General features: G+C 69.1%; 50 protein-coding genes and 1 pseudogene (2 of these 51 only partly in view). 22 read left to right on the top strand and 29 right to left on the bottom strand.

Annotation, left to right across the window (positions count from 1 at the left end; all coding sequences use genetic code 11):
- The 4 genes in view from ACIBK9_RS50120 to ACIBK9_RS50105 are tightly spaced (at most 37 nt apart) and all read right to left on the bottom strand, a layout consistent with a single transcriptional unit that may run on beyond the window.
- Positions 1 to 1,552, bottom strand: the 5' portion of a protein-coding gene (locus tag ACIBK9_RS50120; protein ID WP_397166368.1) for a hypothetical protein. Its footprint begins 158 nt before the window's first position; 1,552 of the gene's 1,710 nt are visible here — the first part of the coding sequence; its start codon is at positions 1,550 to 1,552; its stop codon lies beyond the left edge, outside the window.
- Positions 1,545 to 2,240, bottom strand: coding sequence for a hypothetical protein (locus tag ACIBK9_RS50115; RefSeq protein ID WP_397166366.1), 696 nt, complete (start codon positions 2,238 to 2,240; stop codon positions 1,545 to 1,547). The genes ACIBK9_RS50120 and ACIBK9_RS50115 overlap by 8 nt, the downstream gene beginning before the upstream one ends.
- Positions 2,241 to 2,277: 37 nt before the next feature.
- Positions 2,278 to 2,787 (bottom strand): hypothetical protein, encoded by a 510-nt coding sequence (locus tag ACIBK9_RS50110; RefSeq protein WP_397166365.1) that lies wholly within the window; start codon positions 2,785 to 2,787, stop codon positions 2,278 to 2,280.
- 9 nt (positions 2,788 to 2,796) lie between these two features.
- On the bottom strand, positions 2,797 to 6,249 hold the full coding sequence (locus ACIBK9_RS50105) for a GDSL-type esterase/lipase family protein (protein WP_397166363.1): 3,453 nt from the start codon (positions 6,247 to 6,249) through the stop codon (positions 2,797 to 2,799).
- Between the two features lie 124 nt (positions 6,250 to 6,373).
- Between ACIBK9_RS50105 and ACIBK9_RS50100 the strand changes: the two genes are divergently transcribed.
- Complete coding sequence (locus ACIBK9_RS50100) at positions 6,374 to 7,189, top strand: DUF2690 domain-containing protein (protein WP_397166362.1); 816 nt, start codon at positions 6,374 to 6,376, stop codon at positions 7,187 to 7,189.
- 448 nt (positions 7,190 to 7,637) lie between these two features.
- Here ACIBK9_RS50100 and ACIBK9_RS50095 read toward each other — a convergent pair.
- Positions 7,638 to 8,342 (bottom strand): annotated as a pseudogene (locus tag ACIBK9_RS50095) (transposase); the annotation flags it as partial.
- A 363-nt stretch (positions 8,343 to 8,705) separates the two neighbouring features.
- Here ACIBK9_RS50095 and ACIBK9_RS50090 point away from each other — a divergent pair.
- The 7 genes from ACIBK9_RS50090 to ACIBK9_RS50060 all read left to right on the top strand — a co-directional run bounded on the left by ACIBK9_RS50090 (position 8,706) and on the right by ACIBK9_RS50060 (position 13,947).
- Positions 8,706 to 9,338 carry a LuxR C-terminal-related transcriptional regulator gene (locus tag ACIBK9_RS50090; protein ID WP_397166360.1) on the top strand — a complete coding sequence of 211 codons (633 nt, stop codon included), beginning with the start codon at positions 8,706 to 8,708 and terminating at the stop codon, positions 9,336 to 9,338.
- Complete coding sequence (locus ACIBK9_RS50085; RefSeq protein WP_397166359.1) at positions 9,328 to 10,455, top strand: sensor histidine kinase; 1,128 nt, start codon at positions 9,328 to 9,330, stop codon at positions 10,453 to 10,455. The genes ACIBK9_RS50090 and ACIBK9_RS50085 overlap by 11 nt, the downstream gene beginning before the upstream one ends.
- Positions 10,456 to 10,712: 257 nt before the next feature.
- Complete coding sequence (locus tag ACIBK9_RS50080) at positions 10,713 to 11,177, top strand: SRPBCC domain-containing protein (RefSeq protein ID WP_397166357.1); 465 nt, start codon at positions 10,713 to 10,715, stop codon at positions 11,175 to 11,177.
- Positions 11,178 to 11,225: 48 nt separating this feature from the next.
- Entirely contained in the window at positions 11,226 to 11,684 is a 459-nt protein-coding gene (locus ACIBK9_RS50075) for an SRPBCC domain-containing protein (protein ID WP_397166355.1), read from the top strand.
- 134 nt (positions 11,685 to 11,818) lie between these two features.
- The gene (locus ACIBK9_RS50070) at positions 11,819 to 12,316 is read left to right on the top strand and encodes a hypothetical protein (RefSeq protein ID WP_397166354.1); all 498 of its coding nucleotides are present in this window, start codon (positions 11,819 to 11,821) and stop codon (positions 12,314 to 12,316) included.
- Between the two features lie 32 nt (positions 12,317 to 12,348).
- On the top strand, positions 12,349 to 13,191 hold the full coding sequence (locus ACIBK9_RS50065) for a hypothetical protein (protein ID WP_397166352.1): 843 nt from the start codon (positions 12,349 to 12,351) through the stop codon (positions 13,189 to 13,191).
- Positions 13,192 to 13,659: 468 nt separating this feature from the next.
- On the top strand, positions 13,660 to 13,947 hold the full coding sequence (locus ACIBK9_RS50060) for a hypothetical protein (RefSeq protein ID WP_397166350.1): 288 nt from the start codon (positions 13,660 to 13,662) through the stop codon (positions 13,945 to 13,947).
- Between the two features lie 147 nt (positions 13,948 to 14,094).
- Here the strand turns inward: ACIBK9_RS50060 and ACIBK9_RS50055 are convergent, their stop codons facing one another.
- The gene (locus tag ACIBK9_RS50055; RefSeq protein WP_397166349.1) at positions 14,095 to 14,505 is read right to left on the bottom strand and encodes a hypothetical protein; all 411 of its coding nucleotides are present in this window, start codon (positions 14,503 to 14,505) and stop codon (positions 14,095 to 14,097) included.
- 438 nt (positions 14,506 to 14,943) lie between these two features.
- Positions 14,944 to 16,266, bottom strand: a complete 1,323-nt coding sequence (locus ACIBK9_RS50050) for an MATE family efflux transporter (protein ID WP_397166347.1) — start codon at positions 16,264 to 16,266, stop codon at positions 14,944 to 14,946.
- Positions 16,267 to 16,330: 64 nt separating this feature from the next.
- On the opposite strand from ACIBK9_RS50050, the gene ACIBK9_RS50045 reads away from it, so the two are divergent.
- From ACIBK9_RS50045 to ACIBK9_RS50030, 4 genes are read left to right on the top strand one after another with little or no spacing between them, the layout of a single operon-like run.
- On the top strand, positions 16,331 to 17,881 hold the full coding sequence (locus tag ACIBK9_RS50045; protein WP_357706097.1) for an ABC transporter substrate-binding protein: 1,551 nt from the start codon (positions 16,331 to 16,333) through the stop codon (positions 17,879 to 17,881).
- Entirely contained in the window at positions 17,866 to 18,813 is a 948-nt protein-coding gene (locus ACIBK9_RS50040; protein ID WP_357706098.1) for an ABC transporter permease, read from the top strand. The genes ACIBK9_RS50045 and ACIBK9_RS50040 overlap by 16 nt, the downstream gene beginning before the upstream one ends.
- Positions 18,810 to 19,604, top strand: a complete 795-nt coding sequence (locus tag ACIBK9_RS50035) for an ABC transporter permease (RefSeq protein ID WP_397166345.1) — start codon at positions 18,810 to 18,812, stop codon at positions 19,602 to 19,604. The genes ACIBK9_RS50040 and ACIBK9_RS50035 overlap by 4 nt, the downstream gene beginning before the upstream one ends.
- On the top strand, positions 19,601 to 20,974 hold the full coding sequence (locus ACIBK9_RS50030) for an ATP-binding cassette domain-containing protein (protein WP_357706100.1): 1,374 nt from the start codon (positions 19,601 to 19,603) through the stop codon (positions 20,972 to 20,974). Before ACIBK9_RS50035 ends, ACIBK9_RS50030 begins: the two co-directional genes overlap by 4 nt.
- A 252-nt stretch (positions 20,975 to 21,226) precedes the next feature.
- Here the strand turns inward: ACIBK9_RS50030 and ACIBK9_RS50025 are convergent, their stop codons facing one another.
- Positions 21,227 to 22,153, bottom strand: a complete 927-nt coding sequence (locus ACIBK9_RS50025) for a helix-turn-helix transcriptional regulator (protein ID WP_357706101.1) — start codon at positions 22,151 to 22,153, stop codon at positions 21,227 to 21,229.
- A 253-nt stretch (positions 22,154 to 22,406) separates the two neighbouring features.
- Between ACIBK9_RS50025 and ACIBK9_RS50020 the strand changes: the two genes are divergently transcribed.
- Positions 22,407 to 22,865: a DUF2690 domain-containing protein gene (locus ACIBK9_RS50020; protein WP_357706102.1), complete on the top strand. Its 459-nt coding sequence runs from the start codon at positions 22,407 to 22,409 to the stop codon at positions 22,863 to 22,865.
- A 372-nt stretch (positions 22,866 to 23,237) separates the two neighbouring features.
- Here the strand turns inward: ACIBK9_RS50020 and ACIBK9_RS50015 are convergent, their stop codons facing one another.
- From ACIBK9_RS50015 to ACIBK9_RS50000, 4 genes are all read right to left on the bottom strand, one after another.
- The gene (locus ACIBK9_RS50015) at positions 23,238 to 23,576 is read right to left on the bottom strand and encodes a hypothetical protein (protein WP_357706103.1); all 339 of its coding nucleotides are present in this window, start codon (positions 23,574 to 23,576) and stop codon (positions 23,238 to 23,240) included.
- 31 nt (positions 23,577 to 23,607) lie between these two features.
- Entirely contained in the window at positions 23,608 to 24,594 is a 987-nt protein-coding gene (locus ACIBK9_RS50010; protein ID WP_357706104.1) for a hypothetical protein, read from the bottom strand.
- 1,033 nt (positions 24,595 to 25,627) lie between these two features.
- The gene (locus ACIBK9_RS50005; RefSeq protein ID WP_397166342.1) at positions 25,628 to 26,695 is read right to left on the bottom strand and encodes a bile acid:sodium symporter family protein; all 1,068 of its coding nucleotides are present in this window, start codon (positions 26,693 to 26,695) and stop codon (positions 25,628 to 25,630) included.
- 245 nt (positions 26,696 to 26,940) lie between these two features.
- On the bottom strand, positions 26,941 to 27,381 hold the full coding sequence (locus ACIBK9_RS50000; RefSeq protein WP_397166340.1) for a hypothetical protein: 441 nt from the start codon (positions 27,379 to 27,381) through the stop codon (positions 26,941 to 26,943).
- Between the two features lie 203 nt (positions 27,382 to 27,584).
- Here ACIBK9_RS50000 and ACIBK9_RS49995 point away from each other — a divergent pair, with 203 nt between their 5' ends.
- Positions 27,585 to 29,402, top strand: coding sequence for a glycosyltransferase (locus ACIBK9_RS49995; protein ID WP_397166339.1), 1,818 nt, complete (start codon positions 27,585 to 27,587; stop codon positions 29,400 to 29,402).
- Positions 29,403 to 29,708: 306 nt separating this feature from the next.
- Here ACIBK9_RS49995 and ACIBK9_RS49990 read toward each other — a convergent pair whose 3' ends face one another.
- The 5 genes from ACIBK9_RS49990 to ACIBK9_RS49970 form a co-directional block, all read right to left on the bottom strand.
- Positions 29,709 to 30,629: a hypothetical protein gene (locus ACIBK9_RS49990; RefSeq protein WP_397166337.1), complete on the bottom strand. Its 921-nt coding sequence runs from the start codon at positions 30,627 to 30,629 to the stop codon at positions 29,709 to 29,711.
- 282 nt (positions 30,630 to 30,911) lie between these two features.
- Positions 30,912 to 33,437: an FtsX-like permease family protein gene (locus ACIBK9_RS49985; RefSeq protein WP_397166336.1), complete on the bottom strand. Its 2,526-nt coding sequence runs from the start codon at positions 33,435 to 33,437 to the stop codon at positions 30,912 to 30,914.
- Complete coding sequence (locus tag ACIBK9_RS49980; protein ID WP_397166335.1) at positions 33,431 to 34,108, bottom strand: ABC transporter ATP-binding protein; 678 nt, start codon at positions 34,106 to 34,108, stop codon at positions 33,431 to 33,433. Before ACIBK9_RS49980 ends, ACIBK9_RS49985 begins: the two co-directional genes overlap by 7 nt.
- Positions 34,105 to 34,797 carry an ABC transporter ATP-binding protein gene (locus ACIBK9_RS49975; RefSeq protein ID WP_357706111.1) on the bottom strand — a complete coding sequence of 231 codons (693 nt, stop codon included), beginning with the start codon at positions 34,795 to 34,797 and terminating at the stop codon, positions 34,105 to 34,107. Before ACIBK9_RS49975 ends, ACIBK9_RS49980 begins: the two co-directional genes overlap by 4 nt.
- Positions 34,755 to 35,363 carry a hypothetical protein gene (locus ACIBK9_RS49970; RefSeq protein ID WP_397166333.1) on the bottom strand — a complete coding sequence of 203 codons (609 nt, stop codon included), beginning with the start codon at positions 35,361 to 35,363 and terminating at the stop codon, positions 34,755 to 34,757. The genes ACIBK9_RS49975 and ACIBK9_RS49970 overlap by 43 nt, the downstream gene beginning before the upstream one ends.
- Before the next feature lie 85 nt (positions 35,364 to 35,448).
- Between ACIBK9_RS49970 and ACIBK9_RS49965 the strand changes: the two genes are divergently transcribed.
- Positions 35,449 to 36,738, top strand: a complete 1,290-nt coding sequence (locus ACIBK9_RS49965) for an ATP-binding protein (RefSeq protein ID WP_397166332.1) — start codon at positions 35,449 to 35,451, stop codon at positions 36,736 to 36,738.
- Positions 36,739 to 36,756: 18 nt separating this feature from the next.
- Here the strand turns inward: ACIBK9_RS49965 and ACIBK9_RS49960 are convergent, their stop codons facing one another.
- Together ACIBK9_RS49960 and ACIBK9_RS49955 are read right to left on the bottom strand one after the other, a co-directional pair.
- Positions 36,757 to 37,434 (bottom strand): response regulator transcription factor, encoded by a 678-nt coding sequence (locus tag ACIBK9_RS49960; protein ID WP_397166331.1) that lies wholly within the window; start codon positions 37,432 to 37,434, stop codon positions 36,757 to 36,759.
- 239 nt (positions 37,435 to 37,673) lie between these two features.
- Positions 37,674 to 38,039 (bottom strand): hypothetical protein, encoded by a 366-nt coding sequence (locus ACIBK9_RS49955; RefSeq protein WP_397166329.1) that lies wholly within the window; start codon positions 38,037 to 38,039, stop codon positions 37,674 to 37,676.
- A 235-nt stretch (positions 38,040 to 38,274) separates the two neighbouring features.
- Here ACIBK9_RS49955 and ACIBK9_RS49950 point away from each other — a divergent pair, with 235 nt between their 5' ends.
- Positions 38,275 to 38,478: a hypothetical protein gene (locus tag ACIBK9_RS49950; RefSeq protein WP_397166328.1), complete on the top strand. Its 204-nt coding sequence runs from the start codon at positions 38,275 to 38,277 to the stop codon at positions 38,476 to 38,478.
- A 104-nt stretch (positions 38,479 to 38,582) separates the two neighbouring features.
- On the opposite strand, the gene ACIBK9_RS49945 is transcribed toward ACIBK9_RS49950, so the two are convergent.
- The 3 genes from ACIBK9_RS49945 to ACIBK9_RS49935 form a co-directional block, all read right to left on the bottom strand.
- Positions 38,583 to 39,149 (bottom strand): hypothetical protein, encoded by a 567-nt coding sequence (locus tag ACIBK9_RS49945; RefSeq protein WP_397166326.1) that lies wholly within the window; start codon positions 39,147 to 39,149, stop codon positions 38,583 to 38,585.
- Between the two features lie 304 nt (positions 39,150 to 39,453).
- On the bottom strand, positions 39,454 to 40,701 hold the full coding sequence (locus ACIBK9_RS49940) for an esterase/lipase family protein (RefSeq protein ID WP_397166324.1): 1,248 nt from the start codon (positions 40,699 to 40,701) through the stop codon (positions 39,454 to 39,456).
- Positions 40,702 to 40,928: 227 nt separating this feature from the next.
- Positions 40,929 to 41,582, bottom strand: coding sequence for a hypothetical protein (locus ACIBK9_RS49935; protein ID WP_397166323.1), 654 nt, complete (start codon positions 41,580 to 41,582; stop codon positions 40,929 to 40,931).
- An 87-nt stretch (positions 41,583 to 41,669) separates the two neighbouring features.
- Between ACIBK9_RS49935 and ACIBK9_RS49930 the strand changes: the two genes are divergently transcribed.
- A complete protein-coding gene (locus ACIBK9_RS49930) occupies positions 41,670 to 42,437 on the top strand; it encodes an ABC transporter permease (RefSeq protein ID WP_397166321.1) in 768 nt (255 codons plus the stop codon).
- A gap of 242 nt (positions 42,438 to 42,679) precedes the next feature.
- Here ACIBK9_RS49930 and ACIBK9_RS49925 read toward each other — a convergent pair whose 3' ends face one another.
- Positions 42,680 to 42,847, bottom strand: a complete 168-nt coding sequence (locus ACIBK9_RS49925) for a hypothetical protein (protein WP_397166319.1) — start codon at positions 42,845 to 42,847, stop codon at positions 42,680 to 42,682.
- Positions 42,848 to 43,231: 384 nt separating this feature from the next.
- Here ACIBK9_RS49925 and ACIBK9_RS49920 point away from each other — a divergent pair, with 384 nt between their 5' ends.
- A complete protein-coding gene (locus ACIBK9_RS49920; protein WP_397166317.1) occupies positions 43,232 to 43,540 on the top strand; it encodes a hypothetical protein in 309 nt (102 codons plus the stop codon).
- 439 nt (positions 43,541 to 43,979) lie between these two features.
- A complete protein-coding gene (locus tag ACIBK9_RS49915) occupies positions 43,980 to 44,948 on the top strand; it encodes a helix-turn-helix domain-containing protein (protein WP_397166316.1) in 969 nt (322 codons plus the stop codon).
- Between the two features lie 478 nt (positions 44,949 to 45,426).
- On the opposite strand, the gene ACIBK9_RS49910 is transcribed toward ACIBK9_RS49915, so the two are convergent.
- From ACIBK9_RS49910 to ACIBK9_RS49885, 6 genes are all read right to left on the bottom strand, one after another.
- Positions 45,427 to 47,385, bottom strand: coding sequence for a hypothetical protein (locus ACIBK9_RS49910; RefSeq protein WP_397166315.1), 1,959 nt, complete (start codon positions 47,383 to 47,385; stop codon positions 45,427 to 45,429).
- Positions 47,386 to 47,916: 531 nt separating this feature from the next.
- Positions 47,917 to 48,177, bottom strand: a complete 261-nt coding sequence (locus ACIBK9_RS49905; RefSeq protein WP_397166313.1) for a hypothetical protein — start codon at positions 48,175 to 48,177, stop codon at positions 47,917 to 47,919.
- A 19-nt stretch (positions 48,178 to 48,196) separates the two neighbouring features.
- Positions 48,197 to 49,228: a WD40 repeat domain-containing protein gene (locus ACIBK9_RS49900; protein ID WP_397166311.1), complete on the bottom strand. Its 1,032-nt coding sequence runs from the start codon at positions 49,226 to 49,228 to the stop codon at positions 48,197 to 48,199.
- Positions 49,229 to 49,622: 394 nt separating this feature from the next.
- The gene (locus ACIBK9_RS49895; RefSeq protein WP_397166309.1) at positions 49,623 to 50,408 is read right to left on the bottom strand and encodes a hypothetical protein; all 786 of its coding nucleotides are present in this window, start codon (positions 50,406 to 50,408) and stop codon (positions 49,623 to 49,625) included.
- A gap of 984 nt (positions 50,409 to 51,392) precedes the next feature.
- Positions 51,393 to 51,938 (bottom strand): DUF2637 domain-containing protein, encoded by a 546-nt coding sequence (locus ACIBK9_RS49890; protein ID WP_397166308.1) that lies wholly within the window; start codon positions 51,936 to 51,938, stop codon positions 51,393 to 51,395.
- Between the two features lie 610 nt (positions 51,939 to 52,548).
- Positions 52,549 to 53,571 carry a DNA-methyltransferase gene (locus tag ACIBK9_RS49885; protein WP_397166306.1) on the bottom strand — a complete coding sequence of 341 codons (1,023 nt, stop codon included), beginning with the start codon at positions 53,569 to 53,571 and terminating at the stop codon, positions 52,549 to 52,551.
- 404 nt (positions 53,572 to 53,975) lie between these two features.
- Between ACIBK9_RS49885 and ACIBK9_RS49880 the strand changes: the two genes are divergently transcribed.
- The 3 genes in view from ACIBK9_RS49880 to ACIBK9_RS49870 are tightly spaced (at most 5 nt apart) and all read left to right on the top strand, a layout consistent with a single transcriptional unit that may run on beyond the window.
- Positions 53,976 to 55,088, top strand: coding sequence for a pilin (locus tag ACIBK9_RS49880; protein ID WP_397166304.1), 1,113 nt, complete (start codon positions 53,976 to 53,978; stop codon positions 55,086 to 55,088).
- 5 nt (positions 55,089 to 55,093) lie between these two features.
- Positions 55,094 to 56,692 carry a conjugal transfer protein TrbL family protein gene (locus ACIBK9_RS49875; protein ID WP_397166394.1) on the top strand — a complete coding sequence of 533 codons (1,599 nt, stop codon included), beginning with the start codon at positions 55,094 to 55,096 and terminating at the stop codon, positions 56,690 to 56,692.
- Positions 56,689 to 57,254: the 5' portion of a PrgI family protein gene (locus ACIBK9_RS49870; protein ID WP_397166302.1), read on the top strand. It continues 376 nt past the right edge of the window; only the first 566 of its 942 coding nucleotides appear in the window; the start codon lies at positions 56,689 to 56,691; its stop codon lies beyond the right edge, outside the window. Before ACIBK9_RS49875 ends, ACIBK9_RS49870 begins: the two co-directional genes overlap by 4 nt.

Here is a 57,254-nt window from a genome sequence, read left to right as displayed (position 1 = left end):
CCCGGTAGCCCGCGCGAACTGCTCCCTCCCGCTCTGCCGCGATCATCTCGTCGAAGGCCGCCGTCTCCAGGTCGAGCAGGTCGCGCATGCCGGAGGCACCCAGAGTGAAGGCCAGTGGCCACAAAAGCGCGGCGGCGTCGGCTGGGTGGAGGGAGAGGGGCAGGAGGGCGTACGAGGCCATGAAGATGGCCGCGAAGCCTGCGGCTGTGGTGGCCCGCTGGAGGCGGGTCAGGTCCCTGACGTACATGACCGCCAGCGGGCCGACGAACAGCGGGAAGTGCAGGAACGGCAACCTAGTCAGGCCACCGGCCACCAGGTTGGCCATGAGCGCGGTCGCGACCAGGGCGTCCACCGCGCCGAAAGCCAGCGCGGCCGCCAGCACCCGTCCGTGCGCCGCATCGCCGTCGATGACGATCTGTCGGTGGCACCACCACGCCACGGCCAGCCCGGTGAGCATGAGGAACAGGCCGGCCGGCAGGGGCACCCCGTCCATCGTGGGCCAGGAGTGGGTCAAGCTGCCGACCGCGCCCAGAGCGATCATGCTCGGTCCCGGGTCGAGGGAAGGGATGCGGGCCTGGGCGTCCTCGGGAAGGATCACCAAGGTGCTGCCGATCTGCAACTCCTGCCGCTGCGCCAGCGGCCTTGGGTCCGGCACGGTCACCACGACGAGATCACGGACCGCCAGCCGTACCAGAGCGGTCTCCAGCATGGCCACCTGCCGGTGCGACAGCAGAAGGGAGGCGCAGCCTCCCTCGGTGCGGAACCGCACGTCTCTGGACAGGTCCGGGCTGGCCAGGTTGTGGCGCTGCTCCCAGCGCAGCAGCGCGGCGGACAGGTAGTCAGCGTGGCCGGTGGTCTGCTCGGCCAGTTGCTGGCGCCAGGCGGTCAGCGGCGAGCCGACCGGTTTGCCCGGAACGGCCAGCAGCGGCCAGGTGCGGGTCAGCAGGTCGATCACGGTGTCGGCACCCACCGCGACGCTGTGGCGGCCGGCCAGCTCCGCCTGGCCGTGTGCCGCCTCACGGTCGGCGAGAGCCTGATGCAGATGCCGGTGGATGCGCAGCTCCAGGTAGCGGGCGAGCCCGAGGCCGACCGCCACGGTGAAGGCCGGCCAGAGAAGTGGGGAGATGCTGTACGGCTGACCCGTGGCCAGCAGAATCGCGTTCGTCGCGACCCCGACCACCATCGGCACGACGAGGGCGCGCACACCTCGGAACAGCGCCCGCTCGAAGGCCAGCGGCGAGGCGATGAGCGCCGGGGCGTCCACCGCGTCGCACATCGCAGCCGACCAGAGCGCGACATCGACCGCGTCCAGAGCCAGCCGGAGCCATGGAGGGAGTGGCGAACCACGGCGCATGCACCCGTAGAGAGTCAGGTCGTAGACCATGCACACGAGGCAGGCGCTCAATGCGGCCGGCAGGCTGATCCGTGTGCTGGTCACGGCCATGACACACACCGCGATGCGCACGGCCAGCCGCATGTTGAGGAAGAACCTGGTGGTCGTGAAGCTGGTGGTGGCCGCGGCGACCTGGACGAACGACGGCAGGTCAGCCATCGCCGGCCGGCAGCCACCGGGTCTTGACCCGCGTGGCCCATTGCAGGAACCGGGAGATCTGCGGCAGCGACGGCAGTTCCTGGTGACGATCAGGGATACGGCCGTCGGAGGTCATCGCGATCAGTTCGGCCTCCTGGTTGAAGTCGCGGCGTAATCGTTCCCACCCGCGCGAGCGAGGGTTCTGCCGCTCGGCGATCGCGGCTCGCAGGTCCCGCTCCAGAGCATGTCGTACGGCCCGGTTGACGTGACTGTGGCGGGAGACCCCGTGTCGTATCGCCTCTTCGGGGTCGGTCAGGTCGGGGACGGCCCTCCTCGGGTTCCGTACGGTATCCAGCAGCACAGCGGCGTCCGACAGTTCGCTGCGGTGATAGAAGTAGTCGGCTCTGGCCTCTTTCATCCTGCGGCGGATGGCTCCGTCGAAGAAGTGGCCGGTGAGAACGATTACAGTCGCGCGCGAGCCGCCGGCACGAATGGCTTCCACGACCCCGACGCCGGGGAAGTGATCGTCCTCGCGGCGCTCGTCGGCGGCGTCCACGAGCGCCACGTCGATCTGTCGCCAGTCGGGCCATGCGAGGGCCTGCCGGTGGTCCAGGGCTGCCGTCACGCTCACGTCGGGCGCCGAGGAGAGAATGACGGCGAGGCCGTGCCGACTGATGTCGTCGTCGTCCACGATCATGATCCGGCGCACGCGGTCATCACTCCACGAGACGGTTGAACCGCGAATTTCAGCATCCCCCTCTGGTGTAGTTCTGGTACCAGGACTCGCAGTAGGCGTAGCTGTGCCCGCCGTCGGTCGAGAGCCAGTACGTGCCGTTGACCTGTTCGTTCGGGGCAAAGGTGACATCGGTCCACATCCTGTCACCGCCGCAGTACGCACCAGTGCCCGGCGCCGGCCACTGGTGCCAATCGTGTGAAGAGCGGACCTGTGCCCAGAAGCAGGCGCCGTTGCTGATGCCGACGATCCTGGTCCAGTTCACCCCGCACGCGGGTGACCAGCGGATCTCCAAGGTTCCATAATGGGTGCCGAGGTAGTCGATGCTCCTAGCGAACACCGTGGTGCTGTTCCCGGAGCAGTTGATATCGATGGGGTCGAGCCCTTCACACGGGCTGGGGTTCCAGTCGTACTCAGGCGAGCACCAGTACGGGCCTGGCTTGTCGGGCTGGGCAGCGGCCGGACCGGCGCCGCCCACCAGGGTGAGCAGCAGGGCGCTGATGATGATAAGGCATGTGCGCATGCGATCTCCTCACACGAGATTGCCGAGGGCGGCGGCCATCCGCCGGTAGCCCTCCTTGCTGGGATGGAAGTAGTTGTCCACCAGGTGGTAGTCGGTGGTGGGCCAGATACCGAGCTCGACGGCGCTGAAGTGGCCCTCCTTGTCACAGAGGTCACCGCCGGCGAACGCCGTCGAGACGTCGGCGATGCGCACCCCGGCCTCTGCCGCCGCCTCGCGGATGACCCGGTTGAGCTCGGCTGTCTTCTCCCTGAGCCAGCCGCGGTCGGCTGACTCGATGAAGGCGCACGCCTCATGCGCCTCGCTCGGGTCGCGGAAGATGTTCGGATAGTTCACGACGACCACCCGCAGCGGGTCGCCAACGGCCTGGGCGATCGCCTTGTACGCGGTGACGAGCCGGGGTTTGATGCCGTTGATCCTGTTGCTGATCACGTCCGGATGGTCGCCGTTGCTGAAGTGACTTCTGCATCCCTTCTTGGTGGACAGGAAGAGCTCCGCGAAGTAGGTCTCGACGCAGTCCATGACGACCTGGGCGAAGCCGACGTCGTTGCCGCCGACCGTCACCGTGATGAGCTTCGGTTTGGCGTTGGCCAGGCGCAGCTGGCCCACTTGGGTCGCCGGCTCCAGGTAGAGCTTGCTACCCGCGTAGTCGGGATTGCTCTTACTGTCCGAGGTCTCCCGCACAATCGGATCGGGCGCCTGCTCGCCAAGGTCGTAGACATGACCGGAGCGGGAGATCTTGTACTCGATCCCGGCGACGTCGTTCAGGTTGGACCCCGAGCACGCCAGGTGAATGGTCGGGCCTGTGTGCAGCGTGGTGGACTGGCCGGCAAGCAGGATCGGATAGGCGTACGCCGAGCGGTGGCAGAGGTTGCCGTCCGGCAGGTCCAGATGCTCACCGGCCATCACGTCGGTGAAGTTGTCCCGCGGGTAGTAGAGGACCGTGCCCTCGCCGGAGGAGTACGAGTCGCCGAGCGCCACATAACCACTGCGTTCCACGGTCGCCGGGTCGGTCGGCAGAAAGGCCATGGCGTCGAAGGCGACGGCCTCCCCGACGCTCGGATCGCCCCGGTAGGTGATGGAGCCGAGCGTCACGACCGGAGCCTCGCTCAGCAGGAAGTGCCCGAGGCTGACCCACTGGTTGGCGTAGGCGTTCTGGTCGATGGTGACCCGGTATCCGCGCGTCCGCTCCGACTTTCGGGGCGCGACGAGGTAGGTGGCCTGCTTGGTGGTCGCCCCCAGGTCGGGGACGAAGACCCGCACCTCGTATATCCCCGAGTCGGGGAGGACGGGCTGCCACGCGCCTCTGACCTCGTAGGCGCGCTCGGGCGTGTTCGCGGGCACCTGGGCCACCGAGGAGAACCCGCCTGAGGTGTGAGTCGCCCACATGTGGCCGCTGAAACCGCCGCCGACCTGGTGCAGATCGACGTCTGCCCCGCTGCTCGCGGTGAGGGGGTTGCCCCAGCTGTCGGTGATGGAGAACGTGCCCTGTCGGCTCCACGGCCGGCTCTCCGTGGGGCAGCCGACGAGGTTGGGGTTGGTCCTGTCCGGGTTCTGGTCCAACATCACATCGTCGACGACGATCGCGTTGTCCGGTAAGCCTGTCCGGTCGCAGACCTTACTCACGGTCCTGCCGGGCGGCTCCGTCTGGGGCGAACCGTCGTCGGGATCGGTGACGCATAGCGTGGCGCAGTCGACCCATGCAGCCGGCTTCGGCCACCAGCACGAGGCATCCACAGCAGGGCATGGGTCGGCCTGGTGGTAGCTACAGGCATTCACGTCGGGCGCGCAGAACGTGGAGAACGGCGGAAGAGTGAGAGTTCTTGGCTGCTCGCGCTGCAGGAGTCCCGGATACCTCCGGTGTCCGTCGGGCTCCCACAGCGCCACCTCCATCCAGCCGAAGACACGTTCCTGGTAGGGCCAGAAGGCGGGGTGGCTGGCGTCTTCGAAATAGATGTCGCCGCCGTTGTGCAGGAAGGCATGGCGGGCGGGGGGATAGATCGGGTTGGCCGGGTTGTTCGCCCAGCCCAGGCCGTGCCCCTTCGTGTCCTCGCCGATCGGGTGGATTCCGCTGTTGTAGGCCCATATGGCCCCGTACCAATTCTCCAGGTAGCGGGAGTCGCCACCGTTCATGGTGATCCCGAGTGCGGCCAGCTGGGTGAACTTCTGGGCGAGTATCTGCTGGGCGGCGGCGATGTTCGTGGCGTAGTCGACCGCGATCCTGGTCTGGCTGGCGGGTGAGCCTGAGGAATCCGCGCGCATCCTGTCGGTGACCTGGCCGATGCCGTATCCGCAGTCGGCCTTGTCGTAGTCGATGGCGTAGATGTCGTCAGGCGCGGCGCCGTAGTAGTTGGCGATGAGCGGATTGCCCGCCCGCCCGATGACCGCACGCCAGCTCGCCTGGCTCCAGTTCGACTCCTGTGCCAGGACTCCGTACATGACCTGCGCCGGGACCGTCTCCGGCGCGGGGAACTCCACGCTCGGGTCGCCCTGCTCCAGCGGCGCGGTCGTGCCGTCCTGGCGATGGACGCGATACTGCCCGGGGTCGGGCGGGCGCAGTCCGAGTGTTCTGCTCTTCGCATGGTGCACCGCCCAGCGCACCTGCTCCGACGTAGGTTGTCTGACCTGGGCGAAAACCCTATTACGCGGTACTGCGCAGGCAGGTGCGGTCGTGTTCCGGACGCTCGCCGCCGAGGTGAAAGACCGTGCGGGCAGGTGAGTGTAGGCCGGTAGGGCGCTCTGTGGCAGTTTGGCCATGGGCGCCCGTGTCTGCGCCTCCTGCCCTTGGAAAACCTCGAACTCCACGCCGCCGCCTGGTCTGGCACGCACGTCGAATGCCGGGCCGCCGACGCGCTCGATCGGGATCGCCCGCCCGCCCTCGACCCTGACCAGTTCCGCGCCACGCACCCCGACCAAACCGTCGGAGGTCGGCACGGTCGAGGTCAGCTGATCGTGTACGATCTCGCTGCGCACCACGGCGCCTGTGCTCGCGTGCAGGACGCTGACCCGGGTCGGCCGCTGGGCCCGGCCCAGGTACGTGGTGAACGCCACCAGGTCGCCCGCTCCGCATCCCGGGTTGAAGTACGCCAGCGAGACGCCGGCTGCGAGCGGACGCACTGCTCTCGACGCGACGTCCACCGCATAGGCCAGGCCGCCTGCGTTCATCCCCGCCTCGTTGTTGGCCAGGTGCCAGGGCGCGATGACGGCGACGACAGTTCTGCCGTTGTCTGCTACGCACTGGTTGCCGATCCACGCCTCGTCCGCGTAGCCGCCCGGCTGCAGCGTGGCCAGCTCTGCCCATGCTCCGGTGCGGCGTACGAACAGGTGATAGCCACCGGTATCTCCGCGCCCCTCGACCACGAGCTCGGCACGGCCGGCGGCTGCCGGGCCGCCAGGGAACACAACGCAGACCGGTAAGAGGAACACCAACGTGGCGAGCACACGTACCCAGGAGCCCAACGCCATCACCTCACGTCGACACCGGTCTTGTTAGACGATCTTGGCAGGCAATACAGTGGTTTACCTGCTCCCCGTTGTCGCACGACAACGTGGAGACAACCAAGGACGGGTGGCTCCAGAGGAGAGCTGCATGCCGCGACCAGAGAAGCCTGTCGATCCGAGTCAAGGGCCCGTTCAGGCGTTCGCCCATGATCTGCGTCGATTACGAGACCAAGCCGGTGGCCGCCCCTATCGGGAGCTCGCCAAGACCGCCAACTACTCGGCCGCGGCGCTCGCCAAGGCCGCGGGTGGTGACTCCTTACCTTCGCTCGCGGTGACTTTGGCGTACGTCGCGGCGTGCGGTGGCGACAAGGAGGAGTGGTCGCGACGGTGGCATGAGGCACAGCTGCCATCGACGAAACACGGGAGCGTTTGGACGCGGTCGCGGACGCGGCTCCTCGTCGTGGCTGGGCTGGTGGCTGTGGTGGTCGCGGCGGTCATGGCAGTCGTCCTGCATGAGAGTGACGCGCCGATGGTCTGGGCCTCGGCCGCCCAGGTTCTCCCGCTGTCCACCAAATCGCCGCAGCAGGTGGTGGACGGTGCCGACCCCGCCAGGAACGGATGCGGTGGCGACGCCGTCACGCTCCAGCGCCAGGACGTCTGGATGGGCAACACGATCATCGGTGGTCTGGAGTTGCGCCACTCCGCGAAGTGCGGTGCCGGCTGGGCCAGGTTCAATCCCACAGGGGCGCTCATCTACAACTCGGCCAGCCGCATTGTCGTGCACGTGGAGACCTATCGTCCGGCCGATGGCCGCTCCAGCCGCATCACGGAGGACTTCGTGCACGACATGCACTGGTCGGGCATGTTGCTCACAGGCGCAGGATGCCTGCGGGGCAGGAGCGCCGTCGACATTGACGGCACGCTTTCGGCGATAGCTGAGAGCCCGTGTGTCAGGTCGGAGTGAGCCTGATACCCGCTTCCCCTCTCCCTTGCCACGTCGCGAGACGTGGACGATTCGACGTCCGGCTTCCATCCGGCTCCCGTCTGGGTGCTTGTGCAGTGGTGTTCGCACAGGACTGGTGCAAGGCCCTCGAAGACCTGGAAGCCGCCGCCGCCCTCGTCAACCCCGGCGGCCGCATAGGCCACGCCCACAAGACGGCTGTCCGGAATATCCGTGGCCCCTCAGAGTCAGCCGCGAGACGCTGCGGGTGTGGGTGCACGCCGCACAGGCGCGGGGTAGAGGTGTGCAACGAGCGGCCGGCGGTGCCGCTGCCCGTCAGGACCCCATCGGCCGGACACGCACCCTCGGACGATGTGTTGGAAGAGGAGAACAAGCAGCTAAGGGCCCGATTCGAGAGCTGGGAGCGAGACACCCTGCGTAAGGCGGCCAAGCTTTTCGCGGGCAATACGAACTGGCGAACCGCCTGGTCGGCCTTCTCCGGGATGACCGCCTTGATCCCGCGTCGACGCAGGTAGGCGCAGTTGCCTCGAGAAGAGTAGGCCTTGTCGGCGGCCAACGCGCCCGGACGGGTGCACGGACGGCCGATCGGCAGGCGGACCTTGATGCGCTCCAGCACAGCGCGAAACTGCGGGCTGTCTCCGGCCTGGCCGGCAGTCAAGATCAAGGACAGCGGACGGCATCGACCATCCGCCGCCAAATGCACCTTGCTGGTCAGCCCGCCCCGAGAGCGGCCCAGCTTGGCCGCCTTCAGCCGGAACCGGTAACGGCGTCGTAGCCGTCGCCGCTCGTTCCCCTCGTCGTCCCCGTCGTCGTTGTCTCTGTTCTCTTCATCGCCGGGGTCGCCCGGGGGCACCGTCGGCGGCGTTTTGCACCTTTGGCGCAGCCCCCATTCCTGCTCGACGGCTTCTTCCAGCGCTGCGCTCAGCTCACCGTCCAAGACCACCCCGGCGGCATGACGGTGGGCGCGGACGGCGGTGGAGTCGACGCTGACCAGGTCGAGATCGGCCTGTCCCCGGCCTGCGGCCTCGCCGATCACCTCCTGCATCAGCTGCTCGAACACGCCGGCCAGTGCCCAGGAGCGGAACCGGTCGTAGGCGCTGGACCATGGCCCGTACTCGATCGGCAGGTCACGCCACGGGCTGCCGGTACGAAACCGCATGTGGCCCGCTACAGCCCCGTCCCGGCTGTGCTGACACGTCGCCCGGAGCTGCGACGAGCAGGGCCCGGCGTTCTATCAGCTGTCACGCCGCGCCCACGCGATGAGCAGCGACGCGCTCGGTGGCTCGGTCCAGATGACGAACGTTCCGCCGGCCACAAGCGTCGCGCAGGCAGTCACGCCGCCGGCCCGTACGTCGATCGGGCTGGCAGATCGGTGGTGAGCGAGGTTCTATGCCAGGCGTTCCATGCACCACGAGGGCCGCCGTCGTCACCCTCTCTTCTTGTCCCCCATTGTCCCTGCTTTACGCGACTTGCCGTGAGACCATCTCCTGGATCAGGGTGGCGTATGCAGGAGCGAGACATGATCACGATCGGTGTCATCGACGATCACGATCTCATCCGACACGGGCTTGAGCACGTCCTGGCGCAGTCGGAGGATTTCGCGGTCGTGCTCAGCGGGCGCGATCTGGCATCTGTCGGCACCCAGCCCGAGCTGGACGTGCTGGTGCTCGACCTGTACCTGGGGGACGACGAGCCGTGCGTACCCGCCATCGCCGAACTGTCGCAGCTGTACAACATCCTGGTGATCTCAGCCTCGGCCAGACCCGCCGATCTGGTGGCCGCCGTACGAGCCGGGGCACGCGGCTACGTCACCAAGAGCGAACCCGCCGAGCTCCTGTCCAGCGCCATCCGCGTCGTGGCGGCCCGCGGCTTCTACCTGTCGGCCGAACTGGCCGACATCCTGCACGCGCGGATGTCCACGCTGACCACGCCCACCCCGGCAGTACCGCTGGCGCCGCGCGAGGAAGAGGTGCTCACCCATATCGCGCAAGGCTTCACCTACGACCAGATCGCCCGCCGGATGGGCATCAAGAAGTCCACGGTCGACACCCACGTCGAGCGGATCAGACGCAAGCTCCAGATAGGCAACAAAGCCCAGCTGATCGCCGCCGCCCTGGACCGGATCGCCGAGCGAGCCATCCGTGGCCAGTGAGGCCGGCGCCCGTACCGAGGCCGTGCTCGCCTGGACGGTCATCCTCTTCCGCATCGGAGCGTTGGCCGAGGTGGTCGCGCTCAACTACGTGGGCGACAGCGGGTGGCGGCGGCACATTCCCGGCTTCGGCGGCGCGCTGGCGGTGCTCGGGCTGACAAGTGCCGCGGTGGTCATGGCGTGCCGACTTGGCCGCCGGCCTCCGGCAGGCCGGCTCGTCGCGGCTGACGCCGTGCTGACCGCCGGGGTCGGCGTGGGGATGACGGTGGTCGCCGGCGCCGCGCTCCACGGGTCAGGCCCCGACTTCCTGCTGCCGTACATGTTGCTGGTGTCCATCGGCATCGGCGTGTGCGTGCGCACACTCCCCGGCGCGCTGGCCGCCACCGCGCCGCTGGCCGCGGCCTACCTGTACATGCAGGCCGCCAGCGGCTTCTTCTGGCTGGGGGCGCTGCCACACACGATCGGATTTTGGGTCAACGCGGGCATCGCCTGGTTCGTCACCTCGCTGCTGCGCAGGAACGCCGCCGAACTGGACGAGGCGCGGGGACAGGTGGCCAGGCTGGCCGCCGAACAGGAACGCGCCAGGAACGGCCGCGTCCTGCACGACCGGGTCCTGCAGACCTTGGAGGCCCTGGTCCGCGACGGCTGGGTGAGCGACGAGCAGGTCAGGCGACACGTGGCCGCGGAAGCGAGGTGGCTGCGCCGCTACGTCCGGGGCGAGCACGACAGCGCCGGCAACAACCTGGTCACCGCCTTGGAGGAAGTGGTCGAACACGCCAACCGGGCGGGGCTGAACGTGCAATTGCACGCCTCCGGCCTGAAGTCCGCCGACGTGGTTCTGCCGATCGCCACGGTCGAGGCGGTGACCGGCGCGGTACGGGAGGCGTTGACGAACGTCCGTAAGCACGCCGGCACGGCTCAGGCTGTCGTCCACGGCCAAGCACGTCGCGGGGAGATCGTGGTCAGCGTCCTGGACCAGGGCGACGGATTCGATGCGCGGGGTGCGGGGTTGGGGTTGCGCGAGTCGATCGAAGGCCGGATCGCCGACATCGGTGGCACGACCGTAGTCGACTCGGCACCCGGTGAGGGCACCCTGGTCGAACTTCGTGTCCCCTCATGACACCACCCCCGCTGTCCCCCTATTTCACGACTATTCAGATGAGATCTTCCTCCGGACACTGGCATGCATGAAGCCCCACCGCACCACGTCGACGGCGCGCCGCGCCCATGACGAGGCCGGACCGCTCCGGCGACAGGGCCAGGCTCGACACCGGCCCCGGGCCGGACGTACCGCCAATGTGAAGCGGCCGGCACGCCGTGCCAGGAACGGGCATCCAGCCTCACAGAACGGCGGCGCTGCCAGAAGGGGAGGCCGCAATGTCTGACCACATGGCCGATGACCGCCCAAGACCCCAGACGTACCAGATCTTCATCAAGGCGAGCGCCGCTGATCTGTGGCAGGCCATCACGCTTCCGGAGGTGAGCAGGCACCATCTCGGCCAGGTGAACACGTCCGGAGAGCCCGGGTCACCCTTTCGCGTCCTGGGCCTCGGCGGTGAGCCGCTGAGCGATGGCCTCGTCGAGATATTCGATCCTCCACGCAGACTGGTGACCAGCTGGCGTGCCCTGTGGAGCGAAGACGTCGCGCAGGAGAAGGCCAGTCGCGTCACCTGGCGAATCGATGAGCGCGAAGGCGGATTCTGCCTGCTCACCCTCATACACGACCAGCTGGACGACGCTCCTCGCACTGCCCGCGCTGTCGCCGGCGAGGGATGGATGTGGATCTTGAGTGCTCTGAAGACCGTGGCTGAGACCGGTCAGCCACTGACCGCCGCGCCCTGACACCCACCTCTGCCCTCCCTGCCTGCCTTCTCGTCCCCGGAGCCCCGCATGACGTACACCATCGACAGCTACATCCGTGCCACACCCCATCAGGTGTGGCGCACCTTCACCGATCCCGAGCTCAGCCCGCACATCAACTTCGGCGCGACCATCGAATCCGACTGGAATGTCGGCTCCCGCCTGCCCAGCCGCATCGGCGACGGGCCGGTCATGGTCGACGGCATCGTGCTGGAAGCCGAGGCGCCCCATCGACTGGTGCGCACCTGGCGGGAACTGTGGAACCCGGACGCACGCGCCGAGCCCGCCTCCCATGTCTCCTACACCTTCACCGCGCTGGCCCACCTGACACACCTGCGGGTGGTGCACGACCAACTCGACCCCGCGAGCGTGACGGCCGCGCTGACCGTACGGGCATGGCCGATGGGACTGGCCAACCTCAAAACCCTCGTCGAAACCGGCGAACCGCTCGGCCTCACCTTCGAGCTGGCCTCCGCCGTCACTTCCTGAACTGTTCACGCACCACACCACGGCGACGACATCAGGAACTTCGCCATCCCTGGCACACCCGTTCACGACACCGCTGTTGGAGAGCCATGTCGATCTTGTCGCGTTCCCTGACGTTCACTGTTCCCGCCCTGGTCTTGACCGCAACCGTCGCCGCGCCTGCCCAGGCCGCCTGGCCCCGGCTCTCCTTCCTGCCACCGAAGGTTACGGTGCTCGACTTCAGCAACGCCGCCCAGGGGTGCGCCGGCGGCAAGGACGCCCAGTACAACACCGGCGTCGACGACAACGGCACGTCTGTGAACTGGACCTACGCCAACGGCTCGCACCGCTGCCTGGAGGTGGGCTACCAGCCCTACTTCCGGAAGGAGACGTGTACCTACTCCTTCTACGTGCCCAAGGGCAGCCTCGCCACCGGGCAGATCAACTTCCACTTCGAGTACGGCGACGCGCGGCCATCCCGAGGCTCTGACGTCGTCGCTCTCGACGAAGGGCCCGTATGGTCGTGGCGCGTCATCGCCAGGCGGGCAGGAGTGACGCGCATCTGGTTCGGTGACGACAATGGACAGAGTCACCCGGTGAAGATCGGCTGGGGCAGGTCCGCCGTGTGGAGCATCAAGCAGGAATGCCCGGCATGACTACGCCCGCTCCGCTGCCAGAGGGACGGCGCGTGGTACCCGAGACCGTGCACGCGTGCGCGTTCCTGGCCTACCTGCTGGCCGGCGGCCTGCTCGCAGAGCTGTCGGTCGTGAATCACCTGATCGATCTGGGGCTTCTGGCGTCTGACGACTGGGCTGGCACGCAGCCTGTGGTGCTGCTGTTGGCGCTGCCGATGCTCGCTGCGGCGGTGGCCGTGCATTGGGGTGTACGTCAGGCCAGGCCGGTGCTGGCCGTCGCCGCCTGGCTGCTGACGGCGTTCCTGATCATCTTGGCGATCGGCGTGATGGGGCTCGCCTCTGTCCCGACAACGGTCTGGCTGTCCATCCTGGTGAACGCCGCCGCAGCCCTCGTCGTGGCCAGACTGCCCTACGGCCAGGACGCCAGCGCCTACCTGCGGGGATGTGGCCTCAGCAGGGCTGAGGCCCGCGCCGCCGCCCAGCCCCGGGAGCGGGCGCCGGGTGGCGTCGTCCTGGCGGCCGTCTCCCTGGGTGCAGCCGCTCTGGTGGGAGTCATCGCCACGATTGACCAGGCGGTGAACGCCGATGGATCCGCAATACCACCGTTAGCGATCACCGTCATGACGGTGGCGCTGGTCAGAGGGCTGCTCAAAGGCAGGCTGTGGGCCCGCGCCTATACGGTCATCATGTTCAGCGTTGCCCTGGCGGGCGGGACCGTCACGGTGATCGGCCTGTGGCGGGCCTCGATCCCGCGGCACGAACTGCTGGCTTCTGCGCCACCTGACGTGGGCCCCGCGGTGCTGACGACGCTGGCGATCATGGCCGTGGACGCCGTCCTGCTGTACGCGCTGGCTTGGCAGGACACCAGCATCGACTTCTTCGCCGCCGGCTGGTGAGCACTGGGCCTCTTCCTGGTTGTGCCGGGCCGACGGGACGCCCTGCTTGCGCAGGCAGATGCAGCATCCCTGCATTTCCGTAGATGTATCGCCCCCTGTTCCGGGGGAGACATGTCCCTTCGCTGCGTGCCACGGTGGCCGTTACGCCGCCTGCTTCCTGTGATGATCGCCTTGCCCATCTCGCTGCCTCTGCCGGGTAGCGCGGTACACGCCTCCGCGCCCCTAACGCCGAACTGCCCGGCAAGGGCTATTTGGCGACCGATCGCGCAACCACGTTGTTCCTCAGCAAGCGAAAGGTGGCAAATGCGTTACACAACCCGTGCCACTGTCATGATCGCGGCCGTTCTCGGCGTCACGATCTCGCCGGTCTCCCCCGCCGCGGCCCAGCCATGGCCGCCCCCGCCCGCGTGTGTGGGGTCCACCTGTGTCGACCGATCACCGATCTTGTGCGACGACGAGGTCCGGACCGTGACGTCGTGGAAGGTTCCTGATTGGAATGCCTACGTAGAACTGCGCTACTCCGCCAACTGCGCGGCCAACTGGGCCCGATACCCCAGCGCCAGCCGTCCCCCACTCTGGATGTGGGCGCAGACTTGGGACGGGAGGAGCACGGCCAGAGTCGATCTGCAATACGGGGGCGACGACAACCGCTTCACCAGCATGGTCGACGGCACCCAACTTGCTCGCGTGTGCGCCGAGAACAAGTACATCCCCCGCGCCCCCGACGACGCCAACCTGTGCAGCCCCTGGTATTGACGCCTTCGCCGAGGGGATACCCGCCCGCGCCTGCCGACACGGTTCCCCTCGCCCTTGACGGTCTGCGCATTCCAGACAGACAGGAGGGAGATCAACCCTGCTTGGGTGACGACGCCGTTCTCAGCCAGTGCCGGCGCTTGGCAGGCATCATCCCGAGTACTCGGCCAGGAGCCGGGTGAGGCGGTCCGTGGTGGCCTCGCTGTCGGCGGGCCGCTTGCCCTGGGCGAGGGCGGCGTTGCCGCCTCCCCGGCCGTCCAGGACGAGCTTGACCAGCGCTGCGGCCGACACCCTGGACACCTTTGCGGGCTCGTTGACGGCCACGACGAAGCCCTCGGGTGAGGCGACCGCGACGACGCCGGGCCGCGCGTGCGGCAGACGGGCACGGACCAGTTCGGCCAGCGGGCGTGGCGCCAGGTCGGTGTGCGCGGTCGCGAACAGCACTGGGCCGAGGTCGGCCGCCTGGCCGGCCACGCGTTCAGCGTCGGCCGTCAGGAGCCGGTCGCGTAGCTGCTGGGACTGCCGCTCGGCCGCCTTCATGCGCTTGACCAGCGCCGTCACGCGGTCGGGCGCCTCCTCTCCGGGCGCGTTGAGCTGCTCGGTGACCCGGGTGAGCAGGTCGCGCTCGCGGGCCAGGTAGCGGAAGGCCTCGATGCCGGTGACCGCCTCGACGCGGCGCTGCCCGGCGCCGGCGGAGGACTCGGCGGTCAGCGCGAGCGTCCCGCGCCTCGGCCAGCGGCAGGTACCGCGCGGCGACGGGCAGGTCGCGGCGGATCGCCAGGTTGGCGACCTCCTCCACGTCGCTGCGGGTGGCCGCCGACAGGCCGCCCCGTCAGGAGAAGTCCAGGCGCATTGATCGGCCGCTGCACGTCGAGGACCTCGGCGGTGACGCCCGCGCCCGTCAGGGTGCCAGCGTCGCTGTCCTGCCCTCCGGACTCAGTCCGACCTGCGCGGCGGGAAGCCGAAGGACCACTGCCGGCCGAGCAGCCGCGGCCGGCGCTACCGCACCGGTAGTGCGGCCAGCCTGCGGGAGAAGCGGCGCAGGAGCAGGCCGGCTGTGGCGGTGAGGCCGCCGAGCAGGCCCAGCCAGGTGCCCACCGCGCCCAGTCCGGCCGGTCCCGCCAGCAGGGCCGCGAGGGGAAGACCCACGAGCCAGTAGCCGACCAAGGTCAGCCGGAAACCGCCCTTGGTGTCGTCGAGACCACGGAGCAGACCCACGCCGATGTTCTGGGCGCAGTCGACGAACTGCATGACGGCGGCCACCATGAGCAGGCCGGTGGCGATGGCGAGCGCCTTTCCGCCTTCCGCGCCGAGGAAGGGGCGCAGGATCAGGCCGGGCAGCGCGAGGTACAGCACCGCGACGATCGCCATGACGGCAGCCCCGCAGGCGAGGGCGGCTCGCGCGATGCGCCGGGCCTGACCGGCCTGTCCCAGGGCGATCTGCCTGCTCACGCCGATCGAGGCGGCGTGCGACAGACCCACGGACACCTGAAAGACGATGTAGACGAGCTGGTTGACGGCGGTGTGCGCGGCCAGGGCAGCGGTGCCGGACGCGCCGATGATCAGGGCGACGACGGAGAAGAACCCTGCCTCGGACCCGTAGGTGGCGGCGATCGGCAGTCCGAGCCCGGTGAGCCGGCGCACGGTCGCGGGACGGGCCCGCCAGAAGCGAAGGGTGAGCGCCGGGGCCAGCTCCGGGTCCCGGCGGGCGGAGACGTACAACGCGACGAAGGTCGCCAGGTAGACGGCACTGGTCGCGGCCCCGATCCCAGCCAGCCCGAGCGGATGGACGAGCGCGGCGTTGAGCGCGGCGTTGACCACGATCGAGGCCAGGGTGATGCGCAACAGCGCCTGCGGGCGACGCATGCCGACGGTGAACTGCCGAAGCGCCTGGAACCACAGGCAGGGCAGCAAGCCGGGCGCCAGCGCCCACAACATCGGCCGCATCCGCTCGATCACCGCCGGCTCCTGCCCCAGCAGGGCGACGGCCTCGCCGATCAGAATCATGGCCGCGCCGCCGACGAGACCCGCGATGGTCGCCAGCGCCATCGCGGCGCGGACCAGGTCACCGACATCCTCTTCACGTGCGTGGGCGGCGGCGACCTGGTTGCCGACCGCTGTCACCAGCCCGACGCCCATGGTGCGCAGCTGGTTGAAGATGACCATCGCCAGCCCGCCCGCCGCCAGCGCCTGCACGCCGAGCAGGCCGAGCATGAGGGTGTCGGTGGTGGTCAGCGCGACCTGGGCGAGCTGGGTGAGGGCGAGGGGTACGGCGAGTCCGGCCAGTTCGCGTACGTCGTGGCGCAGGGGGGACGTTGTCACGCCGTTTTCTCTCCCTTTAGGATAGGCAAACCTAAGTAAGACTATCGGTGCGAATGAGGACGAAGTGAACCTGAGCAGGCGTCAGCTTCTCATGACCGCGGGAGGAGCGAGCCTAGCGGCGCTGCTCGCGGCCTGTGGCAGCGGGGCGGAGCCCGGCGCCGCCCTCGCGAGCCAACCGGCTCAGGCGAAGCCTGCCACCGGCGGCACCCTGCGCGTCGGCGCGCTGGGCAAGGCGAGCGCGATCACCCGCGACCCCCACGGCACGCAGGCCAACGAGAGCGACTATCTGATCATCAGTCTGCTCTACGACACGCTGACCGTCCCGGGCGCCACCGCCAACACCGCGCCCCGGCTGGCCGGGGCGTGGAAGGCCGACAAGGAGGTCAGGACCTGGCGGTTCACGCTGGCGCCGGGCGCGACCTTCCACGACGGCACGCCGGTGACCGCCGAGGACGTCGTCTGGTCGCTGCGCCGCCTGCGCGACACCCCCGCCGGTCCCTCCCGGCTGCCGGGCGTCACGTCCGCGAACATCAAGGCGGACGGGGACGCCGTCGTGCTCACCTCGGACTATCCCAACGCCGACCTGCCGCTGATGATGCGGTTGACGACGTTCGTGATGAAGAAGGACACCACGGAGGTGGCCGGCGCGCCGGGCACCGGCCCGTTCAAGCTCGACTGGTACCGCGACGGCAACGCCCGCCTGGTCCGCAACGACAGCTGGCACGGGGGCAAGCCGTACCTCGACGCGATCGAGGTGAAGATCTTCGAAAGTCCGCAGGCCATGGCCAACGCGCTGCTGGCCGGGCAGATCGACGTGGCCTCCAACGTGGGCGCCGTCGCCGCCCGCGTCGCCGCCGGCCGGCCTGGCGTGCAGGTGCTGCGCCGGCCCGACGACATGGCGATGCCGATCGTCATGCGCACCTCCAAGGGCAGCCCGTACGCCGACCCCCGGGTCCGCGAGGCGCTCCGGCTGGCCGTGGATCGCGAGGCGATGGTCAAGCAGGTGCTCAGCGGGTACGGCAAGGTCGCCAACGACGTGCTCGGCACGGGCGACCCCATCTACGCCAAGGACCTGCCGCAGCGCGCACGCGATCTCGCGCGGGCCAAACAGCTGCTGCAGGAGGCCGGTTTCGACCTGTCCAAGACCTACCCGCTGCACACCACCGACGACATCGCGGGGCTCGCCGAGTCCGCCGCGCTGTTCGCCACCCAGGTGCGTGAGGCGGGCGTGCAGATCGAAGTCGTCAAGCAGGACTCCGGCGCGTTCTGGGACAAGACCTGGCTCAAGGGCGACCTCTACACCACGTACTGGGGCACCAACGACTCGGTGCTGTTCTTCGCCAGCAAGCTTCTGCTGACCGGCGCGGGACAGAACGAGTCGGGCTGGAGCGACGCCGCGTTCGACCAGGCGTACAAGGAGGCCGTGGGCACCCTGGACGAGGCCGCCAGGGCCAAGGCTCTGCGTACGCTGCAGGAGATCGAGCACGAGCGCTCCGGTTACGTGCTGTGGGGCATGGCCGACGGCATCGACCTGGCCGGAGCGGCCGTACGGGACCTGCCGAAGCTTCCCGGGTACGGACGCGTGCAGCTTGAGCGGGTATGGCTGGCTCGTTGACGGTGCTGCGGCTCGGCTGGTTGCTCGCCCGCCGGGCTGGACTGCTCGCGGCCTTGCTCGCGCTGGTCTTCGTCGTCGTGGAGGCGCTGCCGGGCGACGCCGCCGACGCGACCGCCGAGCGCGGGGAGAGCGAGGCCGACATCGCCCGGCGCCGCACCCTGCTCGGCCTCGACCAGCCGGTGTTCCTACGGTTCCTGCGCTGGATGGCCGGGCTGCCCACCGGGGACCTCGGCGTCTCCGCCCGCGGGGAGAAGGTCTGGGACCTGCTGGCGGGGCCGCTGCCCAACACGCTGCTGCTGGGCGGCATCGCTCTAGCCGTCACCGTCGTCACCGCGCTCGCCGTCGGCTGCTGGGCCGCACTGCACCCGGGATCGGTGACCGACCGGGTGACCTCGGCCTCCGCCACGGCGGTGCTGGCCCTGCCCGAGTTCGTGATCGCGGTGGCGCTGGTGCTGGTGTTCGCGCTGTGGACAGACCTGCTGCCCGCGGCAACGCTTGCCGGGGCGGACGGGTCCCCTGCCTCATGGACGATGCTGGTACTACCGGTGCTGGCACTGGCGATCCCGCAGATCGGATGGAATGCACGGATCGTTCGCGGTGCGATCGCCGACGAGGCGCGAGCACCGCATGTGGCCGCCGCGGTCCTCGACGGTCTGCAGCCCCGGCGCGTCCTCAGCCACCACCTGTTGCCCGGCGCACTGCCCGCCATCGCCGTGGGCGCGGCGACCTCCACCGGCATGCTGCTGGGCGGCGCGGTCGCGGTAGAGACCATCTTCAACTATCCCGGGGTCGGCACGCTCCTCGCCGGAGCCGTAGCAGACCGCGACAGCCCGATCATCGCCGGAGTAGTGGCGCTGACCGGGCTCGCGATCACGTGTGTGCTGCTGGTCGCCGACCTGATCCGCTCCTGGGCCGCAGGAGGCCGCCTGTGACGCGTCTGCTGCCCGCACTGGTCCTGCTCCTGCTGGCCTTGGGCGGACCGCTCCTGGCTCCCCTGCCGATGGACCAGCCGGTCACCATCCCCTACGGGCCGCCCGGAGCCGACGGCACGTTGCTCGGCGGAGACCAGCTCGGCCGCGACGTCCTGAGCAGGCTCCTGTACGGAGGGCGCGACCTGGTCCTGTCCTCCATCGCCGTCGCACTGCTCGTCACGGCCATCGCCGCGGTCCTGGGCGTGGCCGGCGCGCTACGTCCGGCCTTCGGCCGCTTCATCGAACGGGCGACAGACGTGTTCATGCTGCTGCCCGCCGTCCTGGGTATCCTGCTGGTCACCCAGGCCTGGCCGCGCGGCGGCCCGTTCGCCCTCGTCACCGCCGCCGTCGCACTCGGTGTCCCCTTCGCCGTCCGGTTCATGGCCGCCGCCGCGGCGCCCGTCGTGACCACCGGCTACGTCGAAGCGGCCATCGCCGGTGGCGAGCGCACCTGGCATCTCATCATCCGCGAGGTGCTGCCGAACCTGCGCTCCACCGTCCTGGCCCTGTTCGGGCTCCGTTTCGTGGAAGGCGTCTACGTGATCTCCACTGCCGCCTTCCTCCAGATCGGCCCCCAGCCCCCGGCCGCCGACTGGGCACTGATGATCCGCGAGAACAGCGCCGGGCTCGTCCTCAACCCGTGGGCCGTGCTGGCGCCTGGCATCGCGATCGCCGCGCTGGCGATGAGCGTCAACCTGGCCGCCGGCGCACTCGCCCCCAAGGCACGTACATCGGAGGTGGCACTCCTGTGACCCCGCTTGCGGTGGTGACCAGGCTGACCGTGGCGGCCCCCGGCGGGCCCGAGCTGCTGGCGGGCGTCAGCCTGGCCGCCCATTCCGGGCGTGTCTTGGCCCTGGTGGGCGCCTCAGGCTCCGGCAAGACCACCCTGCTGCGCGCGCTGCTCGGCGACCTCCCCCCGCGCACCACCCGTCAGGCAGGAGACGTGCGGGTGCTCGGCACGGACGTGTTCGGCTGCGGCTCTGACGCGCTCCGCGAGCTGCGGCGCAGCCGACTGGCCTTCGTCGGGCAGGATCCCGGCTCGGCGCTCAACCCCAGGATGCGCGTGGCCTCCGTCGTCGCCGAGACCGGCGCCGGCCTGACCCGTGACGACGTCGCCGGCCTGCTCGGCGAGGTCGGTCTGGGCGACGTCCCCGGATTGCTCAGGCGCAGGACCGTCGAGCTCTCAGGTGGCCAGCAGCGCAGGGTCGCTCTGGCCCGGGGGCTGGCCCGCCGGCCTGATCTGCTGCTCCTGGACGAGCCCACCGCGGGGCTCGATCCGACCGCACGCGCGGACATCGGCGCGCTGCTGCGGCGGCTGGCCGCAGAACGCGGAATCGCGGTGGTGATGTCCTGCCACGACCGGGAACTGGTCGCCCAGGTGGCCGACGACGTCCTGGAACTGCCCGGTGGCGCGCCCTCCCAAGCGTCCGCCCCCAGGCCGCCGCGCCGCGGCACACCTGGTCATGAGACGGGACTACGCGCCGAAGGGCTGGCCGCACATGTGGGGCCCGCACGGCTGCAGGTGCTGCGCGGCATCGACCTGCACGCGCCCTCAGGAAGCACGGTCGGCGTCGTCGGCCCTTCGGGCTCGGGCAAGACCACGCTGCTGCGCACCCTGGTCGGCCTGCACCCGCGCGCGGGCGGCTCGCTCACGCTGGACGGTCTCCCCCTGCATCCTGACGTGCGGCGCCGCGGGCAGGAACTGCGGCGCCGGGTGCAGTTCGTACCGCAGAACCCGATGGGCGCGCTGAACCCCTCGGCCACCGTCGGCGCCGCCCTGCTACGGCCGGTGCGGCTGCACCGCCGACGCCCCCGCGCCGCGGGACCTGAGCGCGTGGACGAACTGCTGAAACAGGTCGGGCTGAGCCCCGGCCATGCCGGCCGATATCCGCACGAGCTGTCCGGCGGCCAGCGCCAACGCGTCTCCATCGCACGCGCACTGGCCGCCGAACCCGACGTGCTGATCTGCGACGAGGTCACCTCGGCCCTGGACGACGGCACCGCCCGCGCGGTCATGAACCTCCTGACCGGCCTGCGGGAAACGCAGGGCACGGCCGTGATCTTCGCCTCTCACGATCTCCGGCTCGTCCAGGAGTACGCCGACAGTGTGGTCACGGTCTAACCGGGACATGCCGGCCAACGGTCGTGCCCACGGCCTACGCGCCCGATGGCCAGGGAAACGGGGACGGGCAGCGCCGACGCCGCCTCCGCGCCCATGAGGATCAGTGCCAGGCACGCTACTGATCCCGACAGGGCCAGCACCATCGAGCCCGCCGCACGGGCCGCCCGGACCGCCGGCTCGACAGGGAGGGAGCAGCGAGCGCCAGCACGATGCCCCCACCTGCGAGGACAGGGAGGCCGTTGCCCGCCGGTCTCACCGGCGGCGCTGGTAGTGGTCGAGGGCGATCTTCGCGGCGTAGTTGCCGTCGTCGGTCTCGATCACCTTGATCACGGCGATCTCCCCGGTCCGGCGGGAGCGCAGGCAGAAGACCGTCCCTGGAGGAACCTGCCGGAAGCGTACGCCGTATGACGGGGCAGGGGTGGCCTGCACGCTGCACCGGTCGGGGGTCAAAGAAGGCTGGGAGGAGATGTAGACGTCAGTGTCGTCGGGAAGCTCGAAGGCGCCGTGGCCGTCCCCTCCGCTGTTGGTGCTCATCGACCATGCGCCGTCCCCCTCGGCAACCACACCGGTCTGCAGGTCGAAATAGAAGTTGTAGTCCGGTAGCGGTAGGCGCCGGTCAAGGTAGACCGGCTGGTAGGCCGACGTCGGCGACGGAACGACGCTCGCAGGAGGGACGGCCTGGTGCCTCTCCTCCGGTGCCCACGGTGTTGTCACGGCGAGAGTGACGGCGCAGGCCAGCGCCACGACGACAAGGACCGCCGGCCATCGGTGTCCGATGATCCGGCCCAGGGCTGTGCCTGCCACGGCAGTGGTCGTGGTCTCCGCCGGTATGGGACCGCCGAGTGCGTCGGTCTCGTCCTGCACCTCTCCCGCTCCGGCGAGCAGGTCGGGGTAGGCGCGCTGAATCGTGACGTACAGGCTGGTCCAGCGCCGGCGCCATGCTTCGACGTCTCCGCCGCAGGCCGCCACGAAGGCGAGGGTGACGTCCAGCGTCGGCAGGGTGTGCCCGGCCGCAGCGCGGGACAGCACTGAGGGCGAGTAGTTCGCCTTCTGCGCGAGTTCGCGATACGTCGGGGCCCCTGGGGCCGCGATCCGCAGTTCGCGAAGGTCGAGGGCGAACTCCTGGAGAGGCCCGTCCGGTACCTTCGCCTCCCGCCTGCCCATCGCTACCTCGATCACGCAGTCGAAGCCTGCCCGTCCCGTGACGGGCACCGTAGCCGGCAGTATCCGATCTTCCGTGAGATCGGTCAATCGGCCCGGAGCGCGCCGGGGCTCACGCCCGGGCGGATGTTTGATTGTTTCTCTTTGTTCGGGCTTTGGTTCGTCAGTGCCTGGAGATCTTCCCTCGCTACCGGTCGCTGGCGAGAGTCGAGGTCACAAACGTCGTGCGGGACCTGCCCGCATGGTCGTACGCCGACTGAGAGGAAGCAGCATGCAACGATCCTTCGCCATCACCGCCCTGGCCCTCGGCCTAGTCTTCACCGGTTCCGCGGCCTACGCCCAGGACGGGCCGGGCCGCGGGGAGAGAGACAAGTCGATCGGCGACACGACCAGGGCATGCTGGGGGAAAAGGTGCAACGGACAGGATCCCATCAGCAAGCACTGCAACAATGACGCCCAGAGCATCATCCGGTACGACACCAGCCTGGGCCTGCTGGAACTACGCCACAGCCCGGCATGCGGCGCCTCCTGGGCGCGGATCACGGGCGCACGGGCGGGAACGTGGTTCTACGTGCAGGCCTGCTACGCGCCGTACACGCAGACCTTCCGGGTTCCCCGCGGCTACACCGACGCCTACACCGACATGGTGCCCGGCCAGATGGGCATACGCGTCGGCAACCTCGCTGATCACAGCCCCTGCTTCCAACCGTCGGACGCGAAGCACGGGTGAACCACCGCGACCACCGTTCACGCGCCGGGACGAGGTTGTCGTCGAACAGGGTCATCGATGAGCCCTGAAGGGCAGACAATCGGCGACGTTCGTGGGCCCCCGCCTAGCCGTGAACCAGCACTCACCGATTGCCCTGACGGCCACCCGCCCTTGCTGCCGCCGTCCGCTGGAGAGGCGGACGGCGGCTACGGGAAGGTGGTTCGGTCTTGGTAGCGGCGGTGGATGAAGGCACGCACACGAGAACCATCCAGGTCGAGAGCCGTCGCGCCGCTGGCCGCCCACCTGACGAACCCCTGTGCGCCACGAAGCCACCGCCCTCATCACCGGGTCCGCGCGCAGCTTCGACTTCGGCGGCGCCGGTGTCAGCGCACCTCAGCAGAGCCTGAATGCCGCCGGCGTCCATGGCTTGTTCCTCTTCATGGAGCGGCACTCTAAGTCATGCCCGCCACCGCGCGACAGCCGAGACGATCGGTTCTGCGACTGGCCGGCGGTCATCGAGGTGGCGGCACACTCGCCGAACACCGAGGCCCCGCTCAGCCAGCGCATGGCTCCGGTATCGAGGAAGGTGCCGGCCGACGGCTGCCCCATGATCCTGGCATCGGCCGCCACGTCCAGCACCGCATGCGTCTGGACGCCATCATCGCCGACGCTCCGCTCGCCCTGGGGCGCGCCCGGGCTTTCAGCACGTCTGATAGCCGAGGCCGCGGCCATGCAGGCGACAGACCAGTTCCTGGGGATCGAATCAGCGAGCGGTCAGTTCGGTGATGTCGACCGCGTTCACCAAAGCCTGCAGCTCCGGCTCGAACCGGAGATCGAGCGGCTGCGGCTCCTTTGCGGCCCCCTTCTGGTTGAACATCAGGTTGTCGCCGGTGTCGTTGACCACGGTGGCCGCGTTCACGGCGTCCCATCGCACACCGTCGAAGGAGCGCCGCTCGAAACGTCCCGCGAGCATGCAGCTCACCTGAGTCCGGCCGTACGCGTCCACGCGATCGGTGCGCAGCACCACCGCGCGCGCGGCGCTGAGGCCAGGAGCCACGGCGAACGCCTCGCGCAATGTGACCAGCAGGTATCCGCACAACGTCAGGGTGTAGTAGCTCGCGCGCTCCGTCTTGGTGAGCTTCTTCAGCGAGAGGTTGCCCGCAGCGGTACGTGAGGGGAAACGCTCAGGGACGAAGTCCGGCCCCGGCGCAAGGATCACCACAGACACCTCCGAGCCGTTCAGCGCTACAGGCGCCGCAGGCGCCTCGTTGTCCTCGAAAGCCTCCGCCAGAACCGGCAGGACCATGTCTGGATCGTTCCCGCACAGGCGCTGCCATTGGCGGTTGAGCTCCCACTGGTACCGGTCGCGCTCGGCGTTGGCCTGCGTCCACCAGTTCCGCATGTCGGCCTCGGCGGCCTGCCGCGCACGCTGCTTGGCCTCAGCGCGGGCCCTGCGCTGAAACACGCCGATTCCGGCCAGCGCCTGCTGCTCCCGAGGGGCCAGAAAGGCCGTGAGGTCCGGCGACGGGACAGATGCGGCGACAGGTGGTTGCGCGGGCGGGAACTCGGCCCGATGCAGGTCAAGGATCTGCATGAAGACGCCCGCCAGCCGTTCGGCTTCGGCGGCCTTCTCTGCCTGCGCGGCGGCGCGCTGGGCCTGGGCCATCTGCCGTTGCAGGCTGCCGGCCGTGGGACGGCGCCCCGTTGTGGTACGTCGGCGGCCACCGCCAAGGCTGGTGTAGAAGCTCATCGGCCCCACCGAGGAAGAGAGCCCGGTACGACCGGCTCCCACATGCATCCGCGCGAAGCTGGGTCCGATCCCGGCTCTCAGGCCGCGACTGCTGACCCTGAGGCGTACCCCTGGCATGACCTTGAACGAGAAACCCACCCTGACGTCTCCTTCGCGTCATGCCTGTTCACCGGCGTCCCATTGACCTCAGGATCTTCTTCGGGCCGGCGGCGGATGTCGTTACCGCCGCCGATCCTGCACCACTATCGGCCGGGTCAGCTGGGGCTCTCGGCAGCGGCCATACCGGCCTCACGTTGAAGCTCGAACACCATGGCCACGCGACCGGCTTGCCGGTGCCTGGGTATCACCACGGCTTCCTCGCAAGCGTGAGCGGCTCGGAGGTGGGCCTGCGCGCGGGCACGTGGATGAGCTGGACGTGTTCGCCATGCTGGAGGTCGTAGGGCGCTTGGCCGGACTTGAGTGCCAGCCCCATCCTGACGGATGTCCCACCGATAGCTCTGCTCCTGTTCGCCGCGACCATCGGCTGGGTGAGCAGCGTCTCAGGAAGCACCGTGGCCCGACGCGCGCCCGGGCACGTTGCCCGCGCCTTCGCCTGCCTGGAGGCCCACCCCGATCAAGACATCACCGTGGCCGACACCGCCGCCGCGCACGTCACCGTACGGGCCATCCAGCTGGCCTTCCGCCGCCGTCTGGACACCACTCCCCTGGCTCACCCACGCCGAAGCCACCTGCACCAGGACCTACGCGCCTCCGACCCAGAGCGGAAGCTTGGTCGGCGCCATCACCGAACGCTGGAGGTCTGCCCACCATGGCCGATTCTCCGCTTCTCCGCGTTGTCGGCTGACATGTGAGACTGCAGCGCCGCGGCCCGGCAGTTCCACGTACGTGGCAAAGCGGTTGCAGGCGACCACGGCGATGTCAGCCGTGGGCGTCAGCGACGACCTGCACGATGGCCAAGCGGAGCCCGCCGGCGATGAGCGAACCGGTCGGAGTACAAAGACCAAGCCACGGTTCCGGCGTAGCCGGACGGCCGTCAAGACGGGGCGGGCGGGGAGACGACAGGGGCCACAGTCGGCGATGGCGGCCGGGTTCCGAACAGGCTGGCGGCGAGTTTCTGCAGCAGGCTGTAGGCCAGGATCGGCACGAGGACCTGCGGACGGTGCGCGAACCAGCTGGCGGCCAGGACCGCCGCCGCGCTGGTGTTGTTCATGCCGGTGGCGAAGGTGAGGGAGATGCCGTCGGGAGTGTCGCATCGGGTCCATCGGGACATCCACCTGCCGACGAGGAAGGACAGGCAGCAGACTGCACCGGCCACGCCGACGGCCAGGGCCAGGAAGTCAAGGTCGGGGGGCGACAGCGCCTGCCCGAGCGCGCCGGAGGCGTTGAGATAGCACAGCAGCAGGATGTTCACGATGTTGGCCAGCTTGATGACCGGCGCGATGCGTGCCGCTCGCCGCTCCCCGAGTATGGCCCGCCCGAGGATCCCGGCCAGCGAGGGCAGCACGATCAAGGCCAGCGCGAACGCGCCCGCGCCCGCTGTCCCGGCCAGCCCGTCGAGCCGCGCCGTGTCATCAAGGCTGCGGGCGCCCCCTGGGCCGACCAGGGCGGCGGACACGGTCAGCCCCCACGGAACCGTGACAGGGCTGAGCAGCGTCGAGCCCACGACCATGGCGACCACCAAGGGCACGTTGCCTCCGGCGTTCTGCCCCCATGACGCCGCTCCGCCGGCGATCGGCATGGCCAGCACCAGCAGCAGACCGACCGCGAGGCACTCCACCTCCGCGGCATCGGGCCAGGCCCGCAGGCACATGGCAGCAACCGGCAGGAGCAGCACAGGCAGGAGCGCGTTCATCGCCACGCCCGACGCCAACCGCAGGGGCCGCCCCGCCACGGTGCGCAGATCCCGTATCCGCACCCCGAGCCCGGCGGTCGACAACATCACTGCCAGCAAGACCATGGGCACCTTGACCGGACTGCCCGATCCAAGCGCCATCGCCCGCATAGCCTCGCCCGGCCGCGGCGCCACGGCAGCCAGCAGGTAGCAGATGATCATCAATGCCAGCAGCCGCCGCTGCACCGCGCCCACCACCCGGCTCATCATTTGAGCAACCTATCGATTACGGTCAGTGACCCGAACTTCGGGGGGCGAGAACTGGCTGTAGGCCATGGCCGCCCGGCCGAGCCGGCGCCCGTGGTGGCGGAGGGTCTTGACGTGCGGCCGGACAGACTTGCCGGAAGGCCCGCAGTGCCGCTGACCTGCCGCGGCAACGGCAGAGGCGGGCGCCGAACAGTTCAGGAGTGGACCGGGCCCCGCCGACGACGAGTCGGCAGGGCCCGGCGCCTGGCTCAGCCGTCCTCGGGCTCGGAGGCGTCGCCCTTGCCCTCCTGCTCGTGCTGGTCGCCCGCCTGGCCCTGCTTGCCCTCCTGGGTCTCGGAACCGGCTTCCTGCCCCTGGTCGTCCTGGCCGTCCTCGGCTTCTGCCTTCTCGGCGCCCTGGTCGTCCTGGCCGCCCTCGGCCTCGGCCTTCTCGGCGCCCTGGTCGTCGTTGCCGTCCTCGGCCTCGGCCTGCTGGCCCTGCGCGTCTTCCTGCGTGCCCTCGTTGGGGTCCGCGCTCTCCGCAGGGGTGGCGGCCTCGTTCTCGGGGGCCTGCTCGGAGGGGGCGGCGGAGGACTGGGAGGAAGTGGGGGCGGGGCTCTGGTCAAGGGAGGAGGCGTACGCGGCAGCTCCGCCGCCCGCCACGAGGACGACCACGGTGGCGAGCCCGGGGATGAGCATGGACTTACGCATTGAAATATCTCCGATGCATCGACGTCGTACTGACGCACTCAGTCTGCGGAGACGCGGGACAGCGGCAGGTTCGGCGGACCACAACGTGGGGTTAATCCTGCCCGGAACCCCGTATCTGCTCCGGCCTGCGCCCGCGGGAAGGTAAGCGCCGCGCTAACCGAGTGCTGAGCGGGCGCTGTCACGCCTCTCTCTACCGTGCGTTCATGAGATCAGGCAGCACAACGACCGTCCCGGTGCCGGTGTCCGCGGCTCTCCTGGGCCTGGGGGTGGTCGTCGGCTTCGCCGCGCGCACGCCGGCGTGGACAGCGGTGGACATGAGAGTGAGCCAGGCGGTGCAGTCGCTGCGCGGCCCATGGCTCACCGCGATGGCGCAGGTCCTGAACGTGGGCTTCGGCACCGTCGTGGGCACGGCCCTGGCCGTCCTCCTCGTCGTGGGTGTCGCCGTCACGGGACGGACCCGCGCCGCCCTGGGCGTGCTGGCGGTGATCGCGGCGGGGTGGGGCGTGGGCGCGCTGGTCAAGATGGTCGTCGCCCGTCCCCGGCCCCCGGCGGTGGACGCGCTGGTGCGGGAGCTCGGTTCTGACAGCTTTCCCAGCGGTCATGTGTGCCTGACCCTGTCGCTCGTGGTGGCCGGGGCGCTGCTGGCCAGGAAGACCCGCCTTTTCCGGTCCGTAGTGGTGGCGGGCGCAGCGCTGGTGGCCGGTCAGATGATCGCGAGGGTCTACCTCGGAGCGCACTTTCCCAGCGACACCCTGGGCTCGATCATCCTCACCCCGGCCGCCATCCACCTGGCCGTCAACGCGCGACGGGTCGGGGTACTCCTGCTGCGGGCGGACAACCGCCGCAGGGCGCGCAGGGCCGGTCCGCGCAGCACCCGGCAGGTGAAGATCCTCCTGCTGCACGCGTACGGCATGGGCGGCACCATCAGGACCGCCTTCAACCTCGCCGGAATGCTGGCGGCCCATCATGACGTCGAGATCGTCAGTGTCACCAGGACCAGGGACGAGCCCTTCTTCGAGGTCCCGCCCGGCGTTCGCATCACCTTCCTGGACGGCCGCGCAGGCCGCCGGCCCGCAGGCGCCCTGCGTGCGCGGCTGCTCCGCAGCAGGCTCATCCCGCGGCAGGAGGCCGCCTACGACAGGTTCGACCTGCGTACCGATCTGGCTCTGCTGCGGTTCCTGCGCGGCCTGCGGACCGGTGTCCTGATCACCACACGCCCCGGCCTCAACCTGGCCGCCGCCCTGCTGGCCCCGCCGGGCGTCATCACGATCGGGCAGGAGCACACCGGCCTCGGTTCCCACAGGCCCGCCGTCCGGGACCTGATCGCCCGCAGATACGGCAGGCTCGACGCGCTCGTCACCCTGACCGAGGCCGATCTGGACGCCTACCGGGTGGCACTGGGCCCACGTGCGCCGCGGCACCTGCTGCGCATCCCCAACGCCACGCCACCTCTCACCGGCGGCCCCTCCCCGCTGAACGCCGAGACCGTCGTCGCGATCGGCCGCCTGGCGAAGGTCAAGGGCTTCGACCTGCTCCTGCGCGCCTGGGAACAGGTCTGTGCCGCCCGTCCTGGCTGGAGGCTGCGCATCGTCGGCTCAGGACCCGAGCGCGCCCGCCTGCTCAAGCTGGCCGGCGAGCTCGGCCTGTCCCGCACGGCCGAGTTCCCCGGCCCCTCTGCGGACGTCGGCGCCGAACTCGACGACGCCTCGATCTTCGTGCTCAGCTCCCGCCGCGAAGGATTCCCGATGACGGTTCTGGAAGCACTGAGCAAGGGAGTGCCGGTGGTCGCCTTCGACTGTCCGCACGGGCCGGGCGAGATCATCACCCACGGCCACGACGGGCTGCTCGTCCCGCGGCACCACGTCACCGCCCTGGCCGCGGCGATCGGGCTGCTCATCGACCACGAGGCCGGTCGCCGGACGATGGGCACGGCCGCGCTGACCACCTCACAGCGCTACACCCCTGCGGTCGTCGGCCGGTGCTGGACCGAACTCCTGGCCGAGCTGGAGAAGGGCCGCTGATCGAGGTCGCGCGGCACCGTCATCGGCGGGCGACGAGTGCCGTGGCCGCCCCAGCGAGGCCCGCGCACGAGTTACGCAGGACGCCGGCCGACGTAGACCTGTGCTCAGGACCTCGGGGAGGGATGTGTCCGGCACGTGGCGTAGCGCGCTGAAGCCAGTGGTGGCCGAGTCGGTGTGGTGGACACCCCCGGAGGGCGACATTTCCTGAGGCGGGGAGGCTTCCTTCGCGAACGGCGACATCTGGGCCGCGAGCGCAAGAACGGTTGCACCCGCAGTGAGCGTGGCGGTGGCGGTGGATGATCTGGTTCAGCCCGAGGCCGGACAGCGAGTGCCCAGCCGGGACACGGCGCTGGTGAGCGTCTGCGCCTGCTTCACCTCATCGCGGGCGGTACTGGTGAACAGGGCCGCCACGGCGTGGTCGCCAACCCTGGCGGCTTGCCTGGCAAAGCCGGGATACATCTGCCGACCGTTGTAGATCTCACCGCCGATCGCCTCACACGCGTTCGCCCTGGTGTCGTGGATCAGGCCGGCGAGCTGAGCCTGCTCGGCGAACTGCTCTGTGCGCCCAGCACCGGCCATGCTGCCGAACAGCATGGCCAGCCGCGGTTCGCCCGTCTGTCGGGCCCGCCGTACGTAGAGGGTGTATCTAGCATCGGCGAATGCCTCTTGCACCAGCGCGGTGACCAGATTGCCCAGCGTCCGGGCAGCCGACACGGCATGACCGCGGATCCGGGGCCTGTGCGGCGGAACGGGCACCGCCGCCGGGATCGCCATACCCGACGCCGGATGGACGATCGCCGTGAGTGCCTGCGTCAAGGTGTCGTGCCGGGCGGCGACGGTTCGACTCTGATCAGTGAACACCCGGACCGCTTTCGTCTCGCCGTCGTGCTCAGCCTCGGCGGCGAACCTCCTGTATAGGCTCGCCAGGTATGAGTCGCGGGTAATGGCGTCGCGCAGGTTCGCGGCGTTGTCGCCGACCAGCCCGATCAGCTTGGCCTGCCCGGTGAAGCGCTCGTGCGACTCGGTGCCTGCCACCTGGTTGAGCAGGTCCCGCACGTGCGGAAGCCTTTCCTGGGCAGCCCGGGCGGCGTAGACACGGTACATTGCGTGGGCAAAGGCCGCACTGCGGGCCGACTCCCACAGGTTGGCGCGCGTTTGGGCATGGACGTCATCGCGGCTTCGGACGTCCGCCATGTTCACGGTTCTGACCGGCACCGCGATGAGCATCGCGGCGCCGACTACCACGAAGGCGGCCCTCCGGCAGGCGCAACCCGGCGATCGCATGTGCCTTCCTGGTCGATGTGGCGATACAAGCTCGAATCTAGGTTTGCCCGCGCTCTTCGGCCGAACTCCTACGCCGCCTTCATACTGTCGTCATGCTGTGTGCCGGCCCCGGCAAAAGATCGCCCCGGGCGTCGATGGCACGGCGCGCTGATTGAACGCTCAAGATCCCGTCGCCGAAGAACATGCGGCCGGGTGGGATCCTCCCCCGTACGGGCCGCTGACGGGTCAAAGGTCGCGCAGCACGGTCATCGGCGGCCGGCGGGCGGCCCGTACCGTCGCCGCCCCGGCTACCAGCAACGCCACCACGCCGAGGACCGCCAGCACGGCCAGGTACGCCCACGGCACGGCCAGCGCGTCGGGAGGCGGGTCGAACACCCCGCTGAGCACGGCGACCAGCATCCTCGACAGCGCCCACCCGCACAGTGTCCCGAGCACGGCCGCGGCCACCCCGACCAGGGCCACCTCGGCCCACACGAACGAGCCCAGCTGCCGCGAGGTCGCCCCCAGCACCCGGGCCAGCGCGTAGGTGCGGCGCCGCTCGGCGAAGCCGAGTGCCAGCAGCAGACCGGTGGCCAGGGCCGCCAGCGCCAGCGCGTAGCCGAGTTCCATGGTCGTCAGGCCGGCCAGGTCCACGGCGGTGAGGCTGCTGCCGACGACCTGGCGCGTGGTCTGCACGTCGGTGATCTTCGCCGTCGGCCCGAGCCTGCCGCGAAGCGTGGCGGCGACCTGCCTCGGCTGGGCTCCGTCGGTGCTGATCAGGTACATCGTGTCGGCGGGCATGGTGCGGGCCAGGTAGGAGGCGTTGGCGACGAGGAAGCTGTCGCGGGGCGCGGTCGGGAACTCGGTGATGACGCCGGCGTAGTGGAAGGGGACGGTCCTGCCGTTCTCGGTCCGCAGCCGCACCTGGTCGCCGAGGTGAAGCTGGAAGTCGTTGACGGTCTCCTGGCTGACCAGAAGCGCGTCAGGTTGCCGGGCGAGCCGGTCGAGGATCTCGCGGGCGGTGCCGCCGGAGACGTAGGCGTCGTGCAGGCGCACGGTGGAGGGGCGGATGCCGTACAGGTCCTGCAGGTCGGAGCCGACGTAGGCGAAGCGGTGTTGCAGCGGCTCCACCCGCCCGACGCCGGGCACGGCCGCCAACTGCTGCGCCGTCGCCCTGGTCTGGGAGACGGTGACGTCGGCGCCGTTGGTCAGCTCCGCGTCCACCTGGGCCTGCTGGCGGTAGGTCGTGTCGAACACGGAGGTGGAGACGGCGAAGGCGACGGCCAGCGCGGCCAGGGTGGCCGCCCGGGCCAGCGGGGCGCGCTGGCGCGTCAGCATCGCCGAGACGGTGCCCGCCAGGCCCCCGGTCAGCGGCCGGACCGCCCAGGTGATGGGCAGCGTCCTGGTCAGGCGCCAGATCAGCAGGCCCGCGCCGGTCCACAGCAGGGCCGGTCCGGCGAAGGCCCAGTAGTCGACCGACAGCTGCGGCAGGCCCTCGGGGACCAGGACGAGCTGGTAACCGTTCTTGCTGGTGATCCAGAAGATCACCGCGGATCCGGCCAGCAGCCACAGGTCCACCCCGTACCGCAACCAGGCGGGCGAACGGCGCGGTCCGCCGACCGGACGGCGAGCGGCCGCCACGGTGGTGGCGCGCAGCGTGGGCGGCAGCACGGTGACGGCCGCGACCAGCAGTCCCAGAGCGGCTGCCCACCACGACACGGTCGCCGCCCCGAACAACGCCCGCCCGGCCAGCGCGGCCAGCCCCAGGCCCGCCAGCACTCCTGCCACGCCCACCAGCGCCGTCTCGGCCAGCGCGAGCCGCACCAGTGTGCGCTTGGAGGCGCCCCTGGTACGCAGCAGCGCCTGATCGGCCGTCCGCCGCGGTGCGCCCGCCCGCGTCACGAGACCGGCGAGCAGGGCCGCGAGCACGACCGCCGGCGCGCCCAGGAACAGGAACAGCACCTGGGAGTACAGGGCGTCCTCGCGGGCGGCGTCCAGGGCCGCGCCGAGGTTGTCGCCGACCAGGCCGCTGCCGGCCATGCGCTCCTCCAGGTTGCGCGCCTGCCCCGTGACCGCGGTGTAGGCGGCGGCAGGGTCCGGCGGCAGCCGGTGGTCGATGCGGACGTGGAACTGGGTGCGCACCCGGTCGCGCGGGATGCCGTCGAACAGCCGGTGCCAATCGCTCTCCGGCAGCAGCAGCACGTTGTCCGGGGGCGCCTGCGGCTGCGCCCCGGGCGGCGCTCCGACACGCTGGAACAGCGAGTCGGCGGCGGGCAGCTCCACCACCCCGGTGACCGCCACCGTCGCGTCCGGCAGCCCCGGACGGCGCACGGTGACACTGGCGCCGGGCTGGGCGTGCAGGTTGGCGGCGGTCTGCTGGGCCAGCAGCGGCCCGTTCGGCCTCCCGGCGAGCAGGCGCAGCTCGCCGGGGAAGGTGGCGGCATAGTCGGCGGGCAGCCCGAGGACCTGGCCCGCGCCCGTGGTCAGCGTCTGCCCGGCCTGCCGGGACTCCAAGCCGTCGATCCTGGCGAAGCTCACCGGCCTGGACGTGCCGGGCATCGGAACGGACACGGCCTGGCCGGGCTGCTGCTCGACCTGCCAGTCGACGGCAACCCGCTGGATCGAGCGGGCCGTCATGGTAGCCTTCGCGGTCGCGAGGAACGCGCCGAGCGCGGCGGGAAGCGCCACGGCGAGCGCGATGCCCGCCGCGGCCGCGGCGAGCCTGCCCGTCCGGCGGATCAGCAGGCCGCGCAGCCAGATGAGGATCAGCATGTGAGAGCTCCGTCGCTCATGGTCCAGGTGGCGGGCAGCCGCGCCGCGACCTGCGGGTCGTGCGTGGCCACCACGAGGGCCGCCTCCAGCCGGGAGGCCACCCCGACGAGCAGGTCCACCACTCTGCGGGCCAGGTCCGAGTCGAGTTGTGCCGTGGGCTCGTCCGCGATGATCAGGCGCGGCTCGGCAGCCAGCACGCGGGCGACCGCAACGCGCTGCGCCTGGCCGCCCGACAGCTCTTCGGGCAGCGACCCGGCCAGACCGGCCAGACCGATCGTGGCCAGCGCGATCAGCGCCCGTTCCGTGGCCTCGGCGTCCTCGACACCCGCGATGATCAGTGGCAGCGCGACGTTCTCCGCGACGTTGAGCGGCGGCAGCAGGCTGGGTCCTTGAAACACCACGCCGACGCGGCCTCGCGGGCGGTCGTCGAGGGCGGGCCAGGCGATCCGGCCGGCCGTGGGCCGGTCCAGCCCGGCCAGCAGGTGCAGCAGCGTCGTCTTGCCCGACCCCGACGGGCCGGTGATCGCGACCTGCTGTCCCGGCCGCAGCTCGCAGGTGACGCTGTGCACGGCTACCAGGGCGTTCGCCCCCTTGCCGTACGAGCGGGCCAAACCTTGGCAGGTGACCAGCGCGGTCGTGCCCGCTGCCCGGGCCTTGGCCTCCGTGGTCATGTCGCTCGGCCGTCCTTCAGCTCCAGGACGCGGTCGGCCAGCCGCCGCACGGCCGGGCTGTGCGAGGCGATCACCACGGCGGTCCGCTCACCCGCCTGCCGGCGGATCAGCCGCAGTACGGGCCCCTCGGTGTGCTGGTCGAGCTCGCCGGTGGGCTCGTCGGCCAGCAGCAGCGCCGGCCGGTTGGCCAGCGCCACTGCCAGCCCCGCGCGGGCCGACTCGCCGCCGGACAGCTCACTCGGCCACGCCCGCGCCCTGGCCGCCAGGCCCAGACCGTCCAGCAGCTCATCGCGCAGGCGACGATCGCGCCGCCCCGCCAGCCGCTGGGCCAGGTCGACGTTGGCCGCCACCGTCAGGTGCTCGATCAGGTTGCCGCTCTGGAACAGCACGCCCACCAGGCGGGCGCGCAGCGCGGCCCGCTCGGCCTCCGGCCGGTGACTGATGCGATGGCCGTCCACCCTGACGGTGCCGCCGTCCGGGTCGTCCAGCCCGCCCAGGCAGGCCAGCAGCGTGGACTTGCCCGAACCCGACGGGCCGCTGACCAGCACGACCTCGCCCGCGGCGACCTCGAGGCTGACGCCACGCAGCGCCTTGGTCTCCTCATCGCCCGACCGGTAGAACCGGTAGAGCTCTTCGGCCTGGACGATCACGACGTCGTCCAGTGGAAGGAGTCGGAGACCGTGCGCCATGGATCCACGTTGTCGGCGCCGACCGGCCCGGACAGGGTCAGGATCGCCTCGCGACCGCTCCGGTAGAAGGCGTAGCGCTCGACCTCGTCCTTGACGACCTTTCCGGTGACCGGGTCGGGGCTGCTGCCTGCGCGGTAGACGATCCGCACGGCCTTGCCGCCCTTCCTTGCCACCGTGTCCACCGTGCGAATGTTGCTGCTGGGCACCCCGCTCCTCACTGACGCCTCGGTCGGCGCGGACGCGGTGGGCCTGGTCTCGATGCGGATGCTGTTGAGCTTGTCGGTGAAGCTCGCTCCGGTGGGCAGGTCCGTGCGCGCCCACCCTTCGGGCACCTTCACCTCATACGGTTGCCCGGGATGCCGGTAGGCCACGAACACCGTGTCGTCCGGGATGTCACCCGGCGGATTCGACTCCGTGGGCTGCGGAGCCGGGGTGTCGTTGCCCGTGGGCGCCTGTGCGTGTGTCTGCGACTGGGGCTGGGCCTGGGTCTGGGCGGGCGTGACTGTCGAGCAGCCTGCCGCCAGCCCTGCCATGACCAGGGCCATGACGCTTCGCCGTACCTTCATGTCTCCACGCTAGGAACAGGCCGGCAAGCGCCCGCTCAGCGACCGGTTAGCGGGACGTTTACCTGCCGTCTGCCACCCTGGAAGGGTGACAGCGCAGGGTGTCCCGCTGCGTCGGCGGGTGCTGGTGGTGATCGTCAGCGTGACCGCCGTCGCCGTCGCGCTCTTCCTGGTGCCGCTGGCGATCGCGGTGAACATCCTCTACCACGATCAGGCTGTGGCGGCCCTGCAACGTGACGCCGCCTGGGTCGCGGCCGCCGTCCCCGACGAGCCGCGGGGGCCGTTGAAACTGCCGACGGGAGTGCCGGGCGACCTGGCCATCGGCGGCTACACCAAGGCCGGGGCCCGCTTGTTCGGCAATGGCCCCGCCTACTCCGGCCTGGCCGCCTCCAGCAAGGACGGCCGGGTTCACGACGCGGTGGAGGGCGGATTCCTGGCGGTGTCCGCCCCCGTCCCCTCCGACGAGGGCCCCGCGTTGATCATCCGGGTGGCGACGCCGAACGCCGAGGTCGAGCAGCGTATCCACCAGGCGTGGCTGCTCATGGGCGGGCTGGCGCTGATCGTGATCGCGCTGGCCGCGGGCGCGGCCGTGCGCCAGTCGGCGCGGCTCGCCGCCCCCTTGGAGCGGCTCACCGCCGCGGCGCAGGCGCTCGGCGGCGGCGACTTCAGCGTCCGCGCCGCCCCCTCCGGGCTGCGCGAGGCCGACCAGGCCGCCCAGGCGCTGGAGACGACGGCGCGCCGGCTCGGCGACGTGCTCGCCCGCGAGCGTGCCTTCAGCGCCGACGTCTCCCACCAGTTGCGCACCGGGCTGACCGGCTTGCTGCTCGGCCTGGAATCGGCGCTGTCCCGGCCCGGCACGGACCTGACCCCGGCGGTCCGGGCGGCGCTGACCAGGGGCGAGCGGCTGCAGGAAGTGCTCGACGATCTCGTACGGCTCAGCCGGGACAACCGCACGCCCGCCGAGCGACTCGATGTGGACGCGCTGATGGAGGAGATCCGGCAGGAATGGCACGGCCCGCTGGCCCAAGCGGGCCGCCGTCTGACCTTCACCGTGGAACCCGCACTGCCGCCGGTGACCGCCCAGCCCGCCGCCGTCCGGCAGATTCTGCGCGTCCTGCTCGACAACGCCCTGCGCCACGGCCGGGGAGAGGTCGCCGTCACCGTCTCCGACGTGGGGCCCGGCATGGCCGTCGAGGTGAGCGATCACGGGCCGGGCGTGGCCCCGGACAGCGACCCGTTCGTCAGGTCCAGCGGACACAGCCACGGCATCGGTCTCGCCCTGGCCCGGTCACTGGCCGAGGCCGAAGGCGGCAGGCTGGTGCTCAGCCGCACGAGTCCCCCGCTGTTCAGCCTGCTGCTCCCCCGCCACGACGACTGACGCCGGACGGGCGGCGAGTCATGGCTCGTAGCGGTAGCCGCGCCCCCGTACCGTGACGATGCGCTCCATCGGTTCGCCGTGCTCGGCCAGCTTGCGGCGCAGCGCGAACACGTGCACATCCAGCGTCTTGGTGGGGCCGAACCAGTTCTCGTCCCACACCTCGTCCATCAGCTGCTCGCGGGTCACCACCTCGCCCGCCCGGCTGACCAGCGCCGCCAGCAAGTCGAACTCCTTGGGCCGCAACAGCACCTCCTCCTGCCCGACGTAGGCGCGCCGCGCCGGCAGGTCGAGCCTCAACCGCCCGGCCGTCAGTATGCGCTCTCCCGGTGCCGGGCCACGTCGCCGCAGGTGCGCGCGGATCCTGGCCATCAGTTCGGTCAGCCGGAACGGCTTGGTCAGGTAGTCGTCAGCGCCCGCGTCCAGCGCCACCACGACCTCGAACTCCTGCGTACGAGCCGTCAGCACGACGATCACCGTGTCCGGCACCCTCAACCGCAACCGCCGGCACAGGGACACCCCGTCCACATCGGGAAGTCCCAGGTCCAGCAGGACGAGGTCCGGTTGGTGCCGCTCGGCCGCCTGCACCGCCTCGGCCCCGTCCGCGGCGGGCTCCGCCTCGTACCCCTGCGCGGCCAGCGCCTCGACCAGCTCGGAGCGGATGACCAGATCGTCCTCCACGACCAGCACACATGCCATGCCGTCGATGGTATGAGCTGCGCTGCCAAGGTGAGGAAGACCACCAGTGGTCAGCACGGTCGCGGACCTGATCAATCACCTGCCATGGCGGGACGTCGGATCAACGGTCTGCGCCAGTGCCTGCAGGACACGGAAGGAACCCGGGGTGATGAAGGCGAGCCCGGCCAGCCCCCCGCAGGCGCCGATCGGGATGGGGTGACACTCAATCTGCCCAGGGCGGAGGTCTTCAGAGCCAGCACTCACCAGGTCAGCATTCCGGCGACGATGAACACCGGCCCCACGTGTTCACCGGTGTTGATCACGAGCCCACGGGTTGGGGTCCATGCCCCCAAGGCTGAGCTCGCCATGCGGACCAGCCCGAGGACAAGCCCGATCCCCGCCAGGAGCAGTCCGAGAAGTTCGAGGCGGCGCTGCCGTCCGCGCAGGACCAGGTACGGGCCGACGGTGCCCAGAGCCATCCAGGCCACGCCGGCGGGCAGGCCGACCCTCAACGGGCCACGCAACGGCGTCACCATACTGATCAGGAACACGGCGCCTCCAACGGCGGCCGCGATGCCGGACCAGCGGGCGAAGGTGATCGAGAACTGAGCCGTGGTCAGCCTCATGACGTCATTACGCGTCTCAGCCCGCGTTTCGGCCATCCTTCCCGGCCCGTCCACCCGGCCGACCGACGCCGCCACCGGCCTGGCGGCCGGATCACCGATCGCGCCACCGTCGAGCGCTCCCTGGATGCCTGGGGACGACCACCATCCGCGTCGACTACGCCCAACCCTCCCCCGCCTGATCCCGTGGCCCCTGCGCCTTATCGCCGCGCTCACATCCGAGCAGTACGCCACGTTGATGACCCCATGGACCACCGCAGCCGTCGCCACCTGCCCGCCCTGCTCTCCTCCGCCGTCTAGGCCCAGCGCCAGAACCCTGCCGGCGACCAACGCGGCCACCCACGCCGAGGGCATCCTCACTCTTACCATCGAGGACCTCGACCTGAAGTTCCACCGCGCCCGCGTCCGTTCCAAGGGCAGCACCATCGACTACGTACTTTGATATACCTCAGCAGCCAGGCTGCTGCCCTGGATGCTGAGCAACCGCATCCACGAGCCGCCGTTCCTGGCCAAACGGCGAACTCCGCCGGCAGGCGCCGCCGTCGCTCACCCCACGAAGGGGGACTCGAAGGAGAACTGCTCCCGCCTGACCAGATCTGTGACCTGGGCGGAGCCCAGGGCACGGTCGAACTGGAAGGGGTTGTTGTCGGGCACGCTGCGAGTGCCGCAGAACGCCGTCTGCCCGTTCTGGAGGGTGATGTGGACGCAGCGAGCGTCCGCGGGAAGAGCCTCCAGGCGGGCGGTGAGGTTCTCGACCTCCACCGAGAATCCCGTGCCGTTGAAGACCTCCGTCTGAGCCTGCTTCCAAGCGGCACCGGTCCCCCAGATACAGGCTCGGGCCGACAGGCCGGGGAAGACGAGACTGGAGATCCAGCTCCCGCATGTCGGGTCGGCCGCGGCCGAGGCGCCGCTCGTGCCGGTCAGGCCCGGCGCCGTCATCACAGCAGCCGCCACCACCGCTGCGATCAGGCCGCGGGACAGGCCCTCGCCGATCGGTTGCTCATCGTGGTCGTCCCTTCGTAAGCAGCCTGATCGCCGCCGCCGGACGTAGGTGTCGCGTCGACGATGGTCGGACGCTGGATCTTCGGGCCGGAGCGCCTGCTGTCCGATCACTCGATCTTCGGACCGTCGCTGGTTGTAACCGGCCCTCGACAGCGTCCATGGTGTGGGCGGAAACGGCGACGGGCAATCTTCGGTCCACTCAGTGGACCGGCCGCGGCGGCGACAGCCCGAGAACGCCTCACGAAATCTTCACCTGCGAACCACATCCCACCGAAGATGTCGTTCCCACTCGAAACATGACAAAGAGCGGCCCCGTGATCCCACTGATGGTCACGCGGCCGCTGCGTCCCTTGCTCAATTCGCCGACAGTGTCACCATCGAGGATGCGGGGCTGTCGTGAGGTTGGTTGCGCCTTCTAGTCGGGCAGGCGGTCCAGGAACCAGGTGGCGCCCTCTTCGGTGATCTCGGTGTGGCCGCGGTTGTCGCCGGCGCACAGGAAGTCGTCGAAGTCGCTCTCGTCCGGGGACAGCGCGTCGATGTCGGTGTACAGGTCGGCGTCGGTGACGTCGCGGACGGAGACGGCGCTGATGGACGGGACGAAGCAGTGCCCGGCGATCGGATTGTCGACGTCCAGGCCGAGACCTGTGGCTTCGGCGATGGCGTTGAGCGCGTCGGCGAGGATCTTGAAGCCGGTCAGGATGCCGCCGGGCGCGCCGTCCACGCACGGGACTCCCGGCGCCTGCACCTCGATGACGTCGGGCGTCACCAGGCGAAGCATGCCGGCCAGGGTCTCGGGCGCCTTGGGCTGCGTGCGCAGGTCGGTACCGGTGATGAGGTCGCCGGTGCCCAGCAGCGCGCTCTCCCCCGCGCCGGTGCCGTTGCCCGCACCGTTGCCCGCACCGTCGGCCACGGCGAGCAGGCGCGGGATGCGCGGCCACCCGCCGACGGACTCCAGCTCGCGCAGGAACTGGGTACGCAGCGGGTCGACACCGGGCACGCCGTCGGTGCCAGGCAGGTGCCAGGCCAGCAGCTGGCGGGCGGCGGGGCTGTTGAACAGGTCGGAGAAGCGCGAGTCGTAGGCGTTGATGTGGTGCGCGAACGCCTGAAGCGAGATCGGCACGTAGGCGCCGCGGTGCGGGGTGTCCCAGGAGAAGTACACGCCGACCTGGTGGTCGATGCGCTGCGTCTCCATCCGGGCCAGGGCGTAGCGGGTGACCAGGCCACCCATGCTGAACCCGCCGGCCAGCAGGCGGGTGCCGCCGACCCGCTCGGCGGCGGCGCGGTGGATCGCCGCGGTGGCGGTCTGCGCGTTGTCGAGGATGGAGGCGCCGCGGTCGTCGTAGCCGATGACGACGACGTCGCGGCCGCGCCGGCGCAGCTCGCTGATCAGCGGGAAGGCACGCCTCTCCAGGCCGTCGTAGAGCTCGTCGATGTCGCTGGCCCCGGATCCGAAGCCGTCGGCCAGGAGCACCGGCCGGGTCAGGGCCTGGTTGTGTTCGCCGTAGTACACCCACGCGGTGCCGCCGGGCAGCGGCCAGCGGTCGCTCCACTCCGCGGCGGGAGGAGGGGTGGTGGTGGCGGTCGCCCTTGAGCTGGCGCTGGATGACAGGACGACCGGCGGCGCGGCGCTCAGGGCGCTCGCGATCTGCTGTTTGTTGATCACTCCAGAGTTATCACCGTCAGTGGCCACACGAACACCTAAAGCTATGATCTCGGTCGGCTCCTGGTTTGGTTCGCACAGGATCGCAGCAGGGAGTCCACCGCTCCGCCGTCGCCGGACGAGTGCACCGTGGCCACGTAGGGATCCGGCCGATCAGGGCGAGGCGCCCTCGTGCCACACTGCGGGCGCCTCCAGACGCTTGTCGCCGTCCGCGAACGCCTGCCGCCCGGTTACAACAGGAGGCAGCCGTTCACTGAGCACGACGTCGACGCGTCGTGCGGGCGCAAGGCCGCCGGCCCGTGACCAGCCGGACGCCGGCACATCCACCCCGAGCAACGCGCGCCCCATCCCAGCACGTCGTCCAGCAGCAGGGTCCGCAGACTGGACGCCATAAGGATCCGCGGCAGTGTGCCCATCAGGTACCGGCGGCCGCCTCCGGTCACACTCAGCGCCCGCACCAGCACATCCCTCGCCAGCGCCCGCGAGGGACGGGCGGTCGTGACGACCCGGTACAGGCGCTCGGAGAGATGCGGCACGTGCTGCAAGGCCACGCCGGGACCCGTATCTGACACCTCCAGCACGGCCTCCCCGGCCAGTCCAGAGGCGTATGGACGAGCGCGTTGCCGTCCAGGCCGGTGGCCGCCTGCCGCAGGCGCGCCTCCTCGCCCAGGGATCTCAGCGGGCTCGTGCCTGCCGTCGAAGCCGTCCAGATGTGTGTGCCTGCCGGGCACGCGAACCCGCGCGTCGTGGATCGTGTCGGCGGTCACTGCGAGCAGGGCAACGGGCCCGAGCTCCAGTGGGCGTTCGCGATCAAGCTGGGCCAGCGCGGGCAGGTCGTTCACCAGCACGCCCATCCGGGCCACGTCGTCCTCGATCCGGCCCATCAGCACGTCGATGTCGCCACCGCCCCTGTGGTGCAGCTCCGCAGCTGCGGATCAAGGTGCTGCGAGACCGCACCAGCGGCCGTCGCCATGACCGACGTCGGCACACTGTCTGTTGTGCGTTCTTCTTCGCTCTTATCCATGACCGCGCTCCTTCCGGTGGCCTTGATCGCCCTCGTCGTATTGGGCGCGTGTGTGGCCTGGCTTGGCGGGTTGGGACATGAACGAGCGGTCCTCACCGCCTGTCTGCGGGCAGCCGTACAACTCGGCGCGGTCTCCCTGCTGATCGCCTGGGTGATCGCGTCCTTCGCGGCCACGGCGGGATTCATCGTGCTCATGTACGGTGTGGCTGCCTTCACCGCAGGCCGGCGCATCACGCGCGGCCGAAAGGCCTGGTGGGCGGCGGTACCGATCATTGCGGGCGCCGCGCCGGCACTGACGGTGCTGGCCGTGAGCGGAACGATTTCCCTGGACGGAATCGTGGTGATTCCGATCGCGGGGATTCTGCTGGGTGGCTGCCTGACCGCTACCTCCCTGGCCGGACGGCGGGCTGTGGAGGAGTTGGCACAGCGAAGGGGAGAGGTGGAGGCGGCTTTGGCGTTGGGCTTCCCGCCCAGGGAGGCGGCGCTGGAGATCTGCCGGTCGGCGGCTGCCCAGGCGCTGGTTCCCGCGCTGGATCAGACCCGGACGGTTGGGCTGGTCACCCTTCCTGGCGCCTTCGTCGGAATGTTGCTCGGCGGGGCGAGCCCGGCCGAGGCCGGAGTGGTGCAGCTCGTTGTCCTGGTGGCTCTGCTGGCCGCCGAGGCGATCGCGATCCTGGTGACGACCGAGATGGTGGCGCGTGGTCGCTTCATGTGAGCCGACCGGCCTGGCACGTCCCCACCCAACGGGCCGGCGCGTCCGGGAGATGACTTACCCTCAGCCTTCGGTAGGGGGCAAGAGCGCTTCGGACCGATCAAAGGACCGGTGCGACACGAGGCGTTCGAAGGTCAGGGCACGCACCTCGGCGTGGTCGGAGTGCGTCAGCGAGACATCACGGAAGGGGCTTGACGGGAGCCGCACGTGCCCTCTGAAGCGTCAGGTCGAGTCCATCGGGATGCTCACCCGCCGACGAGGAAGAACGGGCAACAAACCTCGCCTGCCACGCCGACGCTCAGGGGCACGAAGTCAAGGGCAGGGCGTGACAGCGCCTGCCCGAGCGTGCTGGAGGCGTTGAGGTAGCACAGCGGCAGCATGTTCACGGTGTCGACCAGCTTGATGACCGGCATGGTGCTTGCTGCTGGTCGCTTCCTCAGCTTAGTCCGCACGAGGGATCCCGACCGGACAACGGCAGCAGGGCAAGAATCAGCGCAGATACACCCGTCGTCACTATCCCCGGTCAGTCCTTCAAGCCACAGCGTGTCGTCGAGGCTGTGAGCGCGTCGGGGACCTTCACAGTCGGCCCGAGCCGCCAGCCCCGCAGGTCGGCGGCGCCCTGTCTCGGCTTAACACTAGGACCGCCGCCCTCTTGCTGGCGTATTCCGGAACCGCCTCGTGTCTGGCCGCTAGATCGTTTGGACAATTCGTGCTGGCGGTTTTGTCCAGGCGGGCTTTGCGGTGGACAATCCCGCGCTTATGAAGCTCCTGAAAGTTCCCCCAACGGAAGGAGCACAGTGAAACGACTCTTGAGCGTCATCGCGCTGGCCGGTGCGGCCATCACGCTCGTCGCGCCCTCATCCCCCGCGTCTGCAACACCCGTCTCCGTCGCGGCCCTGCCGAACTGCTGGGGCGGTACCGACGGCGGCCATCGCGGCCAGATGTGGTGCAACGGCGCGGCGGGACATGTCCGGCTAATCACACACTGCTGGGCGCCGGTGCCTTGGGCGGACAGCGGTTGGATGTGGAAGAACGAAGGCAACTTCTACTACGAGAACACCTGCTGGAACAACGCCGAGAGCGTGGAAACCCTGCGCTCCTCGTAATCCGTTCCGTCATCCCCCGAAGAGGCCTCGTAAGATCGCATGCCCGGTCTCGGCCGGCACAGTCAGGTACGGCTGCGAGCTTCACCGCCGACGTCGGGGGTGAGATGTCGTCATCGCGATGACAGTTCTGTCATCGCGATGACGACAGTGCGTGGCGTGCTGTTTCAGCGGGCCTCGCGCTGATCCGCCCACGGGAGAGCTCTGACGCCATCACCCGCACCTGTCCAGACGCCGGACCGGACGGCTGGTCGGCTGGCATTCTTTGTCAGCTGCTACCGATACGCCCAGGTCAGGCAGGCTATGAGGGCAGATGGTCTCTCAGTTCCTCATGCGCCGGCTGGGTGGAAGCGCCCTGCACAGCGGGGTGGCATTCCAGTCAGCTTCTGGAAAGCCAGGTGCCTTGATTCAACGGTTGTCGCAATGATCGGGCCGTGCTGATATGAGGGCGGTGACGTGCGGGTCACTCTTACGAAGGGATGCCTTGTGGGGGCGACAAATTCGACCGATCAACCCGCCTGCCAACAGCGTCGAGCGTTTCGCGTGTGAGTTGCGTGCACTACGTGCCGCTGCAGGGGATATACCGTTCTGGAAGATGGCGCGCCGCTGCGGCGTTTCCAAGAGCGCACTGGCCGACGCCGTGGCGGGATACCGATTACCCTCCGAGCGCATGCTGCGCGAGTTCGTGACGATCTGCGATGGTGATCCGGATTGGTGGATCGCCCGCTGCCGAGCGGCCGGCGATGAGGTCAGCGAGGACGGCAGCACAGAGATATTGGAGACCGGCGTCGGCACTGCGCTAGTGCGCTGGCTACCCCGTGAGGTGGCGCAGCGTCAGCGGTGGATGCCGGCGCAGCTCTCCACGCTCGCGGGGCAGGAGGTGCGGCGGCCGATCAAGTTCGTCTTCTGGTCAGCGGCCATCGTGCTGGCGGCGGCCGTGTTCGCTGCCGGTTGGCTGGCCCGGCCTCTTGTCGGGTTCCCCGCGGTTCATGCGACATCCAACCAGTTGCGCCCCGCCGATGGCGTCGATCCCTACCAGGCGGCTTGTGGCGATGACCAGCAGGTGATCGAACAGGTCGGCATCGTCTGGCCCGACCAAACGCCGTACGGTTGGCTCGCGCTCCACCACTCTGCCCGTTGCCAGGCCAATTGGGGCTATGTGCACGGTCCCAACTCCACACGCTGGCGGGTGTTCATCATTGTGCACCGGCCCGAGGATCAGGCGAGCACCCAGTCGTCGCAGAGCGTCGACCTGGGGCCGGGCTCCTGGAGCGGGATGCTGCTGACCGATCCCGGCTGTGTGTACATCGAGGCGTACATCCAGACCTCAACCGGACGTGGCCGTTCGGCCAAGACGAGCTGCTACAAGGCGGCTGACTCGGTGTCGCACGGAACCCCGACGCATAGTTAGCCGGCGGGGTTCGGTGCCCCGCTCGTGGCGAGCTGGACGTGCATAGCCTTCGCTTGGAACAAGCATGATCCCGACATCATGTTGTGACGCTGTTTGATTGTTTGCGGGCGCGGGTCACTGCGGCGAACAACGAGGTCGAATTTCACACGGGTGCTCCAAGTGACTCAGCTTCGGCGGGGTGCTGGCCGACACTGATCATGGCGAGGAGGAGACTCGATCAAGTTCAACATCCAACTGGCCGAACGGGCCGCTTTTCCGCGACCCCGCTGGGCGTCCTCAACCTCGTACGGAACTTGGTCACCAGTCGTTGGAGCGCCACCATCGGGCCACTCGGCCAGGTCGCCCCGTACCGACGGAGCCCACATCAGCTTGTGCTGGGGTCGGGTCTTGATGTGATGCACGGCTGTTGGTGGTCCGGCACGATCCGAGGCGCGGCGCGTGGTGACCATGGCGGCGCGACGCGACTGCTCAACGAGCCCTAATTCCGTCGCTTGGGAAGTCCTGTCAGGGTGATCGTCTCGTCCACCGTGACACCCTCGCGACCGGTGTACGTCTTGGCCAATGTGACCGTAGACCCCTCGTCGGAAACCGACGCGCCGGACCAGTCTGCACTGCTGCGCTTGATCACGATGGCATTGAGGGCCCCAGCGAAGAAGGGAAGAGTGTAGTCGTGCGGTGAACCGCTGGGGCAGGGGCCCGCGTTCACCACATATGTACCGTGGTAGTTCTCGCTGAGTTCCCCGACACCGAATTGTATGGATGTCGGCGTCATGGTCCTGTCGGAGTTCTCCGCGAAGTTGATTTCCTCCACCGTCAGAGCGCCTGGGTTTGTCGACACCAGAGTGGCCTTGCTGGTGGAGGTGCACAGCTCACGGGTATCGATGGTACGGCCGGTGTGGACCACTGTCGTGGTGCGGTCGGCGCTGACGAACTGAATCGATCCGTTCCCCCGCGACTGAGGAGGCTCACCCGGAAATGGCGGTGCGAGTGGCGCCAGCTCGGCCTCGCCCTCGACGACGAGGGTTCCCGCGTAGTCGACTGATTCCACTTCGTCAAAAGGCCTGTGGGTGGTTTCTTTGAACATCTGGCGCAAGGTCGCGCTGTAGCGCAGGCGCAACGCAGCCCAGTCCCGGACCTTGAACTTAAATTCTCCCAGGGACCACGTGAACGATTGGGCGACATCAGCGATCGCGTCAGCGCACCCGAGGCCGGGCTTCGCTCCGCACAGGACGCTGTCGAGCAGCGACTTCGTCAGCGATCCGCCTGTCACTGCCGCTGGGGCGGCCTGGACGGTGATGCTCGCGGTCTTCTCAACCGCTCTGGCGTTGTCAGGGACATCTCGCGACTGCCCACGCCCCTGGACAGGGACGTGCACCTGGCCCTGTTTGTCTGTCTGCAGCTTAGGCCGCACCTCGGGCCCGAAGAGCACGAAGCTGCCCGCCGTCATGAGTCGATCCCCGAAGCCGCGAGCGCCTGCAACCTCCACCCGCACATTCTCCAGGGAGCCTGTCGCGGCGAAGAGACTGTTGTTACCCACAACGGACAACCCCTGCGCGATGCAGTTCATCGCACGCTGGATCTCCACGCTCTCCTCAGGGTGGTTGAACTTCATCGAAACGGTCACGACCAGACTGCCCCTTTGACCGTGCCCCTCGGACACGAGCTTGTTGCGCACCAGGGGCTCGCGCGGTTCGAGCACGACGTCGCCTCTCAGCTTGAAAATGGCATCGACCGCTGTGATCACAGTGAGTAGTGAGCCGATGTATCCACCGACCTCAGCGCCGGCCAAGCCGCGGAGGCGCATCAGCTCGCTGATCTCCCCGCTTTCGGCAGCCTTGTTCAGGACCGTCCCCCATACTCCGCTGAACTCGAACCCGCCGACGGCGATGCCCCCGGTCACCTTTGACATGACCCACAACGCCCACCCCTCCACGCCGTCGCTGTCACACCCCTCGGCGAACGGCTCATAGGAGATATCTGCCGCCGCGTCACGGGGTAAGCCCAAGGCGGCCACAGGAGGTGCGAAGACGCTCAGCACGCGTGGATGAGCCGCAGCAATCTGACGACTTACGGAAGTCCCGGACGACAGCTTGGAAGTCCCTGTAGAGCCGCTGGGCGAGGGGTTCGTGCGACGGTTCCTCTCCCATTGGATCACCATGGAGCGCATGGCACGACCGATGAACACTTCCACGGCGGGGCCGTCGAGCAGTACTTCCTGAGGCCGCGCGTCGGCATGAGAGAGATCCGCTCCGCCCAAGCGCAGGCTGGTGGCACTCAGGTACGCGGAGAAGAAGGCGACCTGCTCGCTGCTGGATGTCAGCCCCTCCCGCAGTCCGGTGAGGATGGCGGCCGCTTCCGTGCCCTGACCTCGCCCAGGCACCTGTCGCGGCAACGGCTGGTCCAGTAGCGCTGTTACGTTACGCAGTGACAGCGCCATGCTCGGATTGGCGATCGCGGCTTGCGCAACATGCCACCACGGCAATCCGACGTCATCGTTCCCTGTCCCTGCCAACGCAGCCCCGTCAGCTCCCAGGGTCGGAACTCCGGACTGGGCCAGCGCCGCGACCAGGACAGCTGCGCGGTCACGACTCTCATCACCCAGCGCCCCCGCCGTCGACTTTGCCCTCTCAATCGGGGACGAGCCAGCCAGAGGCGCAGGGAGCAGGGGCGTCGGCAAACCCGTCGCAGACGGGAAAGGAACCAGGCCCGGCGATGACTGCGACGTTGGAGTAGATGGCGGCGACGGTGACGGCTTCGACACCGGAATATTAGGAGAGCATGCCGCCAGAGCCATGCATGTCGCGATGGCTGCAACCCAGGCATGACGGCGACCCAGCCCGGCTAAGAGCGTGTGGGGCGATGGTGTGGCCGTGCTCACGGGGACCCCCGGAGCTGGTTGCGAATTGATGACCGCTTTGATGCCAACGCTACGCCCCATGAATGGTCTGTCAATAACGGTAGGTGGGCCTCATCCGGCCATCACGAGCAGCGCGCCGCGGCTGGCGCGTTGCAGGTGCGCCCGGTCACACAAATCGCTGGATGATCGACAGCTCGTACCCGCGCATCGCGGCCGGAGCGATCTCGGCGGCGTCCGGGTGCTCGCGCGTCGCCAGCCCGCGGTGTCCTCGATCTGCGCGTGACCCGCACCGGGCCGCACGCGCCGGGTGGGCGTGCCGGCGCCACCGCTGTAGTCGAGCACGTTGGTGACCGCCTCGTTGACCGCCAGCACCAGATGCCATCGGATTTGATCAAAGAGTAGCGGCGACGTAGATGCACGCTTGCTGATCACCGATCAGAAGCCACGCGGCTGGAATGGCGTTAGGGCGCTCAGCCCGGGGCTGCCACAGGCGGATGATACCGGCCGACGACTGACTGGCTAGCATCCGGTCGTCGGGGCCATGGGCCAGGTTGTAGATCCCGTGGGTGTGGCCAGTCAGTGTGATCCGCCGGCCGGTGGCGAGATCCCACACCTCAATCGTCCGTCTGTCCGCGGATCTGCAGGCGAGTTGGTTGCATCGGTTGTTCGTCCAGCCATCGGGGATAGTGACAGGCTTCGTTTCGCCGGTGTCGAGGTCGATGAGGCTGCTGATGCGGCGGCCATCTCTCAACAGTTCGGCGACGACCGCCGTCCGTGTGCCGGGCATGAACCGCGTTTCCACATTCCCCATCGTCTCCACGAAGCTCACGCGCACCCGTCGTCCGATGTCCCAGTACACGATGCCGCGACCGCCCGTGTCCTCCAGGCGCAAGCTTCGCCCGTGGGAGCTGAGCTCGACGCTTGTCCCCCTCGACAGGGGGTGGCCGGTGTCGACGGAGCCAAGCGGGCTGCCGTCGTCCAGGCTCCACAGCCGGATCTGCCCGTTTCCGAGCACGACCGCCGGCACACCGCCGCTGATGTCCTGGGCGAGCACGCCGGGGAAGGTGAAAGTGCGCTGGTCTCCCCACAGCCGTCTGACCGCAAGTGAACCGCTTGGGCGACTCCAGCGGATCAGGTAGGCCCGGCTGCTGTCGGCCGGCGCCACGGGCATCGGGCTGTACCCGGGCAGCGGGCCGTCGAGGACCTTTCCCCTCGTGGTGTCGAACAGCCACACATGCGTGCCGTTCACCGTCACGAGGATCTTGTCGTCACGGGTGAAGTGCGATGAGCCGGTGATGGTTCCTTCGTCGATGCGGGTTCCCGTCCGGGCGTTCCAGAGCGTGGGCGTCTCGCTGAACGGTTCCCTGACGACGAGCACGCCGCCGTCGGGGCTGAACGTGGGGCGGTCGGCCCCTGACGCCATGGGCCTGCCGATCCGGGTGCAGGTGCGCGGTTCCCACAGCTGGTAATTGCCGGGCTTCAGGTCGGTGCCCGTGCATGAGCAGGTGGCGGCTGCTCCCTCCAGCAGCCTGCGAGGATGCGCGGAAAGGCCTGGTCAGCGTTAACCCATTCTTCCTCTGCCAGCAGGCACGCCGCTCCCGACCAGTTAAGGATGTGCTCATCCGTGATTGCCGTGTCACCATACGTGGGGGCGGCTGGGGCTTCCGTAGATCTGCCAGAGCGACTTGGGAGGGAACTTCGGCAGGTCGCTCGCCGGAGGCACGACGACCTGGCCGCCCTCCACAGTCGCATCTGTGACGCGAGGTCAGGCGGACCCCGCTCCGGAGTCTCTCGTCATGCCAGCGCCTGACTCGGATTCACGTGTCAGCAGTCGCCGACAGCATGAGTGGAGAGTCGAGCTGATGACGACGGCCGGCTTCCGCGAGAAGCGCGGCCAGCCATCCGAGGCTGTCCAGCGACCACTCGGCCAAGGTGCCATCGACGGTTACCCGGTGCAGGGGCGGGCCGGACCACAACTCATCGGTAATAGCAGGGCGCAGCAGGACAGGGTCGTCGTCGGTGAGGAAGAAGTCGTCGAACACGTCTTGCTTCAGCTCTCGCAGCCACTCGATCATGTCCGGTGCCACAGACCGGATCGACGCATTCTGCCCACCGTCCAGCGTCACTCGTACGCGTGTTCTCTCCCGTAGTGGGAGGTCGGCGAACCAGCCGGTCTCCTGCAGGAGACGCACCACGGCGCCGGTCCGCTGAGACGCGCCTTCGGGCAGGGCCAGATTCTGCACAGGCAGCAGGATCTGCACGGCCTGCAGGCGCAACGCACCGACGCGTGCGGTGACCGCATTCGCACAGGCCAGGAAGGCCGGGACAGGCAGCGGCCGATCAACCGGCGTCGGCGCGATCAGCGACACCTGGAACCAGGCAGCACGGGAGTACCCAGAGCCGGCCGCAGGATCGAGCCCCGCGTCGTTCATCCCCCACAGGCCGCAGTCGTTCGCGGTCGGCTCGGCCAACCATCCCAGGGCCGACGATCGAGCGACGAACAAACTGTAGGCGTCGGAGGCCGGACTCGGCTCCCGCCAAGGGTGGGGTGTCAGGTCGCCGTGCAGGGCTGCGAACATCGTGCTCTCGACTGCAATGCTCACGGTCACCTCTCGTCCTAGTGCCTGCAGCGGACCTTCCGCCCGCCCGTGATGAGCGTGTCCGGAGGGTCGAGCACATTGAGGACGTCCACGTCGATGACGCTACGCCACTCCGTGACAGTGCTGCTGTGACATGTTGCTCGACCAGTGGCGCGATGGCCAGCACCACCGCCGGAACGGACGGTGGCTTTGCCAGCCGGGCCGGCATCCCTCCACTCACCGTCGATCTTCTGCTGCAACTGCACCGTGACGATTGCCGTCGTGGCATCGCAGTTGACGTTGACCCACCATCCATGCCCGGACGCCTCCCAGACGGACGACGAGACATGGACGTAGTCGCCCTTGGTCTCGAATCCGCAAACGCCCGCTTGGGCTGAAGACGGGGAAGGGCTGATGCGTGCGGCCGTGGACACAGCACCAGAGGCAGCAGGTACCAGCAGAGAGGAAACGCCAGCGAATACAACGGTGGCCATCATTACTGATCTAAAGGAACGGCCCACGGAAGCCTCCCAGACGAGGACCCAGAGATACTGCCGATAGTAATCGTAGCGTCACACAGAGGTGCAGAGATCGAAAAGGGCGATGACCAGAGGTCCTCCGGTGTCGGCCTGACCATGTACCACCCGGACGACGAACGCCCACCCGCTACGGCCCGGCACCGACCGTGCCGAGCTCAACTGGCGTCACCAACCCAAGACGAACCTGCCCTCATCCGAACCGACAAAATACGGACACCCCCCAACCACTAGCGAGCCGGAGCGAGCGCCCAGAGAACGGCACCCGTGCGATCGCTGGTTCTGGCACTCCAGCGTCACCCACTGGCTCTGAGCGCGTAGCAGGGAACAACGCGACTGAGTGCAGCACCGATCTGGAAGGGTGCGAACAGAAGGGACGGCGGGATCCCGACCTCGACTCCACCCCTTCGCCAGGACTGCACCGGCACGGCGATCCACTCAAACATGGCCCTCTGGCGTCGGCTGCAGGGACTCACCCCAGTTCCCCTGTCATGCCTGACTTCTTGACCAGTCGCCCCCACCGTGACGAGCGCTCGAACTGCCGGGCTATCACCACCCCAGTTGGGAGTCGGCCCTCTTCGTCCTTGATGGCTTTGGCCCATGCCCAGGCCCTGCGCTGGAGCGCTCGCTCCCCTGCTGAAGACCGTTGTGAAGCAGATTCGTGCACCGATGCACGCCCCGCAGATTGCCGAACTTGGCACATCAACATCTCGTACGCACCGATGAGCGCCAGACTGGGCCACCCGGCGATCAGGCGAGCGATCACGGACGGCTCCGCCACCGCGACATTAGCTCCGATGCTGGCCAAGCTACTGATGATCAGCAAGGCCCAAGGGAGCAGACCGCCACGCAGGCCCTGCCGGCTGGCACGCAAGAGCGACATCGAAGCAGCCACGATCGTGCCGTCCACGGCCAACGGAATGAGCGCGGCCGCCAGTTCATCCTCGCCATGAGCCAGAGCCAGCTCGCGCATGTGCCGGAAGGACACCACCGCTGCGATCGCGGCCAACACGAACACAGCCCCAGTGGTCGTGCGTCGAATCCACCGATCTGATGGCCACTTGCCTGCGGCTGGCGGTTCCGTCGCCATAGTCCGGCACCCCTCAGGGCACGGCAGACTTCCAGTAGAGGTGGCAGGGGCAGCAGCAGTGGCACTCACCTCCGATCACCGCTCTCCCTCGATCGCGTACCGAGGACAGGCGCCCAGCATGCTGGCTCGACGGTCATCTGAGAACGGGGCGCCCATCGCTGGACGGGTCGGGCACTGAGATCGGCGAACTCTGACAAAGCATCGCCGGAGCTGGGCAATCGGCGCGGAGGAAGCAGGGTCTTGCTGGTCATCTGTCGAGCAAGGCCGTGCCGGGCCACCGGGAGATGGATCCCGGTGGCCCAGGTGGAGTCGCCGCCATCGGCGGGACTCCACAGGTGGTTCACGCCCGGTACCGCTCGAACTGGCACTGCAGGACCTCCCAGATGACTTGGAGCTGCCGCGCGTCGATCTCGTCATCTCGCTGCGATGACGTCGACAGGCGTGACCGCCCCTCTGGTTCGGGGTCGGCCAGGCCCTGCAGACTACGCCGCCAGAGCCGGTTAGGGAGGCCCTGAGCAGGCCCTTTGTAGCCTTCCGGTCACTCTGCGGACTCCCCGGCAGTTGAGTCGGCGACGGCGGCAAGAAGGCGGGCGCGGGCAAGTTCGCAGAACGGTTCGCTGAGCTCGATCCCGATGAATGACCTGTTGAGTTGCCGTGCGGCTATTGCTGTGGTTGCCGCCCCGGCAAACGGGTCGCAGACCGTGCCGCTGGGTCGGCAGCCAGCGGCAATGGCACGCAGCGGGATGTCGATGGGGAATGCCGCGAAGTGCGCCGCCTTGAGCGGTCGTGTCGAGATTGACCAGACATCCCCTGGGTTCCGCCCCAGGGGATGTACGGCGGTATGCCGCTGCCCGGTGGCCAGCATCGCGTCACCGTAGCGCTTGCCGCAGAAGGCGTCCTGGTCATCGCGATACTTGCCGTCGTCAGGCCAGGAAGGCGGAATGCTGTAGGGCATGTTGCCGCCTCGACGCGCGCGGTGTGACAGAGGCCGGTCGCCTGTGTGTGCCTCGCGGATGGCGTCCAGGTCGAACCAATAGCGGCGTTGTTTCACGAGCAGGAAGAGCATCTCGTATCGGGTGGAGACACGATCGAGCACGGACTGCGGCATCGCGTTCGGCTTGTGCCACACGATGGCGTTCCGCAGGATCCAGCCGTCCTCCTGCAAGGCGAAGGCGACGCGCCACGGCATGCCGAGCAGGTTCTTGGGCGGCACGGACAGCCGGGAGCGTGGGCGGACCATGGGTTGGAGTTGGTTGTAGCCGGCTCCTCGGGCCCAGCCGTCCGAGTTGGAGGCGTAGCAGTCGCCGATGTTGAGCCAGAGCGTCCCGTCGTCGGCCAGCACTCTGCGGGCCTCACGGAAGGTTGTCCTGAGGGTCTCGACGTAGGCGGCCGGACAGTCCTCTTGGCCATACTGTCCGTCCACGCCGTAGTCGCGCAGGCCGTAGTACGGAGGGCTGGTGACAAAACAGTCCACCGACGCGTCCGGAAGCTCGGCGAGCATCTCCCGCGCATCGGCGAGGTAGAGGGTGGTAGGACCGTCAGTCCAGTAGGGCTGCCTCATCGCGCCACCCCCTGTAGGGCGTAGCTGAGGAACAGCAACCGCAGGACCGGAGCGAGAGACGACCTCACTTCCTTTCGGCCATCCGAAACGGATGAACCCGAGATCTTGGACGTCGATGATGCAGCGTGCGTGCGCGTAGTCATCGCTTGTTGGGGCGGGCCTCAGATCCGCACGCCCCTGTCTGACGGTGAACCGCTGTGGGGCGCCTTCACAGGCCAGCAAGCACCTTCGGCGGGCCTCTGGCGCAGCTCTGACATGCCATCAGCAGCAGACGGCGACATCTGGCGGCTCCAGAGGCCAATTGTCAGCGCAAGGCCACTGGCGAAGGGCCGCCAGAGGGATGCCAGAAGTAGCTCCTAAACCGGGTTGCGAGACCGAAATTCCTCTCGCAGTGGAGCAGCCCGATGAGTACCGACCGTCGCGAGACGCCCTTCAGGAACCGCTCACCACTCGATGTCGCCGAGCACGTCTTCCAACTCCTGGCGTGCGCTCCCGGCGGCTTGGCGCTCGACGGCAGAAACCTTCCCCCTGGCCTGCCCCGACGTCCCATCCTGCTGACCGAGCTTCGCGACCTGCTGAGCGCGCCTACCCTGCCCGCCTCGACAAAGGATGACGCCTGGCGCGAGCTCGTGGTCCGCGCACGCCGCGAGGGCCGGCAATGGCTGGTTGCTGCGGCAGGGACGGCCGAGCCGGCCCTTCGGCAGATCTGTGGTCGACTCGGCCTCTACCTCGCCCGTTGCGAACGGGACGACGTCGAGGCCATTGTGCTGGCCGCCTTCATCAGCGCCGTCAAGAACATCGACCTCGCCCCGTGCAACGTCCTGCAGCGGCTCTGCGCCGCGGCTCGCGGCGCGGGTGAGCGGGCCCGGCAGAAGGCTGCGGCCGAAGCGGGCCACCAGCCTGAACTGCTCGGGCCGGCATCCGGATCAGTCCGGGCACGACAGCGGCGGCACGACTCGATTCTTGCCGATGCCGTTCTTGCCGGCGACCTCGATCCAGCTCTGGCCCGAGCCGTCACCTCCGCCATCCGCAGACGGGCGGAGAACACCATCAAGACTTCCGCGCGGGGCCGGATCACCTCAGATCCGAAGCCCAGCATCATCAAGCAGAAGGGAGGCTGGGGCACCCCCACCGGCTCCGCGCGGAACCCCTCATCACCACGACCCCTGCGCTGTCTAGTCCGCGCCATCGTGATGGCGGCAACGGTTGCCGTCGTTCTCACTACTGCGGCACAGGCCGCGGCAGCCGAGCTCATGCTTCATCCGCACGCCGCGGCAGTGCCGAAGGATCTCAACACGGTCTTCGACAATCTCCGGAACTGGCTCATCGGGCTGCTTGCCGGGCTGGCGACGCTCATGCTCACCATCGGCGGTCTGCGTTACCTGGTGGCAGGCGGGGATCCAGGCGAAGTCCAGAAGGCCAAGGCGGCACTCAAGGCCGCCGCGTTCGGCTACGGCCTCGCCATCCTGGCGCCGCTGTTCGTCAGCGTGCTCAAGCGGATCGTGGGCGGCGGGTGACCACCATGACGTCATCTGCCATCACAGCCGCAACCGCTCGCGGCCTGCTGGTAGCCATCGTCGCCACCTCGCTGATCGGGCTCTCGCCCGGCATCGCGTGGGCGGAACCCACGCCACCGTCCATTCCCGGGTTTCCGTCCTTCCCGTCCCCGGTGAGCTTCGGCATCGGCGACTGGATCATCAAGCAGATCAACGGCTGGTTCGCCGCGCTCGCCGCGTCGGCCATCAAGCCACTGCTCCAGCTGCTCGGGGAGACGTTGCTGGCCACACCCCAGGTGTCCAGCTCGGACCGGATCTTCGAGGTGTGGCAGGCGACCGCCGTCATCGCGAACTCCGCCTTCGCCCTGCTGGCCACGATCGGCGCCGTCATCGCGATGGGGCATCAGACCGTCCAGACCCGCTACACGGTCAAAGAGGTGCTGCCGAGGCTGGCGATGGCCATCCTGGTGACCAACGCCAGCTTCCTGATCTGCGGCAAGCTCATCGAGACCGCGAACGCCCTGTCCACAGCCCTCCTTGGGCAGGACTTCGACACCAAGCGGGCGGCGGAGCAGATCCAGATGCTCCTCCTGGTGCCGTCGAGCACCACGCAGATCTTCTACATCCTGCTCATCCTCGTCGCGATCATCTTGCTGGTCCTGCTGTTGATCAGCTTCGTCACGCGCACAGCACTGGTCCTGCTCCTGGTGGTTGCCGCGCCTCTGGCCCTGGCCTGCCACGCGCTGCCGCACACCGAAGGCGTGGCGAGGTTCTGGTGGCGGGCGATCACCGGCCTCCTCGTCATTCAGGTCGCTCAGTCGCTCACGCTGGTCATGGCCGTCCGCATCTTCTTCAATCAGGACGGCAGGCGGCTCCTGGGGCTGACCGCCACCGGGCAGCTGGTCAACCTCGTCCTGGTTCTCTGCCTGTTGATCATCTTGGTGCGGATCCCCGGTTGGATCTCACGGCGGATCTTCAGCCAGGGTGGCAGCCGGTCGGCGGTCGTGAGCATCGTCAAGTACGCCCTGCTGTCCAAGCTCACCTCGCCTGTTCTCAAGGCTGTTCACCTTCGCGGCGGTAGAAGCGGGGGCAGCGTCGGCAGGAAGGCCAAGCTGGCTGTCGCGGGAAAGGTCGTCGCCGGCGCAATCGGTGGTCCGGCCGGAACTGCCGCGGCAACAACGCTCACTGCCGTTTCCGCCGCCCGAAGCGGCCAAGGCCCGGCGAAGCATGCTCCGACCTGGGCACGACGTCCGGTTCGAGCAGCGGACTGGGAACCGGCGCCGATCAAGCACGCACCGACGGGGCCGGCCATCCAGGGGCGCTACAAGCCCGCTCCGGTCGTCAAGCCACCTGTGTCCCCGACCACCCCGGTCTACGGATATCCGCGGGAGGTCTACTACTCCAACGGCCCCGCCGGCCTCGCTCAGATGCAAACGCTCAGGGACAGAGCGGTCTCCAACCCCCGACGCGCGGTCGAACCGCCCAGGACTCAACGTCCGGTCCGGCCGATCGTGCCTCCCAACGCCCCGATCCCGGGACAGGTGGAGTGGCCGGAGAACCGGGGCCGTACCCCTGACCGATCCGGCTGTCGCGCACGCACGCCGCGGAAGGGTGGCGGCAAGTGAGCTGGGACGACTCCATCGCGCGGATCCCGGCCGACGTCGAGCAGCCGGACAAGATCATCGCGTCGCTCACCGCCCGGCAGGTGGCCATCCTCGTCGGCACCGGGGGCGGACTGTACGCGGCGTACGTGGCCGTCGGCGATCACGTGCCCCTCGTGGCCTGCGCAGCAGTCGCTCTTCCGGTGGCGATCGCCGCGATTCTCCTGGCGATCGGCCGGCACGACGGCATCTCCCTGGACCGCTACGTACTGGCCGCCCTCCAACATCAACGCTCCCCCAAGCATCTGATCTCCACATACGAGGACATCCCCATGCCGCCTACGTGGATCGCCGCGAGCACCCCCCGTCCGCCCGCGCCGCTCAAGCTTCCCGCCCGGGGCGTCACCGGAAACGGCCTGATCGACCTCGGCCCCGATGGCGTCGCCGCAATCGCCGAGTTCTCCACCGTCAGCTTCGCCCTCAGGACCCCCGACGAGCAGGACGCCCTGGTCGCCGTCTTCGGCCGCTGGCTCAACTCCCTGTCCGGCCCCGCTCAGATCCTCGTCCGTGCGGAACGCGTCGACCT

It is taken from the genome of Nonomuraea sp. NPDC050227, from assembly GCF_044459705.1.
Classification (GTDB): domain Bacteria; phylum Actinomycetota; class Actinomycetes; order Streptosporangiales; family Streptosporangiaceae; genus Nonomuraea.
This window is presented reverse-complemented; position numbering and strand designations above follow the sequence as displayed.

Bases quoted from the DNA above. Each gene is read 5' to 3' on its own strand.
- ACIBK9_RS50110 (WP_397166365.1), bottom strand. From the start codon at position 2,787: ATGCGCACATGCCTTATCATCATCAGCGCCCTGCTGCTCACCCTGGTG.
- ACIBK9_RS50105 (WP_397166363.1), bottom strand. From the start codon at position 6,249: ATGGCGTTGGGCTCCTGGGTACGTGTGCTCGCCACGTTGGTGTTCCTC.
- ACIBK9_RS50100 (WP_397166362.1), top strand. From the start codon at position 6,374: ATGCCGCGACCAGAGAAGCCTGTCGATCCGAGTCAAGGGCCCGTTCAG.
- ACIBK9_RS50090 (WP_397166360.1), top strand. From the start codon at position 8,706: ATGATCACGATCGGTGTCATCGACGATCACGATCTCATCCGACACGGG.
- ACIBK9_RS50080 (WP_397166357.1), top strand. From the start codon at position 10,713: ATGTCTGACCACATGGCCGATGACCGCCCAAGACCCCAGACGTACCAG.
- ACIBK9_RS50075 (WP_397166355.1), top strand. From the start codon at position 11,226: ATGACGTACACCATCGACAGCTACATCCGTGCCACACCCCATCAGGTG.
- ACIBK9_RS50040 (WP_357706098.1), top strand. From the start codon at position 17,866: ATGGCTGGCTCGTTGACGGTGCTGCGGCTCGGCTGGTTGCTCGCCCGC.
- ACIBK9_RS50020 (WP_357706102.1), top strand. From the start codon at position 22,407: ATGCAACGATCCTTCGCCATCACCGCCCTGGCCCTCGGCCTAGTCTTC.
- ACIBK9_RS50015 (WP_357706103.1), bottom strand. From the start codon at position 23,576: ATGGCCGCGGCCTCGGCTATCAGACGTGCTGAAAGCCCGGGCGCGCCC.
- ACIBK9_RS50010 (WP_357706104.1), bottom strand. From the start codon at position 24,594: ATGAGCTTCTACACCAGCCTTGGCGGTGGCCGCCGACGTACCACAACG.
- ACIBK9_RS50005 (WP_397166342.1), bottom strand. From the start codon at position 26,695: ATGATGAGCCGGGTGGTGGGCGCGGTGCAGCGGCGGCTGCTGGCATTG.
- ACIBK9_RS50000 (WP_397166340.1), bottom strand. From the start codon at position 27,381: ATGCGTAAGTCCATGCTCATCCCCGGGCTCGCCACCGTGGTCGTCCTC.
- ACIBK9_RS49995 (WP_397166339.1), top strand. From the start codon at position 27,585: ATGAGATCAGGCAGCACAACGACCGTCCCGGTGCCGGTGTCCGCGGCT.
- ACIBK9_RS49990 (WP_397166337.1), bottom strand. From the start codon at position 30,629: ATGCTCATCGCGGTGCCGGTCAGAACCGTGAACATGGCGGACGTCCGA.
- ACIBK9_RS49985 (WP_397166336.1), bottom strand. From the start codon at position 33,437: ATGCTGATCCTCATCTGGCTGCGCGGCCTGCTGATCCGCCGGACGGGC.
- ACIBK9_RS49980 (WP_397166335.1), bottom strand. From the start codon at position 34,108: ATGACCACGGAGGCCAAGGCCCGGGCAGCGGGCACGACCGCGCTGGTC.
- ACIBK9_RS49975 (WP_357706111.1), bottom strand. From the start codon at position 34,797: ATGGCGCACGGTCTCCGACTCCTTCCACTGGACGACGTCGTGATCGTC.
- ACIBK9_RS49970 (WP_397166333.1), bottom strand. From the start codon at position 35,363: ATGAAGGTACGGCGAAGCGTCATGGCCCTGGTCATGGCAGGGCTGGCG.
- ACIBK9_RS49960 (WP_397166331.1), bottom strand. From the start codon at position 37,434: ATGGCATGTGTGCTGGTCGTGGAGGACGATCTGGTCATCCGCTCCGAG.
- ACIBK9_RS49955 (WP_397166329.1), bottom strand. From the start codon at position 38,039: ATGAGGCTGACCACGGCTCAGTTCTCGATCACCTTCGCCCGCTGGTCC.
- ACIBK9_RS49950 (WP_397166328.1), top strand. From the start codon at position 38,275: ATGACCCCATGGACCACCGCAGCCGTCGCCACCTGCCCGCCCTGCTCT.
- ACIBK9_RS49935 (WP_397166323.1), bottom strand. From the start codon at position 41,582: ATGGGCCGGATCGAGGACGACGTGGCCCGGATGGGCGTGCTGGTGAAC.
- ACIBK9_RS49930 (WP_397166321.1), top strand. From the start codon at position 41,670: ATGACCGACGTCGGCACACTGTCTGTTGTGCGTTCTTCTTCGCTCTTA.
- ACIBK9_RS49925 (WP_397166319.1), bottom strand. From the start codon at position 42,847: ATGCCGGTCATCAAGCTGGTCGACACCGTGAACATGCTGCCGCTGTGC.
- ACIBK9_RS49915 (WP_397166316.1), top strand. From the start codon at position 43,980: ATGAGGGCGGTGACGTGCGGGTCACTCTTACGAAGGGATGCCTTGTGG.
- ACIBK9_RS49910 (WP_397166315.1), bottom strand. From the start codon at position 47,385: ATGGCGCTGTCACTGCGTAACGTAACAGCGCTACTGGACCAGCCGTTG.
- ACIBK9_RS49900 (WP_397166311.1), bottom strand. From the start codon at position 49,228: ATGGCGTCAGGGGCCGACCGCCCCACGTTCAGCCCCGACGGCGGCGTG.
- ACIBK9_RS49885 (WP_397166306.1), bottom strand. From the start codon at position 53,571: ATGAGGCAGCCCTACTGGACTGACGGTCCTACCACCCTCTACCTCGCC.
- ACIBK9_RS49880 (WP_397166304.1), top strand. From the start codon at position 53,976: ATGAGTACCGACCGTCGCGAGACGCCCTTCAGGAACCGCTCACCACTC.
- ACIBK9_RS49875 (WP_397166394.1), top strand. From the start codon at position 55,094: ATGACGTCATCTGCCATCACAGCCGCAACCGCTCGCGGCCTGCTGGTA.